Here is a 57,671-nt window from a genome sequence, read left to right on the forward strand (position 1 = left end):
GTCCTTCGACAAGCTCAGGATGACAACCACACAAGATTGACTGCCAACTCCAAACTTAAACTGCTGGCTCCTGCTGGCTCAAACAATGAAAGCTTCCCAATCCCCAGATAATATCAACCGAATTGATACCGATAACCTTTCTATCTGGGAAACAACCTTGAATAATAGCTAAAGCTTTCTGGTCGTTTACATCATCAAAAATTGGCACAATTACCGCTGCATTAGCAATGTAAAAATTGGCATAAGACGCTGGTAAACGGGTATCTTCATGAATAACCGGTGATGGCATAGGCAATTGAACAATATTCAATGCTCTGCCATCTTTTAGCTTCATGGCTTTTAAAGCCTCCAGATTTTCTTGCAACAAAATATAGTTTTCATCCAGCGGATTGCTTTCTACAACTGTTAAAACAGTATCTTCATTAACGAAGCGAGTGATATCATCAATGTGCCCATCAGTATCGTCGCCAACAATTCCATCCCCCAACCATAATACCTGATCCTGGCCATAATATTCAAGCAAATATTGTTCAATCTGCGCTTTGGTTAAATGCGGATTACGGTTTTCGTTCAACAAACAAGCAGTGGTGGTTAAAACCGTTCCAGCACCATTAAATTCTACCGAACCTCCTTCCATCACAATATCTGGTGTAAATAAAGATAAATTGAAATGTTTGGCAATTTTTGTCGGAACCACGTCATCCAAGTCAAACGGAGGGTATTTTCCACCCCAGGCATTGTATCCCCAATCTACAACAGCCTTTTCATTTCCTTTTAGCAAAAATGCAGGTCCGTGATCGCGGCACCAGGCATCGTTCGTTTCGTTAAAATAAAATTCGATCTGGCTTAAATCGGCATCTACTTTTGTTAATTCAGAAACAGCAAAAGCTTTCATTTCTTCATCTTTCACATTGATGCGTACTTTTTCGCCTTCGGCAACAGCTTTAATAAACTGACAGTACGGTTCGTAAATGGTTTCGATTTTCCCAGGCCAGCTCTCCTCTTTATGCGGCCAGCTTAACCAGGTTGCCTCATGTTTAGTCCACTCGGCAGGGAAAGCATAACCTTGTTGTTTCGGTGAATAATCGAATTGATTAATATTTAGATCTTTTTTTGGAGGAAAGTTTGACATTTAATTCTAATTTATAAAATGAATGGTCCGTGAGGACACAAACCATGGATTTGGATGGTCGTCATCTCGACTGAAGCGCAGCGCAATGGAGAGATCTATTAATAAAATAATTGAAGATTAGATTTCTCGACTCCGTTGCACTCCGCTCGAAATGACAATTTTTGGAGATTTAATAAAATAAACTATCATCCATAGTTCTTCGCTTTAGGCTTTGGTCTTTAACCTTTCAGCTTAATCCCCGTCAATATATCTTTTCGTAATCGGCTGGTAGGAATCAATTCTTCTGTCTCTTAAAAAAGGCCAGTGTTTACGGAAGAAATCGGATTCTGATAGATCCAGTTCAACTACCTCGGTTTCTTCCTGATCGTGAGAACCTAAATAAAGTATTTTGCCCTGTCCGTTTGTGGCGAAACTTCCACCCCAGAATTTCATGGCGCCATCTTGCTCAAAACCTACGCGGTTTACACTCACTACAGGCACACCGTTTGCAACCGCATGTGAACGTTGGATGGTTTGCCAAGCATTGTATTGATCTTGGTTGGTTTCTTCGTCCTGATCGGTAGCCCAGCCAATTGCAGTTGGATAAAACATGATATCTGCACCCATTAAAGCTGTAATACGTGAAGCCTCTGGATACCATTGATCCCAACAGATCAGGATACCAATTTTAGCAAACTTGGTTTGAAAAACCTTGTAGCCTAAATCGCCTGGCGTGAAGTAAAATTTTTCGTAGAAAGCAGGATCATCAGGAATATGCATTTTACGGTATTTACCTAAATATGAACCATCAGCATCTAAAACTGCCGTTGTATTGTGGTATAAACCTTCAGCACGTTTCTCAAACAAAGAAGCAATAATTACCACGCCCAATTCTCTGGCTACCACTTGTAAAGCATCAGTAGATGGTCCTGGAATAGCTTCAGCTAAATCGAAATTGTCGTAATCTTCAACATCGCAGAAATACAAAGAAGTAAAAAGCTCTTGCAAACACACAATCTGTGCACCTTTTGCAGCTGCTTCTCTTACTTTAGCAATCGCTTTATCTAAATTTTCTTGTTTATCTTTAGTACAACTCATTTGTACCAAGCCAACTTTTACTTTCTTCATGTTTTCAAAATGATTGAATTAACGAATTAGCGAATGATTGAATGTTTTAATTGCGCTTTGCACACTTACTCATTCAAAAATTCATTCATTCAAAATTAGGCTGCAAAGTTACTATTTTGTTTAAAAGTAGAGCGGCATAATTATGTAATTGTTTTTGAAAAGCAAATGTAGATAAGGAGTTTTACGTATGTAATCGATTGATATAGTACCAAAGAAACCAATATAATACCAAACGTCTTATATTCCCAAACATATAACTTGATGAGCATTTACAGAATAATGATAATTTTTGTATCATTATAAAAAAATTAACCTCGAAATGAATCTCATCAGACCCAACGAACAAAGGGCTAAAACGGCCATATTAATGATCTGGATCGTTTTAGCATTAGAAATTATATCATTTTTTTCAAGTTATCTCCAATATGACCTTTTAAAAAGCGTTTCATCAGGAAGTGCTGTTTCAAATAGTGAGATTAGCGCTAATGACCTAAGAGAGGGAATTATCGGTTTTTTATACTTTGCCTTATATTTAATCTCTTGCATTACTTTTATCAGATGGTTTAGAAGGGCGTACTTTAATCTTCAGCTAAAAACAGATTATCTTTCCAGTTCTGATAATTGGGTTGCAATAAGTTGGTTTATACCTTTTATCTGTCTCTACAAGCCCTATCAGATAATGAAAGAAATGTATACAAAAACCAATGAAATCTTATTTGAAGAAGCAAACCAGACAAAAGCGATTACAACTTCATATTTAGGCTGGTGGTGGGGTCTTTGGATTATCAGTAATATTATTGGTCAAGTCGTTTTCCGTACAACATTGAATAGCGATAATATCGATTCGCTAACAAGTGGAACTATTGTCAGCATGGTAGGAAATGTTATTAGCTTACCCCTCTCGTTAATTACCGTAAAAGTGATTAAAGATTATTCAGATATTGAACATTTGTTGATAGAGGTAAAAGGTGACAAAATTATAACGTCAACTGAAAATACGTATTTAAATCCTGAATTCTAAAATATGGCCTCTTGATAAAATCAAGAAGCCATGTTTTGATTAAAACCAAATTAAGGGTTGATATTATCCTTTTTAGGTTTTGGTTTTGTTTCTACAATTTCTGCAACGGCTACCACTTCTTTACGTTTTTCTGGGTCCATGAGCTCCATCAGCTTCAAGCCCAGTAGGCCATCCATCGCCGAGCCGCCATGATTACCACCATTGCCACCGATCAGCACATCAGGGATCAACTTCACATTACCTTTTGATAACTCTTCGGTAATTTTGTAACGGGTAAAGTTTTCGCCGCCCAAAGCTTTCACGGCAAGTTCGTAAGCTTCGGCGGTTGATTTACCTACCGCTAAAATTTTACCTGCTTCTGCACTACCTGTTAATGAAATCTGTTCAGCCTCTGCTGATGCACGCAACTTAATCGCTTCCGAATCGGCCTGTGCTCTTGCCTTAGTTGCTTCAGCCTCGGCATGCGCCCTCATTTTAGTGGCCTCGGCCTCCGCTCCTACAGCTAATTTTACACCAGCGGCATCACCTTCCGATTTTTTCACCGTTGCACTTGCGGTCCGTTCAGCAATCTCTACACTTTGTTGTGCCTTCACAATATCTTTCTGCATATCGGCAATCGCGGTTTCTTTCTCCATTCCCTGACGCGTTTCCTGCGCTTGTTTCTGGGTTTCGTAAGTAACCTTTTGCTCTTCCGCAATTTTACGGTCGGTTAAGGTTTTCATTAACGATTCTGGTGGAACAATATCACCAATCAGCGTATCAACAGCATTTACATTATATTCGTCAAGCACTTTACGGATATGCTCTTTTGCCGATTCCTGACGCTCTTTACGGGTGCTTAAGAAAGCAATCACATCACTTCCTTGCGCGGAGTTACGGAAATAGTTACCAATTGTGGGCTCTAAAACCTGCGAAACCAGATTCACCATATTCCCAAAACGTGCAATTACTTTAGGGGCTTCTGTAGTTGGCACATGGATAATCTGTGCAACATCTAAATTAAAGGGGAAACCGTCTTTAGAACGTACAGTAATGGTTGATAGGTTTTTATCCAGATTGTGCGCCTCACTACGTGCCGATGCCCAGTTTAACACCAAGTTGGTGGTTGGCACCAGCTCTACCTTCATAATGTATTTGTTAATCGGATATTTACCCGGACCAAGCGGCTCCAGCCAAACGCCTTTTGAGCCTTTGCCAACAATATTACCATGTTTAAAGTCCGCACCGGTTAAGTCATTCCCATCTGTACCAATAAACGAGATCACAACACCAACATAACCGATTGCAATTTCGGTCATTGGGATTTCCTCCAACTGGATTGCCCATGGGTTTAAGTTATAAGAACCCGCCAAAATTACCTGGGGCTGCAAACCACGGTTACCACCTTGTTTTATAAAGGCATCGAAATCCTGGAAATTGTTGTGCCCATCAACCAATTTACCGGCAATTTGGTTAGCCTCAATCGGTAAACCATCCAACGTGGTTACAATGCCCACCATGCTTTCCTGAATACGGATCATATCGGTTACGGAAACCTGAAACAACATGGTATTGATACGATAAGAACCCGAGGTAATGTAAGACGTTTGCCGGCCTCGCTGACCGCCATTTTCGAGAAATTTCACCGCATCCTGAAAATTATCAGACTCTACCCTTTGCCCAAGGATATTCCCCGTCGGGATTTCGGAACCATCTTTGGCCATAATCAGTCCGATTTTTCCTTCTGGGATGATGGTAAATTGTTCCATCGTTACGCTGTACTGCCAGAACCACATTCCGAAATACAACCCTGGGGCCAGGGTTTTTCCCTGAAAACCGGCTTCACCTTTAACCGCGATGATGCGGCCATCGGGCAGCTCGCGATCGGAACCAAAGAGTACGAATTTTTTGGTAATCAACCCGATCCTATCTTCAGGTACGATGACCATCCCGAATAAGAAACGTAAAATATATTTGTATAAAACTACGCACAACAGTGCCACTAAAACCCACCAATAATTAGAAATGAGCGCTTCCATAATCTTTTATATTTTTCTATTTTTTTAACCTGATAAACCATTTATCAAGCACGATATAGATATCAAATGACGTGCTTTGTTACCATCTTTAACACTTATTTTCAAACTATTTTTTATTGATTTTAAGGCCCGAAAGATGACTCAGGATCAGCTGAACTCAAAATACCAACTGCAGATGACATTTTGAAGAATCCCCTAACTGAACGATTATAAACACCAAAAACTAACCTTTTAGGTTTTATTAGATAGTGGCAGAAATTTTAAATGTACAAACTACAATTAATCGAAAAAATGTGTCCCTTTTTTGACCTATACAATTGACCAAAAAGGGATACATTGTTGGTCATATTGGATTGGAAAAGAAATAACGACGAGCAAGAATGAAGAGTTCTCAGAAAAGGGCAGAACCCTGGTAAACTAAACCCGATTGCACGAATGGCGATTCCTTCTAATCGGCAGAAGGAAAAGCGGAACTGGGACCAACCAAAAGGCGCTGGACCCTGCTTTTCAAATTATTTAACCACAAAGACACGAAGATCACAAAGTTTATACGCCAATCTCTTCTCTATATTCCTGCTGCAACTCAAATAAACATTTGGCACAGAGGCAGCCATCGTAGAGTTCGGATATATATTGTACTTCATTAATGCTTAACTGTACCACGCTGCACTGACATTTAGTGTAAGAATTTGCCTTACATTCAATAGCACTATTGCATCGCTCGCAAGGGATGATTTCGTGTTTGCTATGTTTTAAGGTTGAAGGCATAAGGTATAAGGCTTAAGGTAAAACCTATTGCATTACAAAAATATAAACAAAAAACAAGGTTTTGAGCGTTCACCCAAAACCTTTACTTTACAATTGCTTTTAAGGAACTATAGCTAGTTACCTTTCTTAACCTAGTTTAAGTTTTTCTTGCAAGGTACTGTTCATCTTTGTATAGTACAATTTATCCTAGCAAAGATTATGAAAATAGTAGTTATCGGCGGTACCGGCCTTATTGGTAACCAAATCGTAAATCAATTACAAAACAGCGGACATGAGGTGATCGCTGCCTCGCCCAATAACGGAGTGAACACACTTACTGGCGAAGGTTTAAAAGAAGTATTACAAGGGGCACAAGTAGTGGTAGATGTATCTAACTCACCATCTTTTGAAGACGCTCCTGTGATGAACTTCTTCAAAACCTCTAACGAAAACCTGTTGCCTATGGCAAAGGCAGCAGGAGTACAGCATCATATTGCCTTATCTGTAGTGGGCACCCAAAAACTCCAGGCCAGCGGTTATTTTCGTGCCAAACAAGTGCAGGAAGACTTGATCAAAGCATCAGGCATTCCCTATACCCTTGTTCATGCTACCCAGTTTTTTGAATTTGCCGGAAGCATTGTTCAAATGAGCATGACCGATGGAAAAGTAATCCTACCTGCAGCTAACATTCAACCTATCGCCAGTAAAGATGTAGCTACTTTTATGGCCAAAGTAGCTTTGGAAAAGCCCGCTAACCAAATTCTTGAAATTGGCGGACCTGAAAAATATGATATGGCAATATGGATAAGGCAATACTTGCAGGCAACTCACAAAAACGATGAGGTAATATCTGATGTTCAGGCTCCGTACTCGGGAGCATTGTTAACTGCCGACACACTGGTGCCCGAAGCAGCTGTTTTTCTTGGTGAAACCCATTACACAGATTGGGTTGCAATTACTAAAAATCAACGATAAAAAAAAGCCCGATACAATGTACGGGCTTTTGTATTTGGAGGGTGTTTTAAATAACCTCCTTTAAAATTCTATCTTGAGTCAGACCCTGAAACAACTACCCCGAGCAGCTGATACAGCCTTCTTCCATTGAACAAACTGGTCCGTCAACGATTTCTTCTGCAACCTGATCTTGTGTCATTTCAGCTGGGATAACCGCTTCAATTGCTTTACCACCCTGGTTCTCTACTGTAAATTTAACGGCCTGAGAAGCTGCTTGTGTACGCAAGTAGTACATACCGGTTTTTAAACCTTTCTCCCATGCATAGAAGTGCATTGAAGTTAATTTTGATGTATTTGGTGCGTTTACGAACAAGTTTAACGATTGCGATTGGCAGATATATGCACCACGATCGGCAGCCATATCGATGATATTACGCATCTTGATCTCCCAAACGGTTTTATACAATTCTTTAATGTAATCTGGAATTGAATCAATAGCCTGAATAGAGCCATTAGCCAATATGATCTGATTTTTCATATCGTTGTTCCATAAACCTAATGCTACTAAATCTTTCAATAAATGCTTGTTTACCACTACAAACTCCCCGCTTAATACACGACGGGTGTAAATGTTAGAAGTATATGGTTCGAAACATTCGTTGTTACCTAAAATCTGAGAAGTAGATGCAGTTGGCATTGGTGCAACCAATAATGAGTTGTATACACCATCTTTCACTACTTTTTTACGCAATGCATTCCAGTCCCAACGGCCGCTATCTGGTGTAACATTCCATAAATCGAACTGGAATTTACCTTTTGATAATGGAGAACCTTTAAATGTTTGGTAAGGACCATTTTTCACAGCCAAATCGTGCGAAGCTGTCATCGAAGCAAAATAAATCGTTTCGAAAATATCTTTATTTAAACGTTTAGCCTCATCACTTTCGAAAGGTAAACGTAATAAGATAAAGGCATCAGCCAAACCTTGTACACCTAAACCAACGGGACGATGGCGCATGTTTGAGTTTTCGGCTTCTGGTACTGGATAATAGTTATGATCGATGATCTTATTCAGGTTTAAAGTAGCCTGATACGTTACATCGTATAATTTTTGGTGATCGAAAGCACCATTGATTACGAAACGAGGCAATGCCAATGAAGCTAGGTTACAAACCGCAACTTCATCTTTAGAAGTATACTCGATAATTTCGGTACATAAGTTAGAGCTCTTAATGGTCCCTAAGTTCTGTTGGTTAGATTTGCTGTTCGCTGCATCTTTAAACAACATATATGGCGTACCGGTTTCGATTTGCGAATCTAAGATAGCAAACCAAAGTTCTTGTGCTTTAATGGTTTTACGGCCACGGCCTTCAGCTTCGTATTTAGTGTATAATTCTTCGAATTCCTTACCGAAACAATCTGCCAAGCCTGGTGCCTCGTGCGGGCAGAATAATGTCCAATCGCCATTATCTTTAACACGTTGCATAAACAAATCGTTAATCCAAAGGGCATAGAACAAATCACGCGCACGCATTTCTTCTTTACCATGGTTTTTACGAAGATCCAAGAATTCGAAAACATCTGCATGCCAAGGCTCTAAATAGATTGCGAAAGCACCTTTACGTTTACCTCCACCCTGATCTACATAACGGGCCGTATCGTTAAATACGCGTAACATTGGGATGATACCGTTACTTGTACCGTTTGTACCGCCAATGTACGAGCCAGTTGCACGAATATTATGGATACTTAAACCAATACCACCTGCACTTTGCGAAATTTTAGCCGTTTGCTTTAAAGTATCGTAAATACCTTCGATACTGTCATCCTGCATGGTTAACAAGAAACATGACGACATTTGAGGTTTTGGTGTAGCTGCATTGAACAAAGTTGGTGTAGCATGTGTAAACCAACGCTCGCTCATTAAGTTATACGTTTTGATTGCACTCTCGATATCTTCTTTGTGGATACCAACAGAAACACGCATAAACAAATGTTGAGGGCGCTCTACAATCTGACCGTTAACTTTTAAAAGGTAAGATTTTTCTAAAGTTTTAAAACCGAAATAGTCGAAACCGAAATCGCGGTCGTAAATGATAGAACTATCTAAAATATCCTTGTTTTTTTCTATAATCTCATAAACATCATCAGCGATAAGAGGAGCATCTTTCTGCGCTTTCGGGTCGAAATATTCGTACAACATTTTCATCGTACCCGAGAATGATTTAGTGGTGTTTTTATGTAGGTTGGAAACCGCAATGCGGGATGCCAACAAAGCGTAATCAGGGTGTTTTGTTGTTAACGAGGCAGCAGTTTCTGCAGCAAGGTTATCCAATTCCGATGTGGTTACACCGTCGTATAAACCCTCGATCACCTTTTTGGCTACATCGATTGGATCTACAAGATCTGAATTTAAACTATAGCACAACTTTTGAATGCGGGCTGTGATTTTGTCAAATTGCACCGCTTCTTTGCGGCCATCTCTTTTTAGTACGAACATATTTTATGAGATTTAAGTTTTATTATTAAGTCGTGAGTATCAAGTATCAAGACCTAATCATCACTTTGTATTTTTTGTTATTTATTTATTAGTATCGAATAGCAGGTATCAAGTAGCGAGATCAAAACCTTTTGCTTCCCACCTTTTAACCCTCTACCTTAAAAGTCTTCATCTAAAGAAAACGCCTGTTTGTTATTATCTGCAGAAGTTAATACACCGCTCTTCTGATAATCGCCAACACGTTTCTCGAAGAAGTTGGTTTTACCCTGCAATGAAATCATTTCCATAAAATCGAATGGATTGGTTGCATTATAGATTTTTTTGTAACCCAGCTCCTGTAACCATCTGTCGGCTACAAATTCGATATACTGGCTCATTAATTTTGCATTCATACCAATTAAAGCAACCGGTAATGCATCAGTAATAAATTCTTTTTCAATTTCTACAGCATCACTAATAATGCCATGAACTGCTTCTTCGCTCAATTTATTGCTTAACATGCTGTAAAGTAAACAAGCAAATTCGCAGTGTGAACCTTCGTCTCTCGAGATCAGCTCGTTACTGAAAGTTAATCCCGGCATTAAACCACGTTTCTTTAACCAAAAAATAGAGCAGAAACTTCCGCTGAAGAAAATACCTTCAACCGCAGCAAATGCCACTAAACGCTCAGCAAAAGTTCCGTTTTCGATCCAACGTAAAGCCCACTCCGCTTTTCTTTTTACTGCAGGAACAGTATCAATGGCGTGGAACAAACGGTCTTTTTCTTCAGGATCTTTAATATAAGTATCGATTAACAATGCATAAGTTTCTGCATGGATGTTTTCCATCATAATCTGGAAACCATAAAAACAACGTGCTTCTGGCAATTGAACCTCACTCATGAAGTTTACCGCAAGGTTTTCGTTCACAATACCATCACTAGCAGAAAAGAAAGCAAGGATGTGCGAAATGAAATGTCTTTCGCCATCGTTTAAATTGTCCCAGTGTTTCTGGTCGTCAGAAAGATCAATCTCTTCTGCAGTCCAAAAACTAGCTTCGGTCTTTTTATACATTTCCCAAATTGCCGGATACTTAATCGGCAAAAGCACAAATCTATCTTTGTTTTCTTGTAGTAATAATTCCTGTTCCATACGCTGATGTTTTTAATTCTATTTTTTTAACAGAGCCGACAAAGGCACGCATCCATCAATTTTATATGATGATTGTAATGTCTTTTATCAAAACGCTGTTGTGAAAGTGCTAACCCTATTGCCTGACAAACAACTGAGTTTTTAGTTAGGGAAAATTTAAAATTGCAATCAGGTGATGTACGTATAAATTACTAAAAACTAAGCTTTTATATTTGTTTTCAAGCGCAAGAAGTTAAAGAACTTTGTTATAACAAATATATATACGGTGGCCCTTTTTTGTGAACCAAAGTTGTTAACACCCTGTTCAATTGCTGGGGAAAAACGATCAGTCGAATATCATTTTCAAGCGAAAAAAAAGCTAATCGTTTCTTTTCAAGCGCTTAGCAAACCAAAATGAGTGTTAATAACTTAAATTTGAGGGGTATAATAAGCACTAAATAGAGCCAAAAGGAGTATTACTCAACTGTATAACTGAGGCTTACTTTAGCTATGCCTTTACGGAAGATACCGATCTGTTTTGCAGCACGTTCAGACAGATCTATGGCTAATCTTTTAGAGAAAGGGCCACGGTCATTTACCTTTACTACTACCGATTTTCCGTTGTCTGGATTGGTTACTGTAACCATGGTGCCGAATGGCAGCGTACGATGGGCGGCCGTTAGTTTTTTTGCCCGGTATTTGGCGCCGCTGGTGGTGCGGCGGCCTTCGAATTTTCTGTGATAATAAGTGGCGAGAACTGTTTTTTTGATACTATCCGGTTCGTTTGATGAATCAGAATCTTGTGCTTTACCTTGTAAAAACAGGAAACAAAAACTTAATAACAGCAGATACTTCATAGGCTAAATTTTCTTTATCGAGCCTGCAAATATAAGCATTTAGTTTATAATCAATAATTTGTGGAAAAACAGCCCGGTTTTGCGCATTAAAAAAGGCGTACAACTTATCGTCGTACGCCTCTACCTAACCCTTCTACATCCACCTTATTTTTGATCTGGCACGAAATTCATTGAGATCGAATTTACGCAATGACGGGTGTCTTTATTGGTAAATCCTTCGCCCAAAAATACGTGGCCTAAATGCGCGCCACAATTGGCGCAAACAATTTCTGTACGTGAGCCATCGGCATCAGGAATACGCTTTACAGCGCCTTTAATTTCGTCATCAAAAGCAGGCCAGCCACAATGTGCATCGAACTTACTTTCCGAACGGTATAAGGCTGCATTACAACGTTTACAGGTATAAGTTCCTTTATCTGTAGTATGCTCGTATTTACCTGTACCAGGGTATTCTGTACCTTTATTTACAATTACTCTTTCTTCTTCGGGTGTTAATGGATTCCAGTTCATTTTCTTCTTTGGTATGATTTGTTCTGTTTCCTTCGATTGTTTTACGGCTTTCTTATCTTGCTTTTGGGCACAAGCGGAAAGACCTGTTATTAAAACAACAGCAGAAACCAAAAATAGTTTATTTAACATCGTTTTCATATATCAATATACGACATAGATTTTGTTTTGGTTTGCAGGTTTAAGAGAATGGGGTAGTGTTTACAAAGCGATGATAAATGAGGATAACTAATTAGAAATCCACCACAGAGTACACAGAGAAAACAGAGATAAAATTATATATTGACCATTTTTATAACTGATATAAGATTCTTTTCGCTCTGCAAGATTCGAAATTAGTAAATTACATAACTCTGGGTGCTCTGTGCATTTTCTTAGTGCCCTCTGTGGTAAAACTCTACTTAAGATTCAAATAAAACAAAAAAAGCGCCTCGAAATTAATCGAAACGCTTTTCTATAAAGAGATTTTTAAATCTTATTTTGCTAATTCTTCTGCCATTGCAGCACCGATTTCAGCAGGACTTTCTACTACACGGATACCACACTCGCGCATGATTTTCATTTTAGCAGCTGCAGTATCGTCAGCACCACCAACAATAGCACCAGCGTGGCCCATTCTACGTCCCGGAGGCGCAGTTTGACCAGCAATGAAACCAACAACAGGTTTAGTACCGTTTTCTTTGATCCAACGGGCAGCTTCTGCTTCCATTCCACCACCAATTTCACCAATCATGATGATACCGTGAGTTTCAGGATCGTTCATTAATAATTTAACTGCTTCTACAGTAGGTGTTCCTATAATTGGGTCACCACCGATACCGATAGCGGTTGTAATACCTAAACCAGCTTTAACAACCTGGTCTACCGCTTCATAAGTTAAAGTTCCTGATTTAGAAACCACACCTACATGACCTTTTTTGAAGATAAAACCTGGCATGATACCGATTTTAGCTTCATCAGCAGTAATTACACCCGGGCAGTTAGGGCCGATAAGCGTAACATCGCGGTCAGCAATATATTCTTTAACCTGAATCATATCCTTAGTTGGGATACCCTCAGTAATACAAACAATAACTTTAATACCGCCTTCGGCAGCTTCCATAATTGCATCAGCAGCAAAAGCTGGTGGCACAAAAATGATAGATACATTTGCACCCGTTTTATCAACGGCATCTTTAACAGTATTAAAAACAGGCTTTTCTAAATGCAATTGCCCACCTTTGCCAGGCGTTACACCACCAACTACGTTTGTACCATAGGCCAGCATCTGCTCAGCGTGGTAAGTTCCTTCGTTTCCGGTAAAACCCTGAACGATAACCTTAGAATCTTTATTTACTAAAACGCTCATGTATCAATATTTTTTTTGTGCAAAGCTAATATTATTGAACTGGAATTCAAATCTAAAACCATATTATTTAGTCCGTTTTTTCAGGAAAATGTAAGGAAATCGCCTGTAACTGCCCTAGCATGCCAAATGCTTTATCTCGAAGTAAAGGTGTTAGCACTTTTATCGTATTTAGGCAAGAAAAATAAATACTTTTTGGTGCCACATCAGGAGCAAGCCTTTCGGTTATAAACCTGACAATAGCGAACACCGAACGCAGAGAGGTAAAGCGGATGGCAGGGCTTCACTTGCCAAGAACCACAAGCCACTTGTTTTCAAATCAAAAACATTAAGGGTTAGGAAATGAGCAGTCCTCTGCTTTTGGAGGAGTTCAGTCCCGCTCTCCGTTTTTTCCGATGAAGAATCGGAACCACTGCGATCGGGTTTAGTAACAAAGTGCTGATGCTTGTGGCAACATCCATGCAAAACGCCTAAATTTACTTTTGAAGACTAAAGCTACATACCAAATAATAAAACTATATAATGAAGAAATTAATCTCAATTGTAACCGTTTTCGCTGCAACCTTTATTTCAGTTAAGGCCAGCGCACAAAGTACCGATAGCAGTAAATACATCCTCCAAAACGATATTGAAGTAGCCAAAGAGGAACCTGGTACGCATAACGGCGGTGGTAAAACCATCGGCTTTAATTTTTTCGGGGAGGCGAAAAGCCTGAAAACGGTATTTAAAAAACGTACTTTAAAATCGGGTTCTGCTATAGGTTATCATTTGCAGAAAGAGGATGAAATTTATTATGTAATTAGTGGTAATGGCACCATGCAGATGAACGGAAAAACTTTTGCTGTTAAACCTGGTGATGCCATTTTAACCCGGCCTGGCAGTTCGCATGGCATTGCCCCAAATGCGGGTAACGACTTAACTATTCTGATTGTTTATGAGAAGAAATGATGATATTCGGATTGTAGTGAGATGATACAGTTTGATTATTGCACTAATTTTCATCCTCCAGCCCCCTTCGAAGGGACGTTGAATACTACAAGTACAGCATACTTAACCAAAAATGGAATTAGAAAAACATTATACCAATAGAACAGGTTGGCTAAGGGCGGCAGTGCTTGGGGCCAACGACGGCATTATTTCTACAGCCAGTTTAGTTATTGGTATTGCCGCAGCGAGCGATACCAGAAGTCCGATTGTATTGGCGTCACTGGCCGGTTTGGTTGCCGGAGCATTATCTATGGCCGCTGGCGAATATGTTTCGGTAAGCTCTCAGGCTGATATCGAAAAAGCAGATCTGGCGAGAGAAAAGATAGAACTCGAAACCATGCCCGAATTGGAGCTGAAAGAGCTTGCTAAGATATATGTTGCGCAGGGGCTTGATGAAAATTTGGCTATGCAGGTAGCCATAAAATTAACCGAGAAAGATGCCTTAGGCACACATGCCAGAGATGAACTGGGTATTAACGAAATTACACAGCCCAAGCCGCTTCAAGCTGCTTTTGCATCTGGAGCCTCCTTTATCAGCGGCGGCATTTTACCTTTTTTAGTTGCTTTTCTTGCTCCAATAAAATTGATGGTGTTTTATCAATACGGTTTCGCTATTGTGTTCCTGGCCTTATCAGGTGCAATTGCAGCAAAGGCAGGAGGCTCTAGCATGATTAAAGGAATATTACGGATTTGTTTCTGGGGAACGGTGGCCATGGTAGTAACTGCTTTGGCCGGGTATATTTTCGAGGCCAGAACCAGTTAATCAGTAGGTAGTTTACAGTTCTCGGTTGACGGTTCTATAGTTGCAAAATCTGCGCGCATCCGTGTAATCTGTGGGAACCATTTAAACGTATTTATTCCCGCTGATTTTAAATGATAAACGCAGAATGTAGCTTGGCTTTTCCCGTATCATAATCCTAAAAACGAAAAGCCGGACTAACTTTAATCGTTAATCCGGCTTTGCTTTACTATTTATCCGACTAAAGACTTTTGGCTTCAGACTTAGGCTTTTCTACCTTTGGTTTTGGTTCAGTTTTCCAGGCTTTTACCCATTCGGCCTGTGCAGCTTCGTCATGAAAGGTCCATGCTACGAAACGGCTTATTTTTTGCCCCTGGCTCATTTGAACGGTGGTTACCTCAAAAGCATTTGCTTTAACCAATGCACTGTAGATACTTTTTAAGTTGGCACTTTTTGACACTAATGACGTAAACCATAAAACCTGATTTTTGATCTGCTCACTCTGAATAATCATTTGCTCTACAAAAGCACGTTCGCCACCCGGACACCAAAGCTCGGCCTTGTTTCCTCCAAAGTTTAATACGTGTTTTACTTCTTTTTCGTTACCACCCAGGTTACGCCATTTCTGACGGGTACCTTGCTCGGCTTCTTTTAAGGAAGCATGAAACGGTGGGTTACAAACCACGGCATCGAAACGCTCTTTACCACCTACAATACCTCTAAAAATACCCATTTTTGAAGATTGCTGACGGATTTCTACTGCTCCCTGTAAGGGTTTATTAGCTTCGATAATACGTTTTGCCGAATCGACCGAAAGTGGATCGATCTCAGAACCTACGAAACTCCAGCCATATTCCTGGTGACCAATGATGGGGTAAATACAGTTTGCACCTACACCAATATCCAATACATTAATATTAGCTCCTTTAGGGTTTTTACCTTTATTGCTAGACCCTAATAGATCGGCAACATAATGAATATAATCAGCCCGGCCTGGAATAGGCGGACAAAGAAAATCCTGAGGGATATCCCATTGCGAAATGTTATAGAAATACTTCAACAATGCCCTGTTAAGTGCTTTAACGGCACTTTGATCTGCAAAATCGATAGAATCATCATTGTGTTCGTTTTTAAAAACGAAACGTTTTAATTCTTTTGAGGTTGCAATAAGTTGTTTGAAATTGTAACGCGAACGGTGTTTGTTGCGTGGGTGTAACTCGCTTTTTTCTTTGCGGTTATTTTGTTCTTCTTGAGCCAATGTGCTATGGATTAATTAAACAAGCTGTGTGCATGTTTCTAGCACAAAGGTACATAAAAAAGGTTGAAGGTGTGAAGGTTGAGGGTAGAAGGCTTTTGCATGTGCTATAAAAACAAAGATTTACTATAACATAAATACAAGAAATTTTCCGTGATTTCTGTGCTTCCGTGGCTAAATTATCTGCACCCAGAACTGAAAACTCACAACTACACCTACACCTCCTCTGCTTTTTCTATCATCGCAGGCTGAATTGCTTTCTGATACTTTGCTTCATCAAACTGGTTTTCACTTTTAGCAATTACGATGGTGGCCACGCCGTTTCCGATTACATTGGTTATAGCCCTTGCTTCGCTCATAAAACGGTCTACACCAATTAATATTGAGATATGTTCAATCGGCATAATTTTCAAAGCTGTTAAGGTTGATACCAAAACGATAAACCCACTCCCAGTTACCCCAGCTGCGCCCTTAGAAGTAACCATGAGCACGCCTAAAACCGTAATCTGCTGGCCTAAGGATAAATCGACATGAAAAACCTGACAAAGAAATATAACGGCCATGGCCAGGTAAATTGCCGTTCCATCAAGATTAAAGGAATAGCCGGTAGGAATAACCAAACCAACAACTGATTTATCGCAACCAATAGCCTCCATTTTCTGCATCATGCTTGGCAAAGCTGATTCGGAAGAAGAAGTACCCAGTACAATTAAAATTTCCTGTCGGATATACTTCAGGTAAGCCCATAGGCTAAATTTATAGTACATGCAAATTCCGTTTAAAACGATAAAAATGAACAGGATGCAGGTTAAATAAACCGAGCCCATTAGTTTGGCCATGCCAACTATACTTTCCAGGCCATGCGTACCAATGCTGAAAGCCATTCCACCGAAGGCACCAATCGGCGCTAAACGCATAATTACCTTCATAATTTTGAAGAGTACTTTCGATATTTTATCGAAGGCATTTAAAACGCTTGTTCCCTCTCCGCCCAATTTATTCAGCCCATAACCGAAAAGAATGGCAAATAGCAAAATCTGTAAAATGTTTCCCTCAGCAAAAGCAGCAATCACATTATGCGGGATAATATGCAGGAAAAATTCTGCCCAGTTCATATCTTTAGCCTGCTCGGCATAACCTACAATTTTTGTAGCATCGCTAGCCTTAGTTATCATTCCAGCACCCGGCTTTAAAATATTGGCTACCAATAAACCAATTGCAATAGCCACTGTGCTTACAATTTCGAAATATAACAATGCTTTGCCACCCACCCTGCCTACTTTTTTCATATCGCCCATGTGTGCGATTCCTAAAACAATGGTAAAGAATATAATTGGTGCAATTAACATGCTAATCAGGTTGATAAAACCCTGACTGATTAATTTAGCCGTGGGTGCAAAACCCGGGAAGAAAATCCCAACATTAATCCCGATTATGATGGCTATGATAACCTGAAAGGTTAAGTTGGCAAATAATTTCTTTACGAATTCTATAAATGTCATCTTTATTTTTTTAGGTGTTTTGGCTTGCTATTGAATACGACAGAGTAGGCATAAAATAATTTTATTTATAAATACTGACTTCAATTTTCCCCTCGGCAGTAATTGCGCCTCTATACATTCCTTCGGTATTAAATGGCATAGCTATATTGCCTTTTTTATCTAAAGCAATTAAACCACCATCACCACCCATTTTACCTACTTTATCTAAAGCAATTTTCGATGCCTCTGCAACAGACAATCCCTTGTATTCCATTAAATCGGAAATGGTTTTGGCAACCACATTGCGGATATAAAACTCGCCCCAACCGGTACAGGAAATACCCGCTGTTTCATTATTGCAGTAGGTACCTGCCCCAATAATCGGTGCATCGCCCACACGTCCGTATTTTTTGTTCGTCATACCACCGGTTGAGGTTCCCGCTGCCAGGTTCCCAGCCTTATCCAAGGCCACACAGCCCACTGTACCGAATTTGTAATCGTGATTTTTAATACCAAATAATTCTGATTTCTTGTTTCCATGGTCTAATACCGCTTTTGTTGAATCATCTTTAATGGCTTTTTGTAAGCCATCCCAACGTTCCTTAGTCCAGAAATATTTAGGATCAACGATTTCCAATCCGACTTCTTTTGCAAATTGATCGGCACCTGCGCCAACCATCATTACATGTTCCGATTTTTCCATCACGGCCCTGGCTGCAGAAATTGGATTTTTTATGGTAGTTACTCCAGCAACGGATCCCGCCATTAAGGTTTTTCCATCCATTATTGCGGCATCGAGCTCATTTCTGCCATCATGGGTAAAAACAGCACCTTTGCCCGCATTAAAATGAGGATCGTTTTCTAAAACGTGAATGGTTGCTTCAACAGCATCGAGGCTCGATTTACCTGCTTTAATTTCTGCATAACCTGCATTTAATGCTTTTGTTAAAGCATCAATATAGGCAGCTTCTTTTTCAGGTGTCATATTTTTCTTCAGAATGGTACCCGCACCGCCATGAATTACCATTACATATTTTTTCTGCTGTGCAGAAACCTGCAAGGCTAAAGCCGAAAACAAGAATAAGGCAAATAATTTTAACCGTTTCATCTTCCTATAGATTTAAGAAGCCGTTAAATTAAGAAAATCCTTGAGAATAAATACGTTTAAACTTTAGCTATCCCTTTTGACGAGAACTGCAGATCGTAAAGCTTTTTATAGTAGCCATTTAGTTTTAACAGCTGTTGATGTGTACCTTTTTCTTTAATCTCACCTTTATCCAGCACAATAATCTGATCGGCTTTTTGAATGGTCGACAATCGGTGGGCAATTACGATCGAAGTGCTCCCTTCCATTAAATTATCAATAGCCTTCTGGATCAATAATTCTGTTTCGGTATCAACTGATGAGGTAGCCTCATCTAAAACCAAAATAGCAGGATTATGCACCAGCGCACGGATAAACGAAATCAATTGTGCCTGACCAGCTGAGAGCGTAGCGCCTCTTTCCATCACATTATATTGATAGCCACCTGGTAAACGTTCGATAAAATCGTGCGCCCCAACCTTTTTAGCGGCATTAACGACCTCTGCTATTGTAATTTCGGGATTGTTTAGCGTAATGTTGTTTAAAATTGTATCCGAAAACAAGAAAACATCCTGAAGTACAGTGGCAATGTGGCTTCTTAAGTAATCCAGATCAAAATCTTCGATATGAATGCTATCTATAGTGATATCTCCCTTTTTCACTTCGTAAAAACGGTTCAGGATATTAATGGTAGAAGATTTACCAGCACCCGTTGCGCCTACCAAGGCCACGGTTTCTCCAGCCTTCACTTCAAATGTAAGGTCTTTCAACACATAGTTCTCGTCGTTATAGGCAAACCAAACCTTTTCGAATTTAATATTTCCGTCTAATTTGGTTGGCTTTTGCGTCCCTGTATTTGGCGTAGTTTCATCAGTATCTAAAACTTTAAAAACACGTTCGGCGCCAACCATCCCCATCTGTAGCGTATTAAACTTATCTGCCAGCTGGCGGATCGGCGTAAATACCATACCTAAATACATAATAAACTGCGTGATGGTTCCGGGGGTTACATCCAATGGTTTAGAAAGAATACTTTTGGCGCCGTACCACACCAATAATCCCAACGACATGGCCGAGATTAATTCCACCACTGGGAAAAAGATAGAATAATACCAGTTAGAACGGATATTAGCATCACGATAGCGCTTGTTAATGGTGTAGAATTTTCTGTACTCCTGCTTCTCTCTTGCAAAGTATTGAACAATAGAAACGCCTGTAATATGCTCCTGCAAAAAGGTATTCAGGTTAGAAACCTCATTCCTGATTTCCTGAAAGGCCACTTTAATCGCTTTTTGGAATTTCCGGGTAGCAATAATCAACAAAGGAATAGGCAAAAGCACCACTAAACTCAATTGCCAATCGGTATATAACATTACGCCCACAATTACCACTACCTGCAAACTATCGCCAATCATCGAGATTAAACCTTCCGAAAAGATATCGGCAATGGTTTCCAAATCGGAAACCGTTCGGGTAATTAATTGTCCGATGGGTGTTTTATCGAAGAATTTTAGGCGGAGTTTTGTAATATGGTTAAAAACACTGATCCGCAGATCGCGGATAACCGATTGACCTAATGTATTGGTTAAAAGCGTATGGTTATACTGGATCAAAGTCTGCAAAATCAACATAAAAACCATCAACATGGTCATATTTACCAAACCAGAGTAATTGCCAGTTAAAATATAATGATCGAGCGTATACTTAATCAAAAACGGACGTACCGGAGAAATGGCCGCAAGCAGAATGGTTAAAATAACCGACCACACAAAAACGGCACGGTAAGGCTTTACGTATTGAAAAATACGTTTCAGTAATCCGGTGTTATATACGTCGCCTGTAACTGCCATGCTTATGGTTTAAGGTGTAAGGTTTAGGGTTTAAGCCCTACATATCTTACACAAATTTCAATAAAGGAAAAGTTTATCCTGTAAAGCGGTCGCCAAACCTTTTACCTTACACCTTTAACCTTCTACCTTATATAAGGGTATTCTATTTTTACTAAATACAAACCGCAGGCAGGTACCGATTGTCCGGCCTTACTACGGTTTTTACTTTCTATTATTGCTTTAAAATCTGTTAAATCTATTTCTTTTTTACCGATCTGTACCAAAGTACCCATAATGGCCCTCACCATATTGCGTAAAAAACGGTCGGCTTGGATCGTAAAAACCAGTCCATCCTCCTGTTGTTCGAAAACGGCCTTGGTTATTTTACAGTTATTGGTAAAAGTTTGCGTGTTTGATTTACTAAAACACGAAAAATCGGTATAATTTAATAACATTGCCGCTGCATTGTTCATCGCTTCTACATCCAATTTATCTTTAACCAACCACGATCGGTTAAGTTTGAAAGGATCCTTTTCGAAGTGAAGGTAATATTTATAAGCACGGGCAGTGGCATCAAAGCGGGCATGGGCATCATCATGTACGGGTATAATCCGTTTTGCTGCAATTTGATAAGGCAACATGGCATTAATACCGGTTACTGCACTTAAAACCTTTGCCTCTTCTACACCTTCAACATCAAAATGTGCATAAAAATCAGTAGCATGCACACCTGCATCGGTTCTGCCACAGCCCAAAGTTTCGATAGGCTGTCGAAAAAAAACAGACATAGCCTTGTCTAACAATTCCTGAACGGTGACTGCATTAGGTTGTGTTTGCCAGCCATGGTATAAGCTGCCATCATAAGCCAATTGGATGAAATACCTTTTTTTACTCAAAGCGATGCAAAAGTACAGTTTAACGTGCAAAGGGCAAAGTACTGAATAGCATGTTTGGCGTTGAGCGTTTGGAGTTCGGCGGAAAATATCGATCAAAAATAGCAATGCATGCTCCTTATCTATTTTTGCTCCTATCGGGAAACTTTAATCTTTCTTTCTTTTCTCAAAAAAGGCTAGATTTGTTCCTATACATTTTACATTCATGATACAAAGAATACAATCGATCTGGCTCTTTTTAGCAGCACTAACCTTAGTTTTAATGTTGTTTTTACCAATTTTAACCAAAGAGGTAAATGGAACATCACTTCCAATACTGTACACAAGAGGCTTTGCAGCAAGCTGGGATGCTGGTGAATTTATAGCCATTAACATTAAGCCAATATACCCATTGCTAATTACCAATATAGCTGTTGCATTTATTTGTTTAATGAACATCTTTAATTATAAAAAAAGAAGTTTTCAAAAACGTATTGCAGTTCTTTCGATCATATTAATTGGTGGCTTTGCTTTTTGGTGCAGTGTTTATGCTAAAAAACTACCTGGTGGTATTGAAGGTGCCAGTTTTGGTATTGGTGCTTATTTACCGGCATTAGCTATTTTATTCGTTGTACTGGCTATTTTCGGCATCAATAAAGATGAGAGATTAATCCGCTCGGCAGAAAGGTTGCGCTAATTCTTTAAATTCTACAGAAAATTACCTCTCTCTATGCGGATTAAAATAAATCATGCGGTTAACTATATCTGTTCGGTGGTTTTGCTTTGCGGAATCTTATCATGCAACAAAAGCATCCATACTTTTGGAAAAACCAAAATCGAAAAAAGTGTTGATTCTATCTACCTTAAGCAGAGAATAGCCAAAATAAAAGGTTTAAATATCGACGCTTTCACAAGAAATTCGTTTAAAGGCACTGCTGATACGCCGATTGTATACCGCTTATTAAAACCAAAAAGTACGAACCGAAAACTTCCACTGGTAATTGTATTTCATGGCTCAAACGCGGTTGGAAACGACAATAACAGTCAGCTGGGTATATTGGCAAAACTATTTGCCACAGATGAAATACAAGCTAAATACCCAGCTTTTGTTTTGGCACCACAATTCCCTTCCCGATCATCAAATTACGTACTGGATCAGAGTAGAAATGTATTGACTTCGGTACCACAACCCTGCTTAACGACCGCTTTACAACTGATTGACAGTTTAAAAAACACTTTAAACATTGATGAGAAAAGAATTTACCTCATCGGTTTTTCGATGGGGGCTTCTTCGGTGATCAACGCCTTATCGTTAAAACCCGATTTATTTGCTGCAGGGATCAGTATTTCGGGGATACCGCAATTCGACAAAGTAAAAACACTCACGAGCATTCCAATTTGGTTGATCCACGGAAATATGGATACTGAAAACCCTTTTAACAGCGATAAACAGTTTTTTGAAGAAGTAAGCCAAAACAACAGAACCAGATTTTGGGAATTCGACAATCTTGCCCACAACGATATTTTCGCTCCCGCAATTTTAACTGATGAACTGCCCCATTGGTTATTCAAATACAACCGCAAATAGCTGCATTACTTCAGCCACCTAAACCCGGTTGGAGTGAAAATCCTTTTTAAAACCTGAAAGGTTTGAAAAAGATTGAAACGGAAAACGGGACTGATGCAACCTAAGCCCTACTGCAGCCGCTTTCCAAATAAAAAACACAAGTCCCTATTGCAATCACGACCTCAATTTAAACCACCTCCATCCCTCCTTTTCCATCATCCATCTTACATCTACTGTTACTTCCTTATTTTCAAATATTTAGCTTAAAAAACTATTTACTTGATTATCTGTGAAATACGAAATATTAACCTTACCTTTGCGGCTCAATTAAAAATAAAAAGACGAATGACAAACCCATTTCAATTATTGGGGATAAGTGATGACGTCGTTAATGCCGTAAAGGATCTTGGATTTGAAACTCCAACACCTATTCAGGAGCAAAGTATTCCTGTACTGTTAGAAGGCACTAATGATTTTGTTGGTTTGGCCCAAACAGGAACAGGAAAAACAGCCGCATTTGGTTTGCCGCTGTTAGAACTAATCGATTTTAAAGTAACAAAACCGCAGGCATTAATTTTATGCCCTACCCGTGAGTTATGCCTGCAAATCGCTAACGACCTTAAAAACTTTTCTAAAAACGTTGCTAATGCCCACGTTGTTGCCGTTTACGGTGGCGCGAACATTATGCAACAACTACGCGAAATACGCCAAGGCGTTCAGATCGTAGTGGCCACGCCCGGCCGTATGCTGGATATCATTGGCCGTAAAGCCATTGACTTCACTAACGTTAAATATGTTGTGCTTGATGAAGCTGACGAGATGTTGAACATGGGTTTCCAGGACGACATTAACGACATTTTATCAACTACTCCTGATGACAAAAAAACCTGGTTATTCTCGGCTACCATGCCTGCAGAAGTTCGCCGTATAGCTAAAAACTATATGGATAACCCTGTTGAATTAACCATGGGCACAAAAAATACAGGTAACGTAAACATCGAACACGAATATTACATTGTTCGTGCACGTGATAAATATGCTGCCTTAAAACGTATTGTAGACTTTAACCCTGAAATTTTTGCTGTAGTATTTTGTAAAACCAAATTGGATACACAAGATGTTGCCGAGCACTTAATTAAAGATGGTTACAATGCTGATGCTTTACACGGCGATTTATCGCAACAACAACGTGATAAAGTAATGCAACGTTTCCGTGAGCGTAACATGCAATTGTTAATTGCTACTGATGTTGCCGCACGTGGTATCGATGTAAACAATGTAACACACGTAATCAACTATTCTTTACCTGACGAAATTGAAAGTTATACCCACCGTTCTGGCCGTACTGGCCGCGCCGGTAAAACAGGTATTTCTATCTGTATCATCAACTCTAAAGAATTAGGTAAAATCCGCCAGTTAGAACGCATTATTGGTAAACAATTCACCAAAGCTGAGCTTCCTACAGGATTTGATGTTTGTGAAAAACAATTATTCTCTTTGGTACATAAAGTACACAATGTAGAAGTTAATAACGAACAGATTGATCAGTACATTCCACGTATTATGGATGAATTTGCTGATTTATCAAAAGAAGATGTAATTAAACGTTTTGCATCTTTAGAGTTTAACCGTTTCTTGGATTACTACTCTAAAGCACCTGACTTAAATGCAGCAGTTGGCGATGATCGTGGTGCTGACAGAGGCGAAAGAGGTGCCGGACGTGGACGTGGTAGCGAAGGTTACACCCGTTTGTTCATCAACTTAGGTTCTGTAGATGAGTTTACCCGCGGCGATATGTTGTCATTTATCTGTAACAATGGTAAAATTGGTGGCAAAAGCGTTGGTAAAATCGATTTAAAAGGTGTTTTCTCTTTCTTTGAAGTGGAAGACGACGTAGCTGACAAAGTTTTTGAAGGCTTTAAATCTGTTGAGTTTAACGGTCGTCAGGTACGTATCGAGAAAAGCGGAGACGGTGGTCGTGGTGAAGGTGCTGGAGAAAGACGCGGTGGCGGCGAAAGACGTAGCGGTGGTTTCGGCGGTGAACGCAGAAGCGGCGGTGGCGGTGGTTACCGTGGCGGCGGCGACAGAAGAAGTTCTGGCGGTGGTAGCGGAAGACGCGAAGGCGGAAATAGCGGTGGCGGTTTCAGAGATTTCTCTGGACGTAGCCGTGACGACAAAGGTGGCAACGCCGGAGGTCCGCGCAGAGAAGGTGGAAACCGTGAAGGTGGCAGTGGCGAACGCAGAAAAAAATGGTAAATCACTAAACCAAATATTTTACAGCCGTTCTGATTATTCAGAGCGGCTTTTTTTATGGGTAAAAGTTTATTGTTTTGAGGGATCGTCATTTCGAGCGGACCCGATAGCTATCGGGTGCAACGCAGTCGAGAATCACGAAGTGCTCAGCGAAGCTAAATCTATAGCAGCTCTCTCTCCCGAAAGTTCGGGACTACACTACAGTCGAGATGACGATCGTTCTATGGAACCTCACACGTTATACATTTTTTTCGCCACGGAAACACAGAAATCACAGAATCAAATAATATAATGTCTCTGGATAGAAATATCAGACAGAGCCAAATGATATAAAAACGCATCTTTTTCTAACTAAATCTTCTTAAAATATTATATTTAACGTTTAGATATACTAAACAGGATCATGCGTTATTTAAAGTTTTTCATCATTTTATTTTCATTATTCATCAACAGCAAGCTTTCAGCTCAACAAAAAATTTCTGATCAAAAAATGCAGTGGTTTGCTGATGCCAAACTGGGCATTTTCATCCATTGGGGTATTTATTCGGTTAATGGCATTTCCGAATCGTGGTCGTTTTTTAACAATTATATTAACCACGATGCTTACATGAAACAACTCGATGGTTTTACCGCTGCAAAATACAAACCAGTAGAATGGGTAAACCTGATTAAAGAAAGCGGCGCCAAATATGCCGTAATTACCACAAAACATCATGATGGCGTTGCCCTTTGGGATAGTAAAGCTCCTTTAGCCACTACCACATTAAAAAATAGTGCTGCAAAAAAAGATTTAATCACTCCATTTGTGGCTGAACTCAAAAAATCGGGCCTTAAAACAGGGTTATATTTTTCTTTACCAGATTGGAGCTACCCGGATTATGATGGTTTTACCCGCGACAGGAAACGTTATGATTATAAACAGGATCCCGTACGCTTTAAAAAATTCCAGAATTATTTCCAAGGGCAGTTAAACGAACTTTCGGCCAAATATAATCCCGATCTGGTATGGTTTGATGGCGATTGGGAGCATAGTGGAGAAGAATGGCAGGCCAAAAATATATTATCGAACTTACGTAAGGTAAATCAAAATATCATTATCAACTCTCGCTTAAACGGGCATGGCGATTACGATACGCCGGAACAAGGCGTTCCCGTTGTAAAACCAAGCTCACCAGAATGGGAACTTTGTTACACCATGAACGATTCATGGGGCTATCAGCCTTATGATAATCATTATAAATCATCAAACATGATCATCCGCACCCTGGTTGATTGTATCAGCATGGGCGGCAACTTATTGCTTGATATTGGACCAAAAGCGGATGGAACTATTGCGCCAGAACAGGTTAAGATTTTAAAAGATTTAGGCCGCTGGACTCAAAAACACGCAGAAGCTATTTACAGTACACAGGCCGGGATCCCAGATGGGCATATCGATGGAAAAACTACTTTATCCAAAAACAAAGATGTATTGTACCTGTATCTCGATTATAAAACCAAAAACGGGATTTTACTGTCGGGTATAAAATCAAAAATAAACAAAATTGAAGTAGTTGGCAGCAAAGCACAGCCATATACAATTAAGCTAAATGAAACAGATTATCTGCTTAATTTAAAAGATGCCGATTTTGACAGCGATGTAACCGTTCTAAAAGTATCATTAAACGGTCCTATTCAGCTCATTGAAGACAAACAGGAAAACCTTTCGCTGACAGACTTATATGCTGCGCCCAAACAACGGGGTTTAACCAACTTAAATCTGAGCAGGCTGGCCATTAACTTAAATGCGGGTACAAATATATTTCAAAATACCGGTTTACCTGCTGATGGCTTAGACTTTAACCCTGGAATTAAAAACACAGATCAAAAGGTTAGTAACTGGGTAATCAAAAATGCCGAGGTCCTTTACAAAACAGGCAAAGGTATCCCCAGCGGCCATTACCAGGGCAACACAGCACTTTCTGCAGATAAACAAACCCTTTATTTATTTGTAGAAGGCACACCAACCGGGCCAATTGCCATTAAAGGTTTAAAAAACAACATCAGCAGGATCAGGATTGTGGGTGAAGGTACTATGCTGCCACACGAAATTTATAACAAACTGTATTGGAGCAAAATACCTGGCATTGTTTACATTCCGGTGCCTAAAGACAAACTAGATCCTGAATTAACGGTAATTGCGGTACTTTTAGATAGCCCGATTGATTTGTACCGTGAAAAAGTTGGTGCAATAGAAAGCAATCTTTAATTATTTTGTATCCTAAAGATCCTTCGACTCCGCCCAGGATGACGGCCATATGGAATTCCGTGATTCTGGGCTTCCGCGGCAAAAAATTATTTAACAATTGTAAAATAGTGGCGCGACTTTACGATTATCCTTAAATTGCATTACTTTCGCACATCATGCAGGCAAAATATATCTCATATCAGGAAACCGGATCATTTTCAAAACTGGTTTTAGATTATATTAACGACGAAGAACAGCTTAAAGCTTTTTACAGCTATCGTCCTGATATGGAGGGCTTGGCCAAAGCAATTGAGCATAGAAATTTTTTAGGGAACAGAGAAACTTTAGTTCAGGTTTTACAAGATCAATATCAGCATTTACAGCCGAATAAATCGGTTACCAAAAACATAGAACTTTTAGGCTCGGCGAATACCTTTACAGTTACTACAGGCCACCAGTTGAACCTTTTTACTGGCCCGCTTTATTTTATTTATAAAATTGTAACCACCATTAATTTAGCCATCGAGTTAAAAATGGCCCATCCTGATAAAAATTTTGTCCCGGTTTATTGGATGGCCACAGAGGATCACGATTTTGATGAAATTAACCACGTAAGTGTTGATGAAAAGAACATTAGCTGGATACAGCAAACCAACGGTGCCACCGGAAGACTAAGCACCAAAACTGTTGCAGCAGCAGTAACGGCTTATAAAGGATACCTCGGAATCTCTAAAAACGGAAAACGAATTGCCAAATTGGTGGAACAGGCCTATTTGCAACACGATAATTTAGCTGATGCCACCAGGTTTCTAGTAAATAACTTATTCGAGAAATATGGCTTGGTGATTGTAAATGCAGATGATGCTCAATTAAAAAAACAATTCGCGAATATCATTACCGAAGATATTATTCAGCATAATAGTGCAAAAAATATTGAAAATAGTTCGAAAAACCTGGAGGATTTAGGCTATAAAACCCAGGTAAACGGCCGTGATATTAACTTCTTTTACCTTATCGACAATCTGCGTGAACGTTTGATCTTCGAAAAAGGAAAATATATTGTAAATCATACAGATATTGGTTTTACCGAAGCGGAACTAAAAGCGGAAATCGAATCATATCCCGAGCGTTTTAGCCCGAATGTGGTGATGCGTCCGATGTACCAGGAAGTAATTTTGCCAAACATTGCTTATATAGGCGGCGGTGCAGAAGTAGCTTACTGGATGCAGTTAAAGGCAAATTTCGACTTTTATAAAGTTGATTTCCCGGTTTTACTGTTGCGTAACTCAGCTTTATTGATTGATAAACGCAGTGCGCAGAATTTATACCACTTAGGTTTTTCTTTAGAAGATATATTTTTACCAGTTGAAGAGTTAAAAAACATTTGGGTAAAACGAAATACAACTGCCCAATTGAGTTTGGCTGATGAAACCAGGGCCATTAACAGCATTTTCGATCAGATTAAGCTAAATGCCTATAAGATAGATAAAACGCTTTCTGTTTCTACCGATACGGCAAAACAACGAACCAACCATTTGTTAGCTAACCTGGAGAAGAAACTATTCCGTGCAGAGAAAAGGAAACATGAAACGGCATTGCTGCAAATTGACAATGTAAAGAAAAGACTTTTCCCAAATGGTGCACTTCAGGAAAGAACATTGAATATTGCGCCCATGTATGTAAATTATGGCGAAGATTTTCTTTCCTCATGTATAGAAAATTTTGAACCACTGGGCGGTGATTTTACTGTTTTATTACCGTAAATTATTTTTAGATTCGTCATGCTGTCCCGAAGCTTCGGGATCAGCATCTATCAAAAAAGACCCTGATCCCGATGTAAAATCGGGACAGGCTAACGACAAATAGTATAAAATGAACTTCATCACTTTTACCGAAACCAACCTCAGAGCTTTTACCTTTAGCGTTTTTAAAAAAATGGGCTGCTCTGATGAACATGCCGATTTAGCAACCGATGTTTTAATACGTTCAGATTTACGTGGAATCGACTCGCATGGCGTTGCCCGTTTAAGCGGTTATGTACGCCTTTGGGAAAAGAAAAGAATAAATGCTACTCCTGACATTAAAATCGTACATGAAACACCTACTACTGCCACTGTTGATGGCGATGCAGGCTTAGGCTTAGTGGTTGCACCTTTCGCAATGAAGGTTGCCATCGAAAAGGCAGAAAAATACGGTAGCGGATGGGTATCGGTTAAAAATTCCAATCACTTCGGTATTGCCGGATATCATGCCTTAATGGCGGTAGAAAAAGATATGATCGGCATCAGTATGACCAATGCAAGCCCTTTGGTAGCCCCTACATATGCTAACGAACGTTTATTGGGTACCAACCCTATGTGTTATGCTTTTCCCGCAGGGAAATACCCACCGGTGATTGTGGATATGGCCACAGCGGCGGCAGCTAATGGTAAATTAGAAATTGCGCAACGTGCCAATAAAAGCATTCCGGATGGCTGGGTTCAGGATAAAAGCGGAGAAAACTCTACTGATCCGAACGAATTAAAAAACGGCGGTTCGCTTTTGCCTTTGGGCAGCGATAAAGATCATGGCAGTCATAAAGGTTATGGGTTAAGTGCTACTGTCGATATTTTATCAGCGGTATTATCCGGCGCCAATTACGGGCCCTGGGTACCTCCATTTGTGGCTTTTTTAGAGCCATCGGCTAATCCGGTTGGCGAAGGACTTGGTCACTTTTTAGGCGCTATGCGTGTAGATGGTTTCAGACCAGCTGCAGACTTCAAAAATCATTTAGACAACTGGGTAGAACGCTTTAAAAGTGCAAAAACGATAGATCCTGATAAAAAGGTAATCATCCCTGGCGAACCTGAACATGAATTTGAGCAGGAAAGGAAAATCAGCGGTATTCCGATTATTGATGTTGTGGTAAAGGATCTGAATGAACTTGCTGTGAAATTGGGTATAGAAGAATTAAAATAGTTTCATTTAACCGCAAAGGGCGCTGAGAAAAAAGCGCTAAGTTAGCAAAGCGAGGTCAATACTAAGATTTTTCATCATTGCGAGTAGGCAGAACAAAGCAATCTGTTAATCCAAATCAAGAAAATGTCCGTATCAGCTTAACTACAAGCTATGCAAAGATAAAGTGCAAGGACGCAATAGGTATATTAATCCCATAAAATCTTTTTTGTCATTAAAGGGAGGCACAAATAAACAATCTATTTTTAACTCCTCTGAAGCTTGGAATGTTAAATCAAGAAACTAATTTCTGATAAGATTTAGCTTTTCTCATAATCAAAATATACCAACTACTGCTTAATACTTAATGGATTAAAAGATTTATAAAAAAAACTAATAGCATTTTTATGTATATTCGATTTATAATAATGTAATTTTAAACCTACAAGCCAAATTCAAACTATGATCAAAAAAAATCTTTATTCGCTCTTTGCAGTTTTATTCATTTTCATGATTTATTCCTGTGCTAAAAAACAAAATTTAGAAACCCAACAACACAGTGAAATACCTGAATCTGTATTAGCTAGTATTAAAGAAATGGGATTTAATACCAAGGGCATAACAATTATGAAAGATGGATATATTGTGGAAGGAGATATTTTTCTACCAAAATCTTCTCTAGGTAAGGCCACAAACTCTTCAAACTTAATCATTGCTAAATCAGAACAGTACCAAACCTATAATCTAGTTCAAAACTTACCTCGCACAATAACAATTTCTGTTTCAAATTTACCTGCTGTTTATTCAACAGCTGCAAGTAATGCAGTTGGAAGGTATAACTCATTAAACTTGAAAATCAACTTTCAACTTGTTAGTAGCAATGGAAATATTGAAATCATCGGCTTCAATGAAAGTAGCACCCTATTAGGGTATGGTGGTTTTCCTTCTTCAGGAAATCCTTTTAATCAAATTGGATTAAATACAAATCCTGTTGCATTCGGTACAAATCCAAATGTAGACTATATAACTTCTGTAATTCAGCATGAAATAGGTCACTGTATAGGTCTAAGACATACTGACTATTACGACCGGGGTTATAGCTGTCCAGTAAGTTGGGATGAAGGTAATAGCTATAATAGCGCCGATATTCAAAACTTTCCGGGCGCAATTCAAATACCTGGAACTCCCGCTTCTGCCGAGCCCAATTCACTTATGCTTGCCTGCAATAATGGTGTAGATCGTTCTTTTAATACAAATGATATCGTTGCCTTAAATTATTTATATGGTTATCCTACATATACGTACTCCTTCAGGGTTACAACCATGAGTAATACACCAACTTATTATGGATTAATACTTAATGGAACTCACATTGCTGCCACAATTTCTACCCCGCCAGTAAATACTACCGCCACTTATGTTTATAACATTAGCAGTTATAATCCAAGCTCGACGCTAGTAGTAAAAATAAGTTCAGGATATATGCCGGTATCTGCCACAGCAAATGCAAACGGCTCTACAGTTAATGGAGTTATAAATGCTACCGATAAAACAATTACTTTTTCTAATCTTAACATGTCTGTACAAAATGGCTATGTTTCCATTGCACTAAAGAATTATGGATTAGATTAATCTTAAAAAGCCGCAGATTTAACCAGAATCTGCGGCAAAATTACTTGATATGGTTTATACCCAACCATAGGAGGTATTTTTTTAAGGCTTAACAGTTAAATTATCTTTTAAATAAAGTGATTTACTTGATGATCCGATCATAATTCTATATTCCCCTGGAGCAACTTCCCATACATTATTGATATTGAGTGTTTGAAGCACCTCTTTATCCAGTTTGAATGAAATTACCTTTGTTTCGCCAGCTTTTAAATGTATTCTCTGGAAAGCCCTCAGTGCAAGAACTGGTTGTGCTAATTTGCTTAACAAAGGCCTCATGTATAGCTGCACCACTTCCTCACCATCGTAATTGCCTGTATTTTTAAGCTCGAAACTTAAGTTAGCAGATTCATTTCTAGCGATACTTTTACGGTTAAACTTCAAATTGTTGTAAGAAAAGTTCGTATAACTTAATCCATATCCAAATGGAAAAAGTGGTTCGCCGCTTAAGTTGTTATAATCATCACCTCTTCCCGTGGGTTTATGGTTGTAAACCAATGGTAACTGCGATTCATCTATCGGGTAAGTAATTGGAAGTTTACCTGATGGATTTGCCTTGCCAAGCAATACATCGGCAATGGCACTACCGCCTGCTTCGCCTGGGTACCAAACATTTAAAACTGCGTTTACTTTATTTAACCAAGGCTGCATATTGATGGCACTTCCACCGGTTAATAACACAATTATAGGCTTCCCGGTTTTTGCGAGCTCTTCCAGTAACAATTCTTGGTTACCAGGTAGGTTTAACATCGCCCGGTCTAAAAACTCTCCTTCTTTTATGCCTGCAACAAATACGATTGCATCATTATTTTTTGCAGCAGCCACCGCATCAGTTATTTCGTTTGATTTCTTGATGTTATAATCCCAGATCAGTTTGATTTTACCATTACCCTTAGGTTCAAAAAATTCGACCTTAATGGCATACTCCTTATTTTTCTCGAAATGAAATGGAACGATCTTCGTATTGAAAGATTTTTTGTCCCAATTGTCGATAAGCAATTGGTTATCCAGGTATAATCGGTAACCATCATTTCCCTCCAATCCGATATTAACGTTAGTATTTTGTGGTACCTTAATTTTGCCAGCCCACCTTACAGAATAATCATCCAATTGGAGCTGCTCGTCTGGTGGGTATAATGTCCAACTAAAATCAACAGCCTTATCATTTCCTTCTTTAACGGGCTTCCCTGATAATTGAAGTCCTTTGTAGTAGCTTCCGATTAGTCCTGCATTTTGATTAGCAGAAAGAAACTGGCTATCAACAGGAACATAAGATTGCAGTTCTCGGCTACTGCCTTTTACATAATTAACCTTAACGTTATTGGATACTGCGTTTTTTAAGCCATCCAATATATTTATTTTATTGTTTCCGGTACCGCTGTAGCCACCTAACCTGGCTTCAACAGCATCTTCCCCTACCAGTAGGATCTGCTTTGCACTTTTTAACGGAAGCGTGTTTTGATCATTTTTCAGGAGCACGAAAGATTTTAAGGCAGCTTCTTTGGCCAGATTATGGTTACTTTGATCGCTTAACATCTTTTCGGCGATACTTTCATCAACATAAGGATGTTCAAACAGCCCGAGTTCGAATTTCGCTTTCAAAACCCTGGCAAGCGCATCATCTATTCGTGATTTTGGAATGCTGCCATCTAAAAATGCAGGGAGAAAAAGTTTGTAATGGTTATAATCTACCTGAAAGATTACATCAAGGCCTGCGTTAATTGATTGTGCCGTGGCATCTTTATAATCTTTAGCTGTAAAATGTAACACATTAGCACCTCCAACTGCACCTGCATCAGAAATTACGAAACCTTTAAAGCCCCATTCTGTTTTTAGTTTAGTGGTAAGTAGCCATTTATTTGAAGTTGCCGGAGTACCGAAAACGCTGTTATAGGAAGTCATTAATGAACGGATACCTATGTTTTTAACCCCGTCTTTAAATGCCGGAAAGTGGATTTCTTCTAAAAAGTGTTTATCCATTTCAATCGGATAACTATCGCGACCGCCATCGCCAACATTGGCAATAAAATGTTTTGGGGTAACAATGATATTCTGCCTTTCTATTGCATTCATAAAAGCATGGCCCAGAACAGTTGTTAGATAAGGATCTTCTCCGTAGGTTTCTTCTACCCTGCCCCATCTTACATCTGTAGCCATATTGATTACAGGTGCCAAAAGATCTCTTAAACCGCGTGCCCTTGCCTCATTGGCAATAGCGGTACCGATTTTGGCCACTAAAGTAGTATCGAAACTTGCAGCCAAACCGATTGATTGCGGGAAGGCCGTAGCACCTTGCCTAACCAAACCATGTAAAGCTTCATCAAATGGAATAATCGGGATGCCCAAACGGGTTTCCTCAACAAAATATTTTTGAATTTTATTAACCTTTTTAGCCAGAGAAAGTCCGTCTTCAGAGGTATTGTAGGTTAACATTTGTTGTGCATTACCACTTCCCTGGGCAGCTGCACTTACCTGCAATCCAAAAATGCCTTGCTTAAACTGATCTTTGTTCTTTTCGGTTACGTCACCTGGGATCATAAATAACTGCCAGAATTTCTCTTCTGGCGTCATTCTCGAAATGAGATCTTTTACCCTCAAGTCGATACTTAATTTCGGATTTTTATAGGGTAAAGATTGCCCTTTTTTAACTTGAGCAAAAAGGCCACTGCAGAAAAATAATGCAGGCAATAAGTATAGGTATCTTCTCGGTTTCCGCATTACTAATTAGTTTCGGGTGTGAAAGAAAAAGTCAGGGCTATTTTCTCATCTGTTTTAGGGAAATTGAAGTGTACCTTGCCATCTTTCAATGTCCATTTTACCTTTTGCTTAGTACTTAAAATAGTAATGGGACTCCCTTTTTTAGGCATACTCCCTTGCCATGAAATTTCTTTGTTTGGGGTAATGCCTATTAAACTGATGCCGTAAATAGTTTTACCATCTTTACTTTGCGTAAACCAGTTTTGTCCATCATGGTAGTTTTTAGTAATCCTTGTTCCGTATATGGCAACACCATTTTTACTGGTCCACTTACCAATTTCGTCCAATCTTGTAATCACATGATCAGGCAGCGTTCCATCAGCTTTAGGTCCAATACCTAAAAGTAAACTTCCACCTTTGGCTACTATTTCTACTAATTTATGAACCACTTCGCCTGCCGATTTATACTGATCGTTGGGTACAAAACCCCAGGCGCCACCTAACGTCATGCAGCTTTCCCATGGGTAATCCAATTGCTTTTCAGGGATTTTCTGTTCAGGGGTTTGGTAGTTTTCAAACTGGCCATGTACCGTTCTATCTACCACAATTAAACCGGGTTGTGCTTTTCTGGCATCAGCGGCAATTTTAGGCATATCAATATCCTGGCTCCACGCTGGAATAGGCGCTCCCCATGAAAGTACTTCTTCATTTACCGATGCTAAAGGCCTTACCCAACCGCCATCTAACCACAAAATATCGATGCTTCCGTAATTGTTCATCAACTCGCCAATCTGGTTCTGAGTATAGCTTTTGAACATATTCCACCGCCATGGATTCTTTCTGATGTCGTAATTGTTATTTCTATCTGCAGTGGCATATTTGTCCCACCAATAGTATTGCGAATGCCAATCGGGTTTAGAAAAATAAGCACCGATCATAAAATTTTCTTTACGGAAAGCATCGAACACATATTTAGCTACATCTTTTTTAGCATTGGTTGAAAAAGGGCCTTTTGCAATGCTAAAATCAGATTGTTTCGTGTCGAACATGGCAAAGCCATCGTGATGTTTAGTGGTAAAAACCAAATATTTCATTCCTGCACTTTTACCTGCTTTGGCCCATTGCTCGGGATTAAATTTTGTTGGATTAAATTTTTCACTTAGGCCCCAATACCATTTCTTGTAATCATCGTACTTTATCGTACTGTCTCTGTCAATCCAGTCTTCCGAACAGATTGACCAGGATTCAATAATTCCAGGAACAGCATATAAGCCCCAGTGGATAATCATTCCAAACTTTTTATCCTGCCAGGCATCGAGTTTTTGCTTAACAGTTGGGTCTGTTGGCCACTCATATTTTGTCGATTCTTGTAGTATGTCGTTTCTTTGAGCACTTGAAAATTTAGTCAAAGCAATTAAAACAAGTGTCAGGAGATATTTTATTTTCATTGTAATTCTGTTTTTAACTTAATCTTTTTTCATTTTAATTTTTTCGGTCTGATATGCTCCGATATTTCTACCTTGAATCTGACCATTTTCAATGGCCGGTCTGTAATGTATACCGCCATAAAGTCTACTAATAGCGGCTTCATTAGCAGCTTGATTAAAAGAAGTGAAGCTTCGCACGGGTAATCCGAAATCAGTCTCAGTATTATCCTGAAACTTAAAGTTATCACCAAATATTTTGGTTAGCACATAGGCTGCTGATGTTGAAGCAACACTGTGTCCACTCGGGTATTCGGGAAATGGAGGTGTTTGCAAAATTGGCCGCCAATTTTCATCGATATTTGCATCAATAAATGTTTCAGGCCGAATGTAATTGCTTCTATATTTCTCATCCCAACAGCTGATAAAGGCATCAAATAATGCAATACAGGTAGATGTATAAGCAAAGCTACTTTGAACATAATTAAAACTTTTTAGCTTGCAGGCGATGCCAGTTATCGAAATCCAGTGCGCTCCGGGTGATATCTTTTTTGTAGCATAGTTCATATGCCCGTTCAGATTCAAAAAGAATGGATTACAGTCCCAGAATTTAGCAATATCAAGCTGTTTTTTATCCAGGTTTTTACCAACCGTGTAAACTTCATTGGCATTGATATAAAAAGTACTGTTTTTATCTTTACTGTAAGGAGGAGGAGCTGCAGGTTTAAATTGATCAGCAGTTTTCATCACAAGAGGCCTTATTCTATTCCAGTAAGGTTCTACAGCTGCCATGTAGCCAGGGGGCGTGGGGGCCCAATTGCCTTCTTGCTTTACTAAACTATATCGCCTTAATTTACGTGTTTCTTTATACTTATCCTGATCGACCCATTTTAAAACCGTATCAGACACCGTTTTACCATATAAAATTGAATTTTGTACTACTGTATCAGGATAGCCCTTAGCTTTATACCATGAAAGTATGCTGTTTAAACTATCTAAGGCCACTTGCTCTGAAAAGACAAGCCTTTTTCCAATCTGCCAATAGGCGTAAGTTGCAGCGACTGAATAACTAATTTGTTTTTTATCTGCATTTGGAATGCCATTAAAGCTATTCAACTGTCCTTTTAAAGATTGAAACTGATTATGGTTTTTCGCCTGAATTTCGTAAGCAGCAATGTTTGCATAAACAAAAATTCTACTCGCAACCGGCGGAGAAAATATATCACTTACAATGATATCAGAAAGTGCCTTTTGCGACCTATGCAATGGTAAAGGATCATTTTCGCTTTTGTACCACTGAGCACTAGCACTGGTTGAAATACAGATAAACAAAAATAGATATATCTTCATGATACTGGTTTTAATTAGTAGTCTTTAAAAGCTGGACCTTATCATTATTTTTAACAACAATAATTTTTTTGATTGCTCCCTTAATCTCAATCATATTCCTAACATCACCATCTATATACAATCCTGAATCATAAGAGGGCACCACTTTAAAATCGCCCTTTCCATTTCCAACTAAAAGTAAGCCCAAACCTGCATCTGTCTGACCGAGCTGAACCCGATATGGGTAAAAATTTCCCGACAAAAGGATATCATCTTTCCCATCCTTATTAAAATCATCTACAACCACACCCCATGTTCTCGAAAACTGCGCCTCGATTGGAAGTGTCTTAATTGTAAATTTTCCACTTCCATCGTTTAATAAAATGGAGGTTTCCAGTTGTTTACAATAAAATTTTTGACTTTTACTCAACTGCTCTGGAGTAAATAATTGTTCTATTGTGATATCAGCATAAGAGGCATAATTTAGAAACCGTTTTTTTAATTGAACCATCTGATCAAGTAGCTCATCTCTGGAAGCCATTGGATAATTTTGTCCTTGAATGTAATAACACATAACTGGATCTAATACGCCATCATTATTAAAATCACCGGCATAAACAGTTACTGGCTGCTTACTACTGGCTTTAAATTGATTGTTTAAACCACAGTTACCAACAATAAAATCCATTGCCCCGTCCTTGTTTACATCCATCGGTACAATTTTACTCCACATACCATCTGAATTTTCTAGTCCAGAATCTTTATCATATTTTAAAACCCCTTTATCATTTTTGAATTTCTTTAATGGCATCCAATCACCGCCAATTAACAGTTCTGGGTATCCATCAGTATTCAAATCCTGCCATAAAGCAGTAACAACCATACCTGCATACTCCAAATCTGGGGCGAGTTCTTTGGTTACATCAATAAACTTTACCTCTCCGCCTTTTGATTCGTTACGTAATAAATAACTTTTACTGCAGAGCGGGAAAGATCCTGGTTTACTCATACCGCCTACAAAAACATCCAAATCTCCATCTTTATCAAAATCAGCAATGCTTATGGCCTGTTTACTACTCCACATTTTTGGCAATGCATTTTGTGCCTTATTAAAAATACCTTTCCCATTATTTAAATATAATCGATCCTGATACTCTGGGGCATTTTCATCATATTCATTTCCACCGCTTACCACCCATAAATCTAAAGCCCCGTCGCCATTTGCATCAAAAAAAACGGCATTTACATCTTCACTTGCTTTATCTTCTTCCCAGGGTTGACTTAGAGAAGAGCTAAAATTCCCCGCTTTATCGCCCAAGAATAATTTACCTGCCTGACCAATTGCCCCTCCTATAAAAACATCTTCTATTCCATCTTTGTTAACATCGGCCTTAGCTAGGGCAGGTCCAAATTTAGATAGTTGATAGGGTAAAAGGGTTTCGCCTTTAAAATCGATAAAATCGTTTTCATGATGTTTAAAATCCAAGCCTGATTCTGCGGTATAATCTGTAAATATTGCTTTTGGTGTAATAATATTCTCTTTTTTGGTTGCAGCTTCATTCTGCTTAACCGTTAGCGTCTGATTTGATTGTATATTTTCAATCAAACTTTCTTTCCCATCAGGCCAAACTATTTTTACATAATTTATTTTATTGTTTTTACCTAAACCAAAACAATTGATTTGATCTACACTTGATTGATAACCACGTACTACATACTTTTCCTGATACTGTAAATTATCATCTGTTTTAATATAAATTTTAGCTCCGATTGCTGCTGTATTTGATCCTGCTCCAATAAGATTAATTTTTAAATAATTCGATTTCAGTAAATCGGAATTATTCCTATACACCATTACCGGTGAGTTTATATTACAAATAATTAAATCCAGATCACCATCATTATCCAGATCAGCATAGGCAGAACCATTTGAAACGGAAGGTGTTGAAATGCCCCATTCCACAGTTTTGTTGGTAAAAGTTAAATCATGGTTGTTTGAAAGAATATAATTTGAGATTTTATTCGATGGCATTTTTTTCACCAGATCGAAGGTTTGAAATTTCAAACTCCCTTGTTTAAGTGATTCTTTTTGAGCATTTGCAACGGTATATTTCAGAAAATCCATATCAGTAAAGTCTCTTAAATACCCGTTAGTAATAAATAAATCCTTCCATCCATCGTTGTCAAAATCAGCAAATAAAGGTGCCCAACTCCAATCTGTATTAGAAACGCCTGCAAGCTGCCCAATTTCACTGAAACGTAAGCTGCCATCTTCGGCAAGTCCTTCGTTTAAATGGAGCATATTTCTCATTTGCTGTTGATAATATCCACTATCAATTAGCAAATGATATTGATCATATTCATCTGGTCCTTTCAGCAATTTTTGCCGATGGTTATCCTCGGGTAGCATATCGAGTGTAATAATATCTGGGCGGCCATCATTATTATAGTCAGCAATATCTGAACCCATTGAATATTTGGAGATATGCTTGATAGATTTCCTGATACTTTCTGAAAAAGTGCCATTTTTATTGTTGATATAAAGGCAATCTTGCTCGGTATAATCACTTGAAGTATAAATATCCGGCCAGCCATCGTTATTCAAATCGCTTACCGCCACATTCAGTCCAAAATTTAATGCATTATTTATAATCCCTGAGGTTAACGTAACGTCTACAAAATGAGGTTGATTGTTTTTAGAATCATTTCTAAATAAACGATTCCCATATTTCATATTTGGGGTAGATCGTACTTTTTTAGTGTTTAAAAAAGGTTTATATGTTTGGTTTGAATGATTCAGCAAAAACATATCTAAATCACCATCCTTGTCGTAATCAAAAAAAACTGCTTGTGTAGATTGGGTTCCTATTGCATCAAGGCCGTAAACCTCTGCCATGTTTTTAAAAACAGGCATACCACCTTTTATTCCCTGGTTAATAAATAACTCATTTTTAAGTTTACTGTCAGGGAATTTTCCGGAATGACTTACATATATATCGGGTAAGCCGTCTGCATTTACATCAGCAATACATACCCCTGTTCCCCAGGTACCATTTCCTCTTACACCTGCTTTATTCGTAATATCTTCAAATTTTAAATTTCCTTTGTTAAGGTATAATTTATGATCTGATGCATTTGATGAAAAAAAAATGTCTGACAAACCATCGCCATTAAAATCGGCTACTCCAACACCCGATCCATTATACAAATATTCATAGTTCATAACGTGTAATGAATCCGTTTCAATTACGCTATTCACAAAACTGATATTTGTTTCCTTTGCTGGTAATAAGGTAAATAATGGCTGTTGTGCATTAGCGTTGTTAACAACAGCAGCTTGCATTGAGAAAAAAAGTGCTGATAGCCATAGTCTTATTTTCATGGTACTTTTTATAAATCAAGCTAAAATTAAATTACACAGTTGGTGGTAAGCCTTATTTTAATTGTATTTGTTCATCATTTTCTTTATAGGGCAAAAACACAAGTAACATGGTCAGCATCTCATCGGTAGATTTCATGTCGTTGGCCGAATAAACATTTCGAGGCGGGTTACTTGGATTGTTTGGATTACTCTTTGTATTGTCGTAAGTGCCCTCTATTGTTAGTATAGAGCCCTTAGGGATTTTTACTAAATTTTTAAATTGATAAATTTCTTGCCATCTAAAATCCCAGGATGGAATTGAAACGAGTTGTATTGTATCTTTCTTAGGCGTTACTGCGTATGATTTGAATATCTTACCCAGGTAATGCATATGCGGCCAAATGTATAATAAAGATTGATCTTGCGGTGTTGTGATTTTTAGTTCGAACTTTCTTACTGACTCCGCGGGGATAAAAAAGTAAGGTTCAATAGATTTTTCGCCTACACCGGCAGAACCTAAGCTAATTACTTCTACTTTCCGCCCAATTGGTGTTTTTTTGAAAAAGAAATTTACTCCTGAGATATTCTCTTCCTCCTTTGAAACCGGAGCAAAGTGTATAGTTAATAATATAACGCCACGTTTAGGCATCACCCAACCAAAATTATTTGGATAAGATTCATAAGATGTCCCTGGAATCCACCCCCCGTAATAGGTCATTGTTTTCTTAAAAGGAAAATACTGTGAGTATTTAGTCCTATCATCTTCTGTTAAATTTAAAAAATCGGCTCCTTGGTTAATATCTATATCATCTGCTACGGGATGAATAGCAAAGTTAGCGTGATGCACTACCTTTTTATTGGATGAAAAAAACTCCATTGCTTCTACATTTTTTTCAGTGCCGATGTCGAAAGGGATTTTAAAAACAATGAACCGCTCTTTGTTATCACCTAAAACTTTAAATGGTTTATTCGTTTTTAAAACAAGATCCGGTTTTCTAAAATATTGGGTGCCATCTATATATGTTTTAACTGGTTTTTTGGGCATTTCACTAATATCGCCCATGGGCATTTTCGCATCAACCCATTTGGCTATAGTTAGCTTTTCTTCATCCGTTAATGATCTATCATTCTTAAATAGTCTGTAGTGGTTATCTGGTTTCCAAGGCGGCATATAACCAGATTGAGTTACCTTTTTAATAAAAGAGCCTCTTTTTGCAACATCCTCGTAGGTTAATAAAGCAAATGGAGCAGCTTCTCCAGGTCTGTGGCAGGGCTGGCACTTATTTTGAATAATATATGCAACATCTTTATAATAAGTTACCTTTTGGGCACTTACATGATTTATGCAAATGAATATCCCAAGTATAATGGTAATAACTTTTGATAATACTAAAGATTTTGAATCCATTATATGTCGTTAATTAAGCACCCTACAGGAATCGTTTTTTTAAAAGTTTGTTTGCCATTTGACAGGTCTTTTATAGCTGCTTCGAGATATTTTTCGGTAATTACCAAACGTTTCTGTCCAAGCGAGGAAGACCAGTTATCGATTAATCCGCTATAGGTTATGGCGCCCATTTTATTGATTAAAAAAACCTCAGGTGTAGTGGTTGCACCTAGATACTTTGATAATCGTTTGTCTTTGTCTGTTAACAGATCGAAGTTGATACCATATTCATTTTTAAGTTCGTTTATTTCTTTTATTGAATAACTGGTACCTGGGATTACACCGTAAAAATTGATGCTTTTATTCGCATTTTGAAGTTTTACCAAGCCTGGTAAATAATTTTTGCATAGCGGACATTCGGGGCTTAAAAAGACAATGACTGTTGTTTTGTTTAAATTAATTCGACTTTCTTTACCTGTTAAATTGATTAATTTAATCGCATTTATTTTTGCAGGGGATATTAAATTTTCCTGAGCTTTGATAAAAACAGGAAAAATAACGATAGCGAGCAAAAAACTCAATCGAATAAAAACATTAGATAATTTCATTGCTTTTAATTAAAAAGAACCCTTAGTAAAATGACTAAGGGTTCTTTTAATTTAGTGATTATTTTTTATCCCACCAAACACGACCAAAAGGATCATTTGGTCCGGCACCAAAATCAGGATTTTTAGCCATTTCGGCAATCGCAGCCTGCTGATTTGCATAGTTTAAATTAGTGGTACTTAACAAGTCTATACCAGCTCTACGAGCTAATGGTAATACACTTCCATTGGCTTTTAATTCCGACCATGCTAAAACCGATGTAGTATTGGGAAAGCCAGTTCTTTTCCACCAAGCCCAAGCTTCTAATGGCTGTCTGTAAAGATCGAGATAAGCCTGACAGGCGATTTGATCAGTAGCTTTAGCTGCATCGTATTTAATTCCAACTTTGTTATAATATGTATCGATTGTTGGAATAGTTACCGCGTTAAAGTTTGCCACTTTCGCATCAACAGCCCTATCACTGTAAAATTGAATAGACGCATATACACCATTTTTATACCACGTTTCTGCAACATCTGTAGTAACACCACGCGCTGCAAGATCTGCACGTATAAAGCAATATTCTGCGTAAGTTAAAACAGGATAAAATCCTTTGCCTGTTCCAGCACCTAAGCCGTCGGCCTCGTTATAATTAGGTGTAAATAACCTGTGTTGCAACTGTGATAAATTATCTATAGAAGCGTACAATGGTGCGTTTGCAGGTAATTTTGCTTCATCAGGGCTAGTAAAACTTCCAACATAATTTCCTGCTGCATTTGGACGATAGAAGGCCGATAATCTAGGATCGCCTTTTGCAACAAGAAAATCTAATACCGGTTTACCTGCTGCAAAATTTCCAGGGTTAAAGTTTCCAGCACCATCTGCATACGATGGGCCAACCTTAAGCATCCACGAATCGTTAACGTTTGCCATCTGAACTGGATCTGCTAATACTTCAGTCGCAATTGCTTTCATTTTAGTTGGGTCAACTTTTATTAAGCGAATAGCTATTTTCAAACGTAAAGCATTTGCTGCTTTAGCCCAAAGTGTTGCATCACCATTGAAATACGGATCATTTCCGGCAAGACTGATCTGACCTGCTGGTGTGGTTTTCAAAGTAGCTACAGCTGCTTTTAATTCTGCATCAACTTTTGCAAATACTGCCTGTTGAGTATCATATGCAGGAGTTGTAGTACCACCATACCTTGCCTGAAAAGCTTGAGCATATGGAATGCTTCCGTTGATATCGCTCACATAAAATGCATAATATGATAAAAGTATCTGCGAAATTGCTTTCATGTGTACTCTTGCATTTTTATCAGCGTCAGGCATTTGTTCAATATTCTTTATAGCATCGACCAAAGCTGGACCTAATCTGCCATAAAATATTTTACCATACCGGGTATTGAATTGTGAACCAACATTATTAAAATTCAATCCATTTCCTGTACTTAAGGTCGCATATTGCATCCATAGATTGGCTGCGCGATAAACATCGGCAAAATACTCGAAATCATCTTGCGAACCCACTGCCGCACGAAGAAACTGATCTTCAGGTTTAACTTCGTATAACGTAGTAGGATTTAAATTTGCTTCTACAAAGCTTTCCTTTTTACAACCGCCCGCTACAAGCAAAGCTGAAACCATCAGGAAATATATTTTTGTTTTATTTATAGTCTTCATATCTGTATTTTTTTAAATAATTAGAACGATGCCCTAACATTAAAACCTAAACTTCTAACCAAAGGCCAGCCTCCATATTCAGCAAAAGCACCTGCTCTATTGCTAAAAATACTTTCAGGATTAATACCATCCTTAGCCGTTTTATACAAATAGGCTAGATTTCTACCTGTTAAGTTTAAGCTTAAAGTATTTATTTTCAGTTTACTTAAATATTTGCTAGGCACGGTGTATCCTACAGTTACTTCGCGAAGCGCCACCCAAGAATTTTCAAATACCGAATACTCTCTGATACCACTAGACCATTGACTTAAATTTTCATAATATGCATAAGCCGGTATTGGTTTTAATAAACCTTGTTTAACAGCATCTGCATAAGTCATTCCACCTAAATCTACTCCATTAGCTTTTAATCCATCATTTAATACACCATCAGGAATAATACCATCATGTTGCACTACACCGTTTGCATCGGTATAAGTTACACCACCTGAAGCTTCATCCCTTCCAAAAAGTGAATTGGCGAACGAACCATTGGCTGATCCATATTGATGGGTTCCTGAAGCCATTAAACCACCAATTTTAGCATCAATTTGAAAGCTTAAGGTAAAGTTTTTATAAGATAATTCTTGTCTGGTACTTGCAAGATATTTCTCCATCATAGTACCCAAATTTTTCTTGGTACCATCATAATCCTGAGATCTTACATAGGTGTAATAACCACCAGTAGTTCCATAACCAGTATTACCTATTACTTTCTTGCCATTACTTGGGCTGGCAATTGGATTACCGCTTGCGTCTTTCTTTTGATAATATGAAAAAGCAGAACCTGTGATCAGCGAACCATATTGTTCGCCTACTCTGGCAACTGAAGTGATGTCATTACCAAAAGCTAAATCTAAGTCATAATTTTCAACTCCAGGTGCCAATTCTAAAATTTTGTTGCGGTTACGTGTAAAAGTAACTGATGCATTCCAATTAAAATCTTTTGATACAATTGGCTTAGCAGTTAACAAGATTTCAATACCTTGATTTTGGATATTACCTGCATTTAAAGCTTGTGAACTAACTCCAGATTCTTGCGGTAATGAAAAACTTAAAATTTGATTGTAAGAGTTTTTCTTATAATAAGCAAAATCAATGTTAATACGGTTCTTTAAGAATCCTAAATTGGTTCCAATTTCAAGTTCCTTAGTTAACTCATTCTTTAAATTATTGTTTTTAAGAATATTGTCACTAAATCCATAAACCGATTGATTACCACCATTAGCATTACTAAAAGTACCATCTTGTAACCTATAGTAACCAGCTGTATTAGTATATTGTGGCATGGCCGATAATCCTGTGTAAGAATAGGATGCTCTTATCTTACCAAAAGATAATAAGGAACTATTCTTGAATGCAGGTAACTCGGTGAATATCCAGGCCAATCCTACACTTGGATAGAAGTATGAATAATTACCATGACCGTCTATATAGGTAAGTGCTGATGACCAGTCATTTCTACCACTAAAGTTTAAGGTTAACATGTTTTTCCAGGTAATATCTCCATACAAATAAACCGCATCTGTACGTTCCCCTAAATTTGGATAGGCCGTTGTTGATGCTGGATTGATAGAGTTAGCGATAGAGTATACATCAGGAATTTTAAGCCCACCATTAGTGTAGGATCTGTTGTAAAAAGCAGAGTTACCCAAGTTCTTTTGATAGGTTTCCGCTCCTATTGAGGCATTCAATTCAAAATCACTTGATAACTGTTTACTCGCATTTAATAAGCCTTGAATACGATAAGATTTATTGGTATTTTGTGTTATTTCATAATCACCACCTGAAAAGGCTACACCAGCTCCTCTATTTTTTCTTTCATAAGCAATATTATAAAAGTTTGTATTGGTTCTTACCAAAGCCGAAAGCCATGGAAGAATTTTGATGTTTACATCAATATTGGCCAATAAATTGTTTTCCTTCTGAGTTCTATTATCATTTTGAAGTCCATAAGCAAATGATCCTATGCCATATGGGTCGTAAAGATTTCGATTACTAGAACCTAAAGCTCCTCCTGTTACCGGATTGATATTATTATTGATATAGGTCTCTAAATCAACATTTCTAGGTTTATAGTAAGTAAATGCAAATAAAGGGTTATTCGCACTTCCTTGTCTTGCCGGATTCAATGAATTCGACATGGTATAATTTATACTCGCATCAACTGAAATTGCTTTTGAAATTACCCTGGTTACTCTAAAGGCAAACGCATCTCTTTTTAGATTATTACCTGGTAAAACACTAGAATTATATAAATTGGTATAGGCTAACCGGTATGTTGTGTTTTCGTTTGCACCCTCTACCGATACGTTTGTATTGATAAACTTTCCAGTATTAAAATAATCTAACGGATTATTCGCTACCCATGGTCTCATTACTCCATCTAGGTCCTTAACCATTCTACCATCCAACTTAGGCCCAAAAGAATAACCACCTACATAGTAACCTGCAGATTGATCAACAATATCAACTCCGTTAGCATCTTTAGCAAATACTGGAGAAATTCCACCTCCATATTCGTTTTGAAGGTCTACAAATTTATAGGCATCATCAAAAGAGCTAGTCTGAGAAACAGTTACTCCCAAGCCCTTGGTAGTTTTACCCTTTTTTGAAGTAATTAATAATACTCCGCCTGCTGCCTTAGAACCGTATAATGCCGATGCGGCCGCTCCTTTTAATACGCTAATACTCTCTATATCATCAGAGTTAATGTTTTTCATGATATTACCAAAATCTGCAGCATCGCCCCATGAGTCTGCTCCAGATGTACCTGGCTCCAGCAATATTCCGTCATAAACAACTAAAGGTTGTGTATTTGAACTTAACGATGAATTTCCCCTGATTCTAATCCTTGAAGAAGAAGTAGGGCCACTGGCACCTTGGTTAATCATAACACCAGCTACCTTGCCTTGTAAAGCATTTACCACATTGGCGTTATTTGCTTGGGCTAATTCTGCACCACCAACGGCTGTTGCTGAATAACTTAGTCTTTTGACATCTTTTTTAACACCAAAACCAGTAACAATAACTTCATTTAGTGCTTTAGAATCATCGTGCATTACAATGGCTAGATTTGATGAGGCAGCAACTTCTTGAGTGACTAAACCAATAGATTTAAAAATCAATCTAGCGCCATCTTTTACTGTAAGTGTAAATCTACCGTCAGCGTTGGTAGAAGTTCCATTTTGAGTTCCCTTTTCGAGAACACTTACCCCAGGAATGGGATCACCGGACGCGTCTTTTACCGTACCGGTAATATTCGTCTGTGCAAAAGCTGTTATTGTTAAAAAACATAACAACAACATACTTAGACACTTTAAGTACATTTTTTTCATAATTTTTAGTTTAGTTAGTTTAAAATAAGTTTAAGGTAGTATTGTGAGACTTGGTAAGTTGATTTTTATTTTTGCATATACATTGGTTTTATGTTTAAGAATCTCTTTAATCAAATTGATTATACTCTACTGTCAAACTCCCAGCAGCCAATAATTCAGCTTCATCCGTCAGGGTAGAGAGCTTTATTTCGGTTTGTTCGGCTATTCGTGGAATACAAAACTCATGGATGGCTTGTTGGATTGGTGGCAAAAGCATTTTACCTGCCTTAGCTCCTCTTCCACTTAAAACAATACACTGAGGGTTCAAAAGATGGATTAATGTGGCTACCCCTTTGCCCAATTGAAAAATAGCTTTAGCCAATACTGATATGGCCACAGGATCTTGCTGACTTACAGCATGTAAGAAATGATCTGCAGGGTGTTTACTTTTGTCTTTAAACAGTTTTTTCATACTCGATTCAGCACCTCCGGCTATTGCTTCTTCTGCCCGCTTAGCCATTACCAATAAGGAAGTATCAACCTCTAAACAGCCTCTTCTGCCGCAAGAACACAAATTATCGCTGTCTGAAAGTGGGATGTGACTAAATTCACCAGCACTGCCGCTACTGCCCCGGTATAATTTACCATTTACAATTATTCCCAAACCTGTTCCCCAGCCAATATTAACCACCATTACATCTTTTAAATTAACAGCTTCTCCGAAGTTTAATTCGGCCAGTGCAATCAAACTAGAATCGTTATCTATATATACAGGTAAATTTATTTCAGAAGAAAGATAATTCTGTAAGGTTGTTCCTTCTTTAACTTTAAGAAAAGAGTGGTTAATTCCTTCATCGGCATTAACAAAACCCGGCATACCAATACCAACCCCTAAAATATCTGTTCTGTTGATTTCAGATTGATCGATACTGGTGTTGATGAAATTTACAAGGTCGCCAATATCACTTTCTTTTGATGACAGTTCAAACTCTAAAGTCCGAATTGGTGTAACCATTGTTCTTGAAAGGTCGTAAATGGTTAACCTGGATGTTAGCTGATCCATTGCAATGGCTACAATATATTTTTTCAAATTTGGATTGATCAAGAACATTGCAGCCCTTCTGCCACCTGTTGATGGTGCAAAACCCTCTTCTATAATATAGCCCTCAGCTATCAAATTATTAACTACAGCGGTAACCAAAGGCAAACTCTTTTGCGTCAGCTTACTCAAATCTGTAAGTGATAGCGATTTCTTATAGTATAAATGCTTAATAATACCAGCCCTTAGGCGCTGATTTTTCTCTACAATTACAGACATGATATTTGATTACAGATCAAACTTAAAAAATATTTTTAAAACATCATAATACTTTTTAATTTTTTTTAAAAGTTAATTATCAATTGGCCATAAACAAAAAGGGCGAATAATCTTCGATTATCCGCCCTTTTTAAAGAATTATATTTTATTAATGGATCCCCATAAACAACCTGCTCCATCTTATTTTATGCAATAAAGATGCCGTACTATCCCAGCTCATCCAAACAAATAAAGCTTTACCTACAATATGGTCTTCAGGCACAAAACCCCAATAACGCGAATCAGCCGAATTGTGGCGGTTATCACCCATCATCCAATAGTAGTCCATTTTAAAAGTATAAGTAGTGGCTACTTTATCATTAATATACCAAACACCAGCTTTTTGCTCTACTTTGTTTCCTTCATAAGTTCTAATCGCCCTGTAATACAGCGGCATGGTATTACTATCGATTTTAACCGTCCATCCTTTTGAAGGGATTTTAATTGGCCCGAAGTTATCCCTGTTCCAAACCCTGTTTGGATCGTTTGGAAAAACACCTCCCGGAACAGCTCCTGCAGGATCAGGACTTAAGGTAACTGATTTCACAAAATCAAATGTTTTTAATTTTTCTGCAATTTCTGGAGATGCATCTACAACGTATGTCTTATCTGCAATAGCAGGTGTTCCACCTAAATTCAGTTTAAATTCATCAAGCACAGAATAATTAAAGTCCATGGTTTTAAACTCGATGCGATATGGCATCATACCCGTGTTTTTTAAAGGCTCATTTTTGCCATTTACATTGGCAATACCATTGCTCATCGAAATTACATCGCCCGGAATACCTATACATCTTTTAATAAAGTTCTCACGTTTATCTACCGGGCGGTCTATTATCGTAAATGTGCTCCTCACCTGCTGCCGGCCCATGCTGCGTTCTAATGCGTAATAACTTTCTGCCTGGTTTTCAACTGCCACAGTATCTCCTTCAGGAAAGTTGAATACCACTACATCGTTTCTTTTAATTTTAGATAAACCCGGTAAACGATGATATTTCCATTGCACACCATCCCAGTAAGCTTTGGTAGAAGTAGTTAAAGGCATAGTATGGTGAGCAAAAGGAAAAGCAACCGGAGTCATCGGGATACGTGCACCATAATTAACTTTACTCACAAAAAGGAAATCGCCAATAAGCAAAGATCTTTCCATCGAACCAGATGGAATGGTGTAAGCCTCAATAAAAAATACGCGGATGATGGTTGCTGCTACTACTGCAAAAACAATTGCATCAACCCACTCACGGGTTTTAGTTTTTTTCTTCTTTGGGGCATCTTTTTTTCGTTGCCAGAATTTATAATTCATATATCTTATTTTTGGTTTGCGATTTATTAATCGGCTACCTGTTATCTGTAATCCTTCGGTGTGATTTCACAGATTTAGTGATTTCACAGATTATATTGTGCTTTGGTCTTTCAGCTTTAGGCTTTGGACTTTATTCAAAAATATCAGTAATGCTGAAAAATCCTTTTTTATCTTTCAACCATTCTGCAGCCACAACAGCACCTAAAGCAAAGCCAGCTCTATTATGAGCAGTGTGTTTAATTTCTATTTCATCTACCTCACTACTGTAAATTACAGTGTGTGTACCTGGAATATTTTCTATCCTATGCGATTCTATCAGCAATTGTTCCGCTTTCGGAAACAATTCAACATCAGTTCCTACCACTTCATTTAACCACTCCTCTTTTCTGTCCAGGTTGTCTACAATCCCTTCTGCAAGGGTAATGGCTGTACCACTTGGAGCATCTAGTTTTTGCGTATGATGAATTTCTTCTACCTGAACCTCATATGCCGGGTAGTTATTCATCAGCTTGGCCAAAGTTTGGTTAAGCTTAAAGAATAAATTTACGCCAATACTAAAGTTAGACCCATAAAGTAAAGTATTGTTACTGTTGTTGCAATCGTCTTTAACTTCCTGGAGTTTGCCATACCAGCCGGTTGTACCTACTACTATTGGCACATTGGCGTCAAAACAGGCATCAATGTTTTTTAAAACCGAATCAGGTGTGCTAAAATCGATAGCTACATCTGCTGATTTTAAATTTTGTCTGGTTAAATCCTCCTGATTATCAATCGTTATTTTTAAAACAATTTCGTGGCCACGTTCCACTGCAAATTTTTCGATAATCTGCCCCATTTTACCGTATCCTAAAAGCGCAATTTTCATGTGTTTATGTTTATTTTCAGTTTTTATTCTTGTTATATCTAACCCTTAGCAGCGGATAAACAATTATGATTTCAAATGTAGTATCCTATATTGAATATCCATGATGATTAGATATTAAAATTTTAGTGATACTTTCAATGCTGGTGTTGCATTGAAACCATACATCGAATTGGTATTAATCATTGATGGCATTACCTTAAAAGAAAGGTTATCATCAATATTGAAGAAATGCAAACGGGCTGCAACATAGGCATCAACTACATTGGCGAAATAAACCAAACCGTAGGAGAACAATACAATCTGTTTATTTCTTCTATAGGTATCTTTACGTTGGGTTATGCCTGTAGTAGAATAGCGGCTGCCAAAAGGGCCGTTAGGGTCAGGCTGATCACTATGCGAGTCGCGATACTGTAATTCTGTTAACGCTAAATTATATTGTTTGCTACTTTCGATATACGACATGGTAAGTACGGTTATGCCACCATAAATAGCTGCAATTTTACCACCGGTATATAGCTTTTGAAAAAACTGGCTTTTTCCGGCTCTTGTACCATAACCATCCTTAAGCAGTTGTATATTGTACAATTGCCCCCACCCAGGTATAATCATCGATCTGAAAACCGCTTTTCTACCGGCAACCTTGCCCGGATTAACATACTTGGCTTTCATCGAATCCTTTCTGGTCATCGGTTTTTTAGCCGCAGTATCTAACGATTTAGATAATTTAATTTTCGAAGTATCAGCAGGTTTTAATACCGTATCCTTAACCTGCGCCGAGGCTAAGTTTACAAGAAAAAATGTAAATGCAGCAACCAGTATTAAAAGCTTAGTCTTTTGCATTACCAGTCTAATAACTCTAAAATCCGGTTTAAGTCGTCATCACTCATAAAAGGTATTTCTATAGCACCCTTACCGTTCTGACTTACTTTTAACTTTACGCGGGTAGCAAATTTAGAAGCCAGATCGTCCTGTAATTTTTGATATTGAAAAGAAACAGCTTTTTCTTTCGATTTTTCGCTGCCTTTTAAAGGTACATGCTGCAAATTACGTACAAGTTCTTCTACCTTACGTACCGATAATCCTTTTTCTAGAATTTCCTGGTGGATAAACAATTGTTTGTCAACACCATCAACATTAATTAAGGCTCTTGCATGCCCCATGCTAATTTTCTGATCGCGGATGGAAGCCTGAATAGCTGGAGGAAGTTTTAGCAAACGCAGGTAATTGGTAACCGTTGTACGGTTTTTACCTACCCGTTCGCCTAATTGCTCTTGTTTTAAGCCTACCTCATCAATCATCCTTTGGAAACTTAATGCTACTTCAATGGCATTTAAATTTTCGCGCTGAATATTTTCGATCAAGGCCATTTCCAACATCTGTTGGTCGTTGGCACTGCGGATGTAAGCAGGAATCTGTGTTAAGCCAGCTAGTTTCGAAGCCCTGAACCTACGCTCGCCAGAAATGAGCTGGTATTTGTTTGCGCCAAGTTTTCTAACCGTAATGGGTTGTATTAAACCTTGTATCTTAATCGAATCGGCAAGCTCGTTTAAAGCTACCTGGTCAAATTCGGTACGTGGCTGGTATGGATTGGTTTCAACTTCAGTTAAACTTACGTGACTGATATTGCCAATCTGCTCGGTTTCGCTAACAGCATTTACCTGCTGTTTCGGCGGATGAGAAGATTCGCTATCATCTAAAAGCGCACTTAACCCTCTTCCTAAACCTGTTTTTCGCTGAAAAGATGTCATCTATAATTTATAAAGTTGCTGTTCCTATGTTTTCTTCTTCCTTTAAAAGGCCGTTTTTCTTTACAATTTCGCGGGCAAGATTAAGGTAGTTAATGGCACCCTTGCAATTGGCATCGTGCATAATTACCGAAACGCCATAACTGGGTGCTTCACTTAAACGTGTATTACGCTGAATAATGGTATCGAAAACCAGTTCATGAAAATGTGTTTTTACTTCTTCTACAACCTGGTTTGATAAACGTAAACGCACATCGTACATGGTTAGTAAAATACCTTCAATTTCCAGATCAGGGTTTAAACGGTTCTGAACAATTTTGATGGTATTTAATAATTTACCCAAACCTTCTAGTGCGAAATACTCACACTGAACAGGAATAATAACTGAATCAGCCGCTGTTAAAGCATTGATGGTGATTAAACCTAAAGATGGTGAACAATCGATGATAATAAAATCATACTGATCTTTGATTTTCTCTAAAACCGCTTTCATTTTGTACTCGCGGTTGTTCAGGTTAATCATCTCGATTTCCGCACCAACCAGATCAATGTGGGCAGGCAGTAAATCTAAATTTGGTGTATCCGTTTTTTGGATGGCCTGTAAAGGATCGATATCATTAATGATACACTCATAAATACTATCTTTAATATTCCGGGGATCGAAACCGATACCTGAAGTCGAATTTGCCTGAGGATCAGCATCAACCAGTAAAGTTTTGTATTCTAATACGGCCAAACTCGCAGCCAGGTTTATAGATGAAGTTGTTTTACCAACACCACCTTTTTGATTTGCTAATGCAATAATTTTGCTCATCTATGTATCCGAAATTTACTTAACGTTTATTTGGGCTGTGTTATTTATGCGTTTTAATTGGCAAAAAGTTCTATTTTTGCGTCGTTTACGGCCTTTTTCACAATCAGCTAAGATACAAACTATATGGCAATTTTAGCAAGAAGCGTGTTTGGGTTTTACACATCTTATTAACAATTATCCATGATCACAATTATAGCTGCAACTAACAGGCCCAATAGCAATACGCTAAAAGTTGCTAAATATTACCAAAGGCAACTAAAAGAAAAAGGAGCTGATGCCAATTTGTTCAGCCTGGAGCACCTGCCTATAGATGTTTTGAATACGGATATGTATGGCAAACGATCAGAAGCTTTTCAAGAAATCCAGAACATGATCAATAACACCAAAAAGTTTTTATTTATCATGCCAGAGTATAATGGAAGCTACCCAGGTGTACTAAAAGTGTTAATAGATGCCTGTAATTTTCCTGATAGTTTTTATGATAAAAAGGCTGCTTTAGTCGGAATTTCTTCTGGTAAATATGGCAATATCCGCGGTGTAGATCATTTCACAGGTGTTTGTCATTATATTCATCTGCATATTTTACCCTTACGTTTGCATATTCCGAATATTAAAACCGAGTTAGATGCAGAGGGTAATTTCAATCATCCGGATACAATCAAGTTTACCAACGAGCAGATAGAAAAATTTATCAAATTCTAATCGCCGTTCATTTTTTTGCCCCCTGCAGCCCCAAATCTTATTACAGACCGTGCCTCCTAAACCCGATGGAAGCGGCACGCAGTAAAGCGTACAGCGGGAATGCATCAACCTAAATGTTACTAAAACTGCTTTCCAAAAAATAATAGTCTGATCTTCTTTTGGAAAGCCCAGTCTGCATTTCATAGGAGCGTCAGTCCTGCTTCTCATTCCAAGTCCGTCCCGATGAATCGGGATTCCTCGCTTACGGGCTTTCCATTGCAATCAGGTTTAGGAACGTAAAACAGCGCATTAAACCTTCAGAAGCAAATGGTTCAAAATGATAAAAACCCTACCAAAATGAAAAGGTTTTTTTGCTTAATATAATTACAAAACACCTTATCAGCCTAAAATACAACAACTTAAGAAACACCCAGATCTACTGGCATAGCTATTGACTACAGGCTAAACAGATGCTATTTATTTAACCTTTGTTATATATTTAGTTAATCAGGAAACAAATTTAATTATAACCTATTTTTACCACAAAAAAAGAGAGAAATTGCTTTGCGTTAATAGCGAAAACCTCTCCGCCCTTTATGGTTAAACAAAAAAAGTCATGAAAATCAAGACCAAGCTCCGCCTCGGATTCGGGTTTCTCTTTATAATCGTTTTATCCTTCGGATTAATCGCGCTCTTTTTTTTAAACGAGCTTTCCGATAAATCGAAGGTAATCCTTAAAGACAACTACAAATCGTTGAAATATGTTGCCGCTATGCGCAATGTGATCGATCAGAACAGATTTCCATTAAGCAGTACTCAACTGGCTGTATTTAGGGAAAACTTGAAAAACGAAGGGTTAAACATTACCGAACCCGGCGAAAAAGTGGCTTTCCAGAAATTAGAAACGGCTTTTAACATGCTAAATGGCTCACAATTGTTATCCATTAAAGAAAATAGCATTAAAAATTTACGCGTTGCCTTGCAAAATATCGAACAGGTAAATATGAAGGCCATTTACGATAAAAATGAATTGGCTAACGAAACCTCATCAAGAGCAAACCTCTACATCATGATTGCCGCTACCCTGAGTTTTATTATCCTCTTTACGTTCATTGTAAACTTTCCAGGTTTTGTGGCGAACCCTCTTGCCGAATTTAGTGCAGCGATTAAGCAGATCAGTCGTAAAAATTATAAACAACGCCTGCATTTCGAAAACGAAGATGAGTTTACAGAACTGGCAGAATCCTTTAACGGGATGGTGGTTAAACTAAACGAATGGGAAAACAGCAACTTATCTAAAATTAAATCCGAAAAATCGCGTATTGAAGCCATTATTGCACAAATGCAGGATGCTATAATCGGTCTAAATGAAAAGGGAGAAGTACTCTTTCTAAATCATCTGGCTGCAAAACTAATGAGTCTTGATGAAGATAAGGTTATTGGCCAAAACGTGGCCGAACTGATGCAAAAGAACGAGTTGCTTAAACGGATCATTAAACCCGAAACCGATGATAATACTTTAAAAATTTATGCTGATGATAAAGAATCTTATTTCTTGCTGGAAAACCGCGAAATCATCATCCCAAATTATGAAGAGCAGGATGAAAACACTTTAATTGCCTCTTCTAGATCCGCAGGAAGCGTTTATACATTAAAAAATATTACGCAGTTTAAAGAGCTCGATGAAGCCAAAACAAATTTTATCGCTACGGTTTCACACGAGTTAAAAACACCGCTATCATCTATCAAAATGAGCTTGAAATTGCTAAACGATGAGCGTGTGGGTGCCATGAACGAAGAACAGCATGAGCTGCTCAACCACATCAAAGAGGATAGCGACAGACTGCTAAAAATCACCAGCGAACTTTTAGATCTTTCGCAGGTAGAAACCGGTAATTTAAAACTCACTTTTGCCATAACCAAACCCGAAGAAATTGTAAGTTATGCCGTTGATGCCGTTAAATTTCAGGCTGAACAAAAATCGATTCAACTGGTGCTAAACTGCAGTCAGAACTTGCCGAATGTGAATGCCGATATCCAGAAAACGGCCTGGGTAATGGTTAACTTTTTATCTAATGCATTGCGGTACAGTTCAGAAAAATCTAAGGTAATCATTGATGTTTTCCAAAAAGATAAGTCTATCGAGTTCTCTGTGCGCGATTTTGGAAAAGGTATTGACGAAAAATACCAGAAAAGATTATTCGACAGGTATTTCCAGGTACCAACCGATGGTCAGAATAAATCGGGCTCAGGATTGGGCCTTGCCATTTCTAAAGATTTTATTGAAGCCGAAAATGGGAAAATATGGGTGGTAAGCGCCATTGGCGAAGGCAGCAAGTTTTGTTTCAGCTTGCCAGTTGTGGAGTAGGTTTCGTTTTTTCACCACCGGGTGCGCTGAGTTTTTCACGGAGGCGCACAGAGCATAAACAGTATAGATAGCACAACTATTCGCTTGCCAGAGAACACCAAGCTTTCAGAGTATAACAAAGGCTAAAGCATCAGAAATAGAATAGCCAAACAATTAACGCTGTGTACCCTGTGCCTTCCTCTGTTTTCTCTGTGGTTAAAGCCGGAGAGACTATGCCGCCCAGCGCTATACGATATACGGCTCCATTTCTTTATCAATACTTTTACGCAGTTCCATTAATTTAATGGCGTAGCCATGCATGGCAATTTCTTTTTCGGTTTTTGGCTTAAAAGCTGGGATTCCTTTTGGCTGCCCATCGTCGTCTACTGCAACAAAAACAATAATACAGTGTGTATTTTTAACAAAATCGGTCTGCCCAACAGGTTTTGAAAAAGCATCAACAGCAATATGCATACTGGTTTTACCTGTGTAAATAATCCGTGCTTCCATTTTAACCAAGTGTCCGATATGAACAGGATGAAAA

At 38.4% G+C, this 57,671-nt stretch carries 42 protein-coding genes (1 of these 42 running past the window's edge); 13 read left to right on the top strand and 29 right to left on the bottom strand.

Going from position 1 to position 57,671, the window contains the following annotated elements:
• Positions 1–55: 55 nt before the first annotated feature.
• Positions 56–1,132 (bottom strand): agmatine deiminase family protein, encoded by a 1,077-nt coding sequence (locus ASU31_RS08440; protein WP_057931923.1) that lies wholly within the window; start codon positions 1,130–1,132, stop codon positions 56–58.
• Positions 1,133–1,363: 231 nt separating this feature from the next.
• Positions 1,364–2,239, bottom strand: coding sequence for a carbon-nitrogen hydrolase (locus ASU31_RS08445; RefSeq protein WP_057931924.1), 876 nt, complete (start codon positions 2,237–2,239; stop codon positions 1,364–1,366).
• A gap of 367 nt (positions 2,240–2,606) precedes the next feature.
• Here ASU31_RS08445 and ASU31_RS08450 point away from each other — a divergent pair, with 367 nt between their 5' ends.
• The gene (locus ASU31_RS08450; protein WP_167346167.1) at positions 2,607–3,260 is read left to right on the top strand and encodes a DUF4328 domain-containing protein; all 654 of its coding nucleotides are present in this window, start codon (positions 2,607–2,609) and stop codon (positions 3,258–3,260) included.
• A 50-nt stretch (positions 3,261–3,310) separates the two neighbouring features.
• Here ASU31_RS08450 and ASU31_RS08455 read toward each other — a convergent pair whose 3' ends face one another.
• Together ASU31_RS08455 and ASU31_RS27175 are read right to left on the bottom strand one after the other, a co-directional pair.
• Positions 3,311–5,278, bottom strand: a complete 1,968-nt coding sequence (locus ASU31_RS08455) for an SPFH domain-containing protein (RefSeq protein ID WP_057931926.1) — start codon at positions 5,276–5,278, stop codon at positions 3,311–3,313.
• Positions 5,279–5,824: 546 nt separating this feature from the next.
• On the bottom strand, positions 5,825–6,046 hold the full coding sequence (locus ASU31_RS27175; protein ID WP_083505315.1) for a cysteine-rich CWC family protein: 222 nt from the start codon (positions 6,044–6,046) through the stop codon (positions 5,825–5,827).
• 198 nt (positions 6,047–6,244) lie between these two features.
• Between ASU31_RS27175 and ASU31_RS08460 the strand changes: the two genes are divergently transcribed.
• Positions 6,245–7,000, top strand: coding sequence for an SDR family oxidoreductase (locus ASU31_RS08460; RefSeq protein WP_057931927.1), 756 nt, complete (start codon positions 6,245–6,247; stop codon positions 6,998–7,000).
• A gap of 94 nt (positions 7,001–7,094) precedes the next feature.
• On the opposite strand, the gene ASU31_RS08465 is transcribed toward ASU31_RS08460, so the two are convergent.
• The 5 genes from ASU31_RS08465 to sucD form a co-directional block, all read right to left on the bottom strand.
• Complete coding sequence (locus ASU31_RS08465) at positions 7,095–9,479, bottom strand: ribonucleoside-diphosphate reductase subunit alpha (protein ID WP_057931928.1); 2,385 nt, start codon at positions 9,477–9,479, stop codon at positions 7,095–7,097.
• 158 nt (positions 9,480–9,637) lie between these two features.
• Positions 9,638–10,609 carry a ribonucleoside-diphosphate reductase small subunit gene (locus tag ASU31_RS08470; protein ID WP_025145778.1) on the bottom strand — a complete coding sequence of 324 codons (972 nt, stop codon included), beginning with the start codon at positions 10,607–10,609 and terminating at the stop codon, positions 9,638–9,640.
• 455 nt (positions 10,610–11,064) lie between these two features.
• Positions 11,065–11,445, bottom strand: coding sequence for a septal ring lytic transglycosylase RlpA family protein (locus ASU31_RS08475; protein WP_057931929.1), 381 nt, complete (start codon positions 11,443–11,445; stop codon positions 11,065–11,067).
• Between the two features lie 144 nt (positions 11,446–11,589).
• On the bottom strand, positions 11,590–12,093 hold the full coding sequence (locus ASU31_RS08480; protein WP_057931930.1) for a methionine-R-sulfoxide reductase: 504 nt from the start codon (positions 12,091–12,093) through the stop codon (positions 11,590–11,592).
• A gap of 334 nt (positions 12,094–12,427) precedes the next feature.
• A complete protein-coding gene (sucD, locus tag ASU31_RS08485) occupies positions 12,428–13,300 on the bottom strand; it encodes a succinate--CoA ligase subunit alpha (RefSeq protein WP_057931931.1) in 873 nt (290 codons plus the stop codon).
• A 519-nt stretch (positions 13,301–13,819) separates the two neighbouring features.
• Here sucD and ASU31_RS08495 point away from each other — a divergent pair.
• Together ASU31_RS08495 and ASU31_RS08500 are read left to right on the top strand one after the other, a co-directional pair.
• On the top strand, positions 13,820–14,245 hold the full coding sequence (locus tag ASU31_RS08495; protein ID WP_057931933.1) for a cupin domain-containing protein: 426 nt from the start codon (positions 13,820–13,822) through the stop codon (positions 14,243–14,245).
• Between the two features lie 112 nt (positions 14,246–14,357).
• Entirely contained in the window at positions 14,358–15,047 is a 690-nt protein-coding gene (locus ASU31_RS08500; protein ID WP_057931934.1) for a VIT1/CCC1 transporter family protein, read from the top strand.
• 217 nt (positions 15,048–15,264) lie between these two features.
• Here the strand turns inward: ASU31_RS08500 and rlmF are convergent, their stop codons facing one another.
• The 5 genes from rlmF to truA all read right to left on the bottom strand — a co-directional run bounded on the left by rlmF (position 15,265) and on the right by truA (position 21,568).
• Positions 15,265–16,281: a 23S rRNA (adenine(1618)-N(6))-methyltransferase RlmF gene (rlmF, locus tag ASU31_RS08505; protein ID WP_083505316.1), complete on the bottom strand. Its 1,017-nt coding sequence runs from the start codon at positions 16,279–16,281 to the stop codon at positions 15,265–15,267.
• A gap of 212 nt (positions 16,282–16,493) precedes the next feature.
• Positions 16,494–17,780, bottom strand: coding sequence for a C4-dicarboxylate transporter DctA (gene dctA, locus ASU31_RS08510; protein WP_057931936.1), 1,287 nt, complete (start codon positions 17,778–17,780; stop codon positions 16,494–16,496).
• A 61-nt stretch (positions 17,781–17,841) separates the two neighbouring features.
• On the bottom strand, positions 17,842–18,867 hold the full coding sequence (locus tag ASU31_RS08515; protein WP_057931937.1) for an isoaspartyl peptidase/L-asparaginase family protein: 1,026 nt from the start codon (positions 18,865–18,867) through the stop codon (positions 17,842–17,844).
• A 56-nt stretch (positions 18,868–18,923) separates the two neighbouring features.
• Complete coding sequence (locus tag ASU31_RS08520; protein WP_057931938.1) at positions 18,924–20,693, bottom strand: ABC transporter ATP-binding protein; 1,770 nt, start codon at positions 20,691–20,693, stop codon at positions 18,924–18,926.
• A gap of 122 nt (positions 20,694–20,815) precedes the next feature.
• Entirely contained in the window at positions 20,816–21,568 is a 753-nt protein-coding gene (truA, locus tag ASU31_RS08525) for a tRNA pseudouridine(38-40) synthase TruA (RefSeq protein ID WP_057931939.1), read from the bottom strand.
• A 202-nt stretch (positions 21,569–21,770) separates the two neighbouring features.
• On the opposite strand from truA, the gene ASU31_RS08530 reads away from it, so the two are divergent.
• The 7 genes from ASU31_RS08530 to ASU31_RS08560 all read left to right on the top strand — a co-directional run bounded on the left by ASU31_RS08530 (position 21,771) and on the right by ASU31_RS08560 (position 32,157).
• Positions 21,771–22,241 (top strand): DUF4293 domain-containing protein, encoded by a 471-nt coding sequence (locus ASU31_RS08530; RefSeq protein ID WP_057931940.1) that lies wholly within the window; start codon positions 21,771–21,773, stop codon positions 22,239–22,241.
• A gap of 33 nt (positions 22,242–22,274) precedes the next feature.
• Positions 22,275–23,132, top strand: a complete 858-nt coding sequence (locus ASU31_RS08535; RefSeq protein WP_057931941.1) for a carboxylesterase family protein — start codon at positions 22,275–22,277, stop codon at positions 23,130–23,132.
• A gap of 324 nt (positions 23,133–23,456) precedes the next feature.
• Entirely contained in the window at positions 23,457–25,367 is a 1,911-nt protein-coding gene (locus ASU31_RS08540; RefSeq protein ID WP_057931942.1) for a DEAD/DEAH box helicase, read from the top strand.
• 400 nt (positions 25,368–25,767) lie between these two features.
• Positions 25,768–27,612, top strand: a complete 1,845-nt coding sequence (locus ASU31_RS08545) for an alpha-L-fucosidase (protein WP_057931943.1) — start codon at positions 25,768–25,770, stop codon at positions 27,610–27,612.
• A 155-nt stretch (positions 27,613–27,767) separates the two neighbouring features.
• Entirely contained in the window at positions 27,768–29,354 is a 1,587-nt protein-coding gene (gene bshC, locus ASU31_RS08550) for a bacillithiol biosynthesis cysteine-adding enzyme BshC (protein ID WP_057931944.1), read from the top strand.
• A gap of 109 nt (positions 29,355–29,463) precedes the next feature.
• Positions 29,464–30,549: an Ldh family oxidoreductase gene (locus ASU31_RS08555; RefSeq protein ID WP_057931945.1), complete on the top strand. Its 1,086-nt coding sequence runs from the start codon at positions 29,464–29,466 to the stop codon at positions 30,547–30,549.
• A gap of 438 nt (positions 30,550–30,987) precedes the next feature.
• Positions 30,988–32,157: a M57 family metalloprotease gene (locus ASU31_RS08560; protein ID WP_057931946.1), complete on the top strand. Its 1,170-nt coding sequence runs from the start codon at positions 30,988–30,990 to the stop codon at positions 32,155–32,157.
• An 81-nt stretch (positions 32,158–32,238) separates the two neighbouring features.
• Here ASU31_RS08560 and ASU31_RS08565 read toward each other — a convergent pair whose 3' ends face one another.
• The 14 genes from ASU31_RS08565 to ASU31_RS08630 all read right to left on the bottom strand — a co-directional run bounded on the left by ASU31_RS08565 (position 32,239) and on the right by ASU31_RS08630 (position 54,099).
• Complete coding sequence (locus ASU31_RS08565; protein ID WP_057931947.1) at positions 32,239–34,911, bottom strand: glycoside hydrolase family 3 N-terminal domain-containing protein; 2,673 nt, start codon at positions 34,909–34,911, stop codon at positions 32,239–32,241.
• Positions 34,912–34,913: 2 nt separating this feature from the next.
• Positions 34,914–36,338: an alpha-L-fucosidase gene (locus ASU31_RS08570; protein ID WP_057931948.1), complete on the bottom strand. Its 1,425-nt coding sequence runs from the start codon at positions 36,336–36,338 to the stop codon at positions 34,914–34,916.
• A gap of 18 nt (positions 36,339–36,356) precedes the next feature.
• Positions 36,357–37,664, bottom strand: a complete 1,308-nt coding sequence (locus tag ASU31_RS08575; protein WP_057931949.1) for a vanadium-dependent haloperoxidase — start codon at positions 37,662–37,664, stop codon at positions 36,357–36,359.
• Between the two features lie 10 nt (positions 37,665–37,674).
• Complete coding sequence (locus ASU31_RS08580) at positions 37,675–41,025, bottom strand: VCBS repeat-containing protein (RefSeq protein WP_209434974.1); 3,351 nt, start codon at positions 41,023–41,025, stop codon at positions 37,675–37,677.
• Between the two features lie 52 nt (positions 41,026–41,077).
• Positions 41,078–42,412 carry a c-type cytochrome gene (locus ASU31_RS08585; protein ID WP_057931951.1) on the bottom strand — a complete coding sequence of 445 codons (1,335 nt, stop codon included), beginning with the start codon at positions 42,410–42,412 and terminating at the stop codon, positions 41,078–41,080.
• On the bottom strand, positions 42,412–42,999 hold the full coding sequence (locus ASU31_RS08590) for a redoxin domain-containing protein (RefSeq protein WP_057931952.1): 588 nt from the start codon (positions 42,997–42,999) through the stop codon (positions 42,412–42,414). Before ASU31_RS08590 ends, ASU31_RS08585 begins: the two co-directional genes overlap by 1 nt.
• A 58-nt stretch (positions 43,000–43,057) precedes the next feature.
• The gene (locus ASU31_RS08595) at positions 43,058–44,659 is read right to left on the bottom strand and encodes a SusD/RagB family nutrient-binding outer membrane lipoprotein (RefSeq protein ID WP_057931953.1); all 1,602 of its coding nucleotides are present in this window, start codon (positions 44,657–44,659) and stop codon (positions 43,058–43,060) included.
• A 20-nt stretch (positions 44,660–44,679) separates the two neighbouring features.
• A complete protein-coding gene (locus ASU31_RS08600; RefSeq protein ID WP_209434975.1) occupies positions 44,680–48,036 on the bottom strand; it encodes a SusC/RagA family TonB-linked outer membrane protein in 3,357 nt (1,118 codons plus the stop codon).
• Between the two features lie 106 nt (positions 48,037–48,142).
• Entirely contained in the window at positions 48,143–49,333 is a 1,191-nt protein-coding gene (locus ASU31_RS08605) for an ROK family protein (RefSeq protein ID WP_057931955.1), read from the bottom strand.
• Positions 49,334–49,481: 148 nt separating this feature from the next.
• Positions 49,482–50,675 (bottom strand): signal peptidase I, encoded by a 1,194-nt coding sequence (lepB, locus tag ASU31_RS08610; RefSeq protein ID WP_057931956.1) that lies wholly within the window; start codon positions 50,673–50,675, stop codon positions 49,482–49,484.
• Between the two features lie 130 nt (positions 50,676–50,805).
• Entirely contained in the window at positions 50,806–51,540 is a 735-nt protein-coding gene (gene dapB, locus ASU31_RS08615) for a 4-hydroxy-tetrahydrodipicolinate reductase (RefSeq protein WP_057931957.1), read from the bottom strand.
• 114 nt (positions 51,541–51,654) lie between these two features.
• A complete protein-coding gene (locus ASU31_RS08620) occupies positions 51,655–52,380 on the bottom strand; it encodes a DUF5683 domain-containing protein (protein ID WP_057931958.1) in 726 nt (241 codons plus the stop codon).
• The gene (locus ASU31_RS08625; RefSeq protein ID WP_029280116.1) at positions 52,380–53,288 is read right to left on the bottom strand and encodes a ParB/RepB/Spo0J family partition protein; all 909 of its coding nucleotides are present in this window, start codon (positions 53,286–53,288) and stop codon (positions 52,380–52,382) included. The genes ASU31_RS08620 and ASU31_RS08625 overlap by 1 nt, the downstream gene beginning before the upstream one ends.
• Before the next feature lie 7 nt (positions 53,289–53,295).
• A complete protein-coding gene (locus ASU31_RS08630) occupies positions 53,296–54,099 on the bottom strand; it encodes a ParA family protein (RefSeq protein WP_029280114.1) in 804 nt (267 codons plus the stop codon).
• A 180-nt stretch (positions 54,100–54,279) separates the two neighbouring features.
• Here ASU31_RS08630 and ASU31_RS08635 point away from each other — a divergent pair, with 180 nt between their 5' ends.
• Together ASU31_RS08635 and ASU31_RS08640 are read left to right on the top strand one after the other, a co-directional pair.
• The gene (locus ASU31_RS08635) at positions 54,280–54,801 is read left to right on the top strand and encodes an NADPH-dependent FMN reductase (RefSeq protein ID WP_057931959.1); all 522 of its coding nucleotides are present in this window, start codon (positions 54,280–54,282) and stop codon (positions 54,799–54,801) included.
• Positions 54,802–55,396: 595 nt separating this feature from the next.
• A complete protein-coding gene (locus ASU31_RS08640) occupies positions 55,397–57,148 on the top strand; it encodes an ATP-binding protein (protein WP_057931960.1) in 1,752 nt (583 codons plus the stop codon).
• Positions 57,149–57,373: 225 nt separating this feature from the next.
• On the opposite strand, the gene ASU31_RS08645 is transcribed toward ASU31_RS08640, so the two are convergent.
• Positions 57,374–57,671, bottom strand: the 3' portion of a protein-coding gene (locus ASU31_RS08645) for an acyl-CoA thioesterase (protein ID WP_029280108.1). The gene runs 179 nt beyond the window's last position; only the last 298 of its 477 coding nucleotides appear in the window; its start codon lies off the right edge, out of view — the gene reads right to left on this strand; the stop codon is at positions 57,374–57,376.

The sequence above is a fragment of the Pedobacter ginsenosidimutans genome (genome assembly GCF_001442625.1).
GTDB classification, from domain to species: domain Bacteria; phylum Bacteroidota; class Bacteroidia; order Sphingobacteriales; family Sphingobacteriaceae; genus Pedobacter; species Pedobacter ginsenosidimutans.

What these genes read in the sequence shown, in the direction of transcription:
- sucD (WP_057931931.1), bottom strand. Translation starts at nt 13,300, where the DNA reads ATGAGCGTTTTAGTAAATAAAGATTCTAAGGTTATCGTTCAGGGTTTT.
- ASU31_RS08595 (WP_057931953.1), bottom strand. Translation starts at nt 44,659, where the DNA reads ATGAAGACTATAAATAAAACAAAAATATATTTCCTGATGGTTTCAGCT.
- ASU31_RS08515 (WP_057931937.1), bottom strand. Translation starts at nt 18,867, where the DNA reads ATGAAACGGTTAAAATTATTTGCCTTATTCTTGTTTTCGGCTTTAGCC.
- lepB (WP_057931956.1), bottom strand. Translation starts at nt 50,675, where the DNA reads ATGAATTATAAATTCTGGCAACGAAAAAAAGATGCCCCAAAGAAGAAA.
- ASU31_RS08440 (WP_057931923.1), bottom strand. Translation starts at nt 1,132, where the DNA reads ATGTCAAACTTTCCTCCAAAAAAAGATCTAAATATTAATCAATTCGAT.
- ASU31_RS08500 (WP_057931934.1), top strand. Translation starts at nt 14,358, where the DNA reads ATGGAATTAGAAAAACATTATACCAATAGAACAGGTTGGCTAAGGGCG.
- ASU31_RS08605 (WP_057931955.1), bottom strand. Translation starts at nt 49,333, where the DNA reads ATGTCTGTAATTGTAGAGAAAAATCAGCGCCTAAGGGCTGGTATTATT.
- ASU31_RS08555 (WP_057931945.1), top strand. Translation starts at nt 29,464, where the DNA reads ATGAACTTCATCACTTTTACCGAAACCAACCTCAGAGCTTTTACCTTT.
- ASU31_RS08520 (WP_057931938.1), bottom strand. Translation starts at nt 20,693, where the DNA reads ATGGCAGTTACAGGCGACGTATATAACACCGGATTACTGAAACGTATT.
- ASU31_RS08480 (WP_057931930.1), bottom strand. Translation starts at nt 12,093, where the DNA reads ATGAAAACGATGTTAAATAAACTATTTTTGGTTTCTGCTGTTGTTTTA.
- ASU31_RS08470 (WP_025145778.1), bottom strand. Translation starts at nt 10,609, where the DNA reads ATGGAACAGGAATTATTACTACAAGAAAACAAAGATAGATTTGTGCTT.
- ASU31_RS08565 (WP_057931947.1), bottom strand. Translation starts at nt 34,911, where the DNA reads ATGCGGAAACCGAGAAGATACCTATACTTATTGCCTGCATTATTTTTC.
- ASU31_RS08535 (WP_057931941.1), top strand. Translation starts at nt 22,275, where the DNA reads ATGCGGATTAAAATAAATCATGCGGTTAACTATATCTGTTCGGTGGTT.
- ASU31_RS08640 (WP_057931960.1), top strand. Translation starts at nt 55,397, where the DNA reads ATGAAAATCAAGACCAAGCTCCGCCTCGGATTCGGGTTTCTCTTTATA.
- bshC (WP_057931944.1), top strand. Translation starts at nt 27,768, where the DNA reads ATGCAGGCAAAATATATCTCATATCAGGAAACCGGATCATTTTCAAAA.
- ASU31_RS08625 (WP_029280116.1), bottom strand. Translation starts at nt 53,288, where the DNA reads ATGACATCTTTTCAGCGAAAAACAGGTTTAGGAAGAGGGTTAAGTGCG.
- dapB (WP_057931957.1), bottom strand. Translation starts at nt 51,540, where the DNA reads ATGAAAATTGCGCTTTTAGGATACGGTAAAATGGGGCAGATTATCGAA.
- ASU31_RS08475 (WP_057931929.1), bottom strand. Translation starts at nt 11,445, where the DNA reads ATGAAGTATCTGCTGTTATTAAGTTTTTGTTTCCTGTTTTTACAAGGT.
- ASU31_RS08600 (WP_209434975.1), bottom strand. Translation starts at nt 48,036, where the DNA reads ATGAAAAAAATGTACTTAAAGTGTCTAAGTATGTTGTTGTTATGTTTT.
- ASU31_RS08465 (WP_057931928.1), bottom strand. Translation starts at nt 9,479, where the DNA reads ATGTTCGTACTAAAAAGAGATGGCCGCAAAGAAGCGGTGCAATTTGAC.
- ASU31_RS08495 (WP_057931933.1), top strand. Translation starts at nt 13,820, where the DNA reads ATGAAGAAATTAATCTCAATTGTAACCGTTTTCGCTGCAACCTTTATT.
- ASU31_RS08590 (WP_057931952.1), bottom strand. Translation starts at nt 42,999, where the DNA reads ATGAAATTATCTAATGTTTTTATTCGATTGAGTTTTTTGCTCGCTATC.
- ASU31_RS08450 (WP_167346167.1), top strand. Translation starts at nt 2,607, where the DNA reads ATGATCTGGATCGTTTTAGCATTAGAAATTATATCATTTTTTTCAAGT.
- dctA (WP_057931936.1), bottom strand. Translation starts at nt 17,780, where the DNA reads ATGACATTTATAGAATTCGTAAAGAAATTATTTGCCAACTTAACCTTT.
- ASU31_RS08585 (WP_057931951.1), bottom strand. Translation starts at nt 42,412, where the DNA reads ATGGATTCAAAATCTTTAGTATTATCAAAAGTTATTACCATTATACTT.
- ASU31_RS08570 (WP_057931948.1), bottom strand. Translation starts at nt 36,338, where the DNA reads ATGAAAATAAAATATCTCCTGACACTTGTTTTAATTGCTTTGACTAAA.
- ASU31_RS08580 (WP_209434974.1), bottom strand. Translation starts at nt 41,025, where the DNA reads ATGAAAATAAGACTATGGCTATCAGCACTTTTTTTCTCAATGCAAGCT.
- ASU31_RS08540 (WP_057931942.1), top strand. Translation starts at nt 23,457, where the DNA reads ATGACAAACCCATTTCAATTATTGGGGATAAGTGATGACGTCGTTAAT.
- ASU31_RS08455 (WP_057931926.1), bottom strand. Translation starts at nt 5,278, where the DNA reads ATGGAAGCGCTCATTTCTAATTATTGGTGGGTTTTAGTGGCACTGTTG.
- ASU31_RS08620 (WP_057931958.1), bottom strand. Translation starts at nt 52,380, where the DNA reads ATGCAAAAGACTAAGCTTTTAATACTGGTTGCTGCATTTACATTTTTT.
- ASU31_RS08575 (WP_057931949.1), bottom strand. Translation starts at nt 37,664, where the DNA reads ATGAAGATATATCTATTTTTGTTTATCTGTATTTCAACCAGTGCTAGT.
- ASU31_RS08635 (WP_057931959.1), top strand. Translation starts at nt 54,280, where the DNA reads ATGATCACAATTATAGCTGCAACTAACAGGCCCAATAGCAATACGCTA.
- ASU31_RS08560 (WP_057931946.1), top strand. Translation starts at nt 30,988, where the DNA reads ATGATCAAAAAAAATCTTTATTCGCTCTTTGCAGTTTTATTCATTTTC.
- ASU31_RS08445 (WP_057931924.1), bottom strand. Translation starts at nt 2,239, where the DNA reads ATGAAGAAAGTAAAAGTTGGCTTGGTACAAATGAGTTGTACTAAAGAT.
- ASU31_RS08630 (WP_029280114.1), bottom strand. Translation starts at nt 54,099, where the DNA reads ATGAGCAAAATTATTGCATTAGCAAATCAAAAAGGTGGTGTTGGTAAA.
- ASU31_RS27175 (WP_083505315.1), bottom strand. Translation starts at nt 6,046, where the DNA reads ATGCCTTCAACCTTAAAACATAGCAAACACGAAATCATCCCTTGCGAG.
- ASU31_RS08530 (WP_057931940.1), top strand. Translation starts at nt 21,771, where the DNA reads ATGATACAAAGAATACAATCGATCTGGCTCTTTTTAGCAGCACTAACC.
- ASU31_RS08545 (WP_057931943.1), top strand. Translation starts at nt 25,768, where the DNA reads ATGCGTTATTTAAAGTTTTTCATCATTTTATTTTCATTATTCATCAAC.
- ASU31_RS08460 (WP_057931927.1), top strand. Translation starts at nt 6,245, where the DNA reads ATGAAAATAGTAGTTATCGGCGGTACCGGCCTTATTGGTAACCAAATC.